This window comes from Nocardia aegles (genome assembly GCF_052545135.1).
Window position 1 is genome coordinate 1 of the sequence record NZ_JBQWRI010000006.1, and the last position, 57,179, is coordinate 57,179.

52 protein-coding genes, 2 tRNA genes and 1 pseudogene are annotated in these 57,179 nt (G+C 68.7%); 25 read left to right on the top strand and 30 right to left on the bottom strand.

Annotation, left to right across the window (positions count from 1 at the left end):
- The first annotated feature begins 331 nt into the window (after window positions 1-331).
- Window positions 332-1,210, top strand: a complete 879-nt coding sequence (locus tag ACT89H_RS17985; protein ID WP_445109784.1) for a hypothetical protein — start codon at window positions 332-334, stop codon at window positions 1,208-1,210.
- A 305-nt stretch (window positions 1,211-1,515) separates the two neighbouring features.
- Here the strand turns inward: ACT89H_RS17985 and ACT89H_RS17990 are convergent, their stop codons facing one another.
- Window positions 1,516-2,199, bottom strand: a complete 684-nt coding sequence (locus ACT89H_RS17990; protein WP_445109785.1) for a hypothetical protein — start codon at window positions 2,197-2,199, stop codon at window positions 1,516-1,518.
- A gap of 150 nt (window positions 2,200-2,349) precedes the next feature.
- Window positions 2,350-2,772: a hypothetical protein gene (locus ACT89H_RS17995; protein WP_445109786.1), complete on the bottom strand. Its 423-nt coding sequence runs from the start codon at window positions 2,770-2,772 to the stop codon at window positions 2,350-2,352.
- Between the two features lie 150 nt (window positions 2,773-2,922).
- On the opposite strand from ACT89H_RS17995, the gene ACT89H_RS18000 reads away from it, so the two are divergent.
- The 5 genes from ACT89H_RS18000 to ACT89H_RS18020 all read left to right on the top strand — a co-directional run bounded on the left by ACT89H_RS18000 (window position 2,923) and on the right by ACT89H_RS18020 (window position 8,730).
- On the top strand, window positions 2,923-3,567 hold the full coding sequence (locus tag ACT89H_RS18000; protein ID WP_445109787.1) for an Rv0361 family membrane protein: 645 nt from the start codon (window positions 2,923-2,925) through the stop codon (window positions 3,565-3,567).
- A gap of 145 nt (window positions 3,568-3,712) precedes the next feature.
- The gene (locus ACT89H_RS18005) at window positions 3,713-4,993 is read left to right on the top strand and encodes a metallophosphoesterase family protein (RefSeq protein WP_445109788.1); all 1,281 of its coding nucleotides are present in this window, start codon (window positions 3,713-3,715) and stop codon (window positions 4,991-4,993) included.
- A 109-nt stretch (window positions 4,994-5,102) separates the two neighbouring features.
- The gene (locus tag ACT89H_RS18010) at window positions 5,103-6,125 is read left to right on the top strand and encodes an iron ABC transporter substrate-binding protein (protein WP_445109789.1); all 1,023 of its coding nucleotides are present in this window, start codon (window positions 5,103-5,105) and stop codon (window positions 6,123-6,125) included.
- Between the two features lie 2 nt (window positions 6,126-6,127).
- Window positions 6,128-7,681: an ABC transporter permease gene (locus ACT89H_RS18015; RefSeq protein ID WP_445109790.1), complete on the top strand. Its 1,554-nt coding sequence runs from the start codon at window positions 6,128-6,130 to the stop codon at window positions 7,679-7,681.
- A complete protein-coding gene (locus ACT89H_RS18020) occupies window positions 7,678-8,730 on the top strand; it encodes an ABC transporter ATP-binding protein (RefSeq protein ID WP_445109791.1) in 1,053 nt (350 codons plus the stop codon). Before ACT89H_RS18015 ends, ACT89H_RS18020 begins: the two co-directional genes overlap by 4 nt.
- An 84-nt stretch (window positions 8,731-8,814) precedes the next feature.
- Here ACT89H_RS18020 and ACT89H_RS18025 read toward each other — a convergent pair.
- Window positions 8,815-8,886, bottom strand: a tRNA-Cys gene (locus tag ACT89H_RS18025).
- Window positions 8,887-9,000: 114 nt separating this feature from the next.
- Here ACT89H_RS18025 and ACT89H_RS18030 point away from each other — a divergent pair.
- The gene (locus ACT89H_RS18030; protein ID WP_445109792.1) at window positions 9,001-9,552 is read left to right on the top strand and encodes a MarR family winged helix-turn-helix transcriptional regulator; all 552 of its coding nucleotides are present in this window, start codon (window positions 9,001-9,003) and stop codon (window positions 9,550-9,552) included.
- Window positions 9,553-9,677: 125 nt separating this feature from the next.
- A complete protein-coding gene (locus tag ACT89H_RS18035) occupies window positions 9,678-10,715 on the top strand; it encodes an Hsp70 family protein (RefSeq protein WP_445109793.1) in 1,038 nt (345 codons plus the stop codon).
- Between the two features lie 6 nt (window positions 10,716-10,721).
- Here the strand turns inward: ACT89H_RS18035 and ACT89H_RS18040 are convergent, their stop codons facing one another.
- The 6 genes from ACT89H_RS18040 to ACT89H_RS18065 form a co-directional block, all read right to left on the bottom strand.
- Window positions 10,722-11,549 (bottom strand): enoyl-CoA hydratase, encoded by an 828-nt coding sequence (locus tag ACT89H_RS18040; RefSeq protein WP_445109794.1) that lies wholly within the window; start codon window positions 11,547-11,549, stop codon window positions 10,722-10,724.
- Window positions 11,550-11,551: 2 nt separating this feature from the next.
- Complete coding sequence (gene mmsB / locus ACT89H_RS18045) at window positions 11,552-12,445, bottom strand: 3-hydroxyisobutyrate dehydrogenase (RefSeq protein ID WP_445109795.1); 894 nt, start codon at window positions 12,443-12,445, stop codon at window positions 11,552-11,554.
- Entirely contained in the window at window positions 12,445-13,509 is a 1,065-nt protein-coding gene (locus tag ACT89H_RS18050; RefSeq protein ID WP_445109796.1) for an enoyl-CoA hydratase/isomerase family protein, read from the bottom strand. Before ACT89H_RS18050 ends, mmsB begins: the two co-directional genes overlap by 1 nt.
- A 124-nt stretch (window positions 13,510-13,633) precedes the next feature.
- A complete protein-coding gene (locus tag ACT89H_RS18055) occupies window positions 13,634-14,773 on the bottom strand; it encodes an acyl-CoA dehydrogenase family protein (RefSeq protein ID WP_445109797.1) in 1,140 nt (379 codons plus the stop codon).
- A 5-nt stretch (window positions 14,774-14,778) separates the two neighbouring features.
- The gene (locus ACT89H_RS18060; RefSeq protein ID WP_445109798.1) at window positions 14,779-16,278 is read right to left on the bottom strand and encodes a CoA-acylating methylmalonate-semialdehyde dehydrogenase; all 1,500 of its coding nucleotides are present in this window, start codon (window positions 16,276-16,278) and stop codon (window positions 14,779-14,781) included.
- A 184-nt stretch (window positions 16,279-16,462) separates the two neighbouring features.
- On the bottom strand, window positions 16,463-17,440 hold the full coding sequence (locus tag ACT89H_RS18065) for a hypothetical protein (RefSeq protein WP_445109799.1): 978 nt from the start codon (window positions 17,438-17,440) through the stop codon (window positions 16,463-16,465).
- A 218-nt stretch (window positions 17,441-17,658) separates the two neighbouring features.
- Here ACT89H_RS18065 and icmF point away from each other — a divergent pair, with 218 nt between their 5' ends.
- Together icmF and ACT89H_RS18075 are read left to right on the top strand one after the other, a co-directional pair.
- The gene (icmF, locus tag ACT89H_RS18070; protein ID WP_445109800.1) at window positions 17,659-20,877 is read left to right on the top strand and encodes a fused isobutyryl-CoA mutase/GTPase IcmF; all 3,219 of its coding nucleotides are present in this window, start codon (window positions 17,659-17,661) and stop codon (window positions 20,875-20,877) included.
- 42 nt (window positions 20,878-20,919) lie between these two features.
- Entirely contained in the window at window positions 20,920-22,035 is a 1,116-nt protein-coding gene (locus tag ACT89H_RS18075) for an amidohydrolase family protein (RefSeq protein WP_445109801.1), read from the top strand.
- Between the two features lie 117 nt (window positions 22,036-22,152).
- Here ACT89H_RS18075 and ACT89H_RS18080 read toward each other — a convergent pair whose 3' ends face one another.
- The 3 genes from ACT89H_RS18080 to ACT89H_RS18090 all read right to left on the bottom strand — a co-directional run bounded on the left by ACT89H_RS18080 (window position 22,153) and on the right by ACT89H_RS18090 (window position 26,818).
- Window positions 22,153-22,950: a helical backbone metal receptor gene (locus ACT89H_RS18080; protein ID WP_445109802.1), complete on the bottom strand. Its 798-nt coding sequence runs from the start codon at window positions 22,948-22,950 to the stop codon at window positions 22,153-22,155.
- 284 nt (window positions 22,951-23,234) lie between these two features.
- A complete protein-coding gene (locus tag ACT89H_RS18085; RefSeq protein WP_445109803.1) occupies window positions 23,235-24,002 on the bottom strand; it encodes an SWIM zinc finger family protein in 768 nt (255 codons plus the stop codon).
- On the bottom strand, window positions 23,999-26,818 hold the full coding sequence (locus ACT89H_RS18090; RefSeq protein WP_445109804.1) for a DEAD/DEAH box helicase: 2,820 nt from the start codon (window positions 26,816-26,818) through the stop codon (window positions 23,999-24,001). The genes ACT89H_RS18085 and ACT89H_RS18090 overlap by 4 nt, the downstream gene beginning before the upstream one ends.
- Before the next feature lie 149 nt (window positions 26,819-26,967).
- On the opposite strand from ACT89H_RS18090, the gene ACT89H_RS18095 reads away from it, so the two are divergent.
- Complete coding sequence (locus ACT89H_RS18095) at window positions 26,968-27,330, top strand: hypothetical protein (RefSeq protein WP_445109805.1); 363 nt, start codon at window positions 26,968-26,970, stop codon at window positions 27,328-27,330.
- A 4-nt stretch (window positions 27,331-27,334) separates the two neighbouring features.
- Here the strand turns inward: ACT89H_RS18095 and ACT89H_RS18100 are convergent, their stop codons facing one another.
- Window positions 27,335-28,153, bottom strand: a complete 819-nt coding sequence (locus tag ACT89H_RS18100) for a sulfurtransferase (protein ID WP_445109806.1) — start codon at window positions 28,151-28,153, stop codon at window positions 27,335-27,337.
- A gap of 173 nt (window positions 28,154-28,326) precedes the next feature.
- Between ACT89H_RS18100 and ACT89H_RS18105 the strand changes: the two genes are divergently transcribed.
- On the top strand, window positions 28,327-29,541 hold the full coding sequence (locus ACT89H_RS18105; protein ID WP_445109807.1) for a benzoate/H(+) symporter BenE family transporter: 1,215 nt from the start codon (window positions 28,327-28,329) through the stop codon (window positions 29,539-29,541).
- A 158-nt stretch (window positions 29,542-29,699) separates the two neighbouring features.
- Here the strand turns inward: ACT89H_RS18105 and ACT89H_RS18110 are convergent, their stop codons facing one another.
- Window positions 29,700-30,191, bottom strand: a complete 492-nt coding sequence (locus ACT89H_RS18110) for an Lrp/AsnC family transcriptional regulator (RefSeq protein WP_445109808.1) — start codon at window positions 30,189-30,191, stop codon at window positions 29,700-29,702.
- 148 nt (window positions 30,192-30,339) lie between these two features.
- Here ACT89H_RS18110 and pdhA point away from each other — a divergent pair, with 148 nt between their 5' ends.
- Genes pdhA through ACT89H_RS18125 form a run of 3 tightly spaced genes read left to right on the top strand, consistent with a single transcriptional unit; the run spans window position 30,340 to window position 33,935 of the window.
- Complete coding sequence (gene pdhA, locus ACT89H_RS18115) at window positions 30,340-31,431, top strand: pyruvate dehydrogenase (acetyl-transferring) E1 component subunit alpha (RefSeq protein WP_445109809.1); 1,092 nt, start codon at window positions 30,340-30,342, stop codon at window positions 31,429-31,431.
- Between the two features lie 16 nt (window positions 31,432-31,447).
- Window positions 31,448-32,431, top strand: coding sequence for an alpha-ketoacid dehydrogenase subunit beta (locus ACT89H_RS18120; RefSeq protein ID WP_445109810.1), 984 nt, complete (start codon window positions 31,448-31,450; stop codon window positions 32,429-32,431).
- A gap of 28 nt (window positions 32,432-32,459) precedes the next feature.
- A complete protein-coding gene (locus ACT89H_RS18125; protein ID WP_445109811.1) occupies window positions 32,460-33,935 on the top strand; it encodes a dihydrolipoamide acetyltransferase family protein in 1,476 nt (491 codons plus the stop codon).
- Between the two features lie 12 nt (window positions 33,936-33,947).
- Here the strand turns inward: ACT89H_RS18125 and ACT89H_RS18130 are convergent, their stop codons facing one another.
- On the bottom strand, window positions 33,948-34,340 hold the full coding sequence (locus tag ACT89H_RS18130; protein WP_445110052.1) for an acyl-CoA thioesterase: 393 nt from the start codon (window positions 34,338-34,340) through the stop codon (window positions 33,948-33,950).
- Window positions 34,341-34,604: 264 nt separating this feature from the next.
- Here ACT89H_RS18130 and ACT89H_RS18135 point away from each other — a divergent pair, with 264 nt between their 5' ends.
- Window positions 34,605-35,963, top strand: a complete 1,359-nt coding sequence (locus tag ACT89H_RS18135; protein WP_445109812.1) for an MFS transporter — start codon at window positions 34,605-34,607, stop codon at window positions 35,961-35,963.
- Between the two features lie 80 nt (window positions 35,964-36,043).
- Here the strand turns inward: ACT89H_RS18135 and ACT89H_RS18140 are convergent, their stop codons facing one another.
- The 4 genes from ACT89H_RS18140 to ACT89H_RS18155 form a co-directional block, all read right to left on the bottom strand.
- A complete protein-coding gene (locus ACT89H_RS18140) occupies window positions 36,044-36,469 on the bottom strand; it encodes an LppU/SCO3897 family protein (RefSeq protein WP_445109813.1) in 426 nt (141 codons plus the stop codon).
- A gap of 65 nt (window positions 36,470-36,534) precedes the next feature.
- The gene (locus tag ACT89H_RS18145; protein ID WP_498049537.1) at window positions 36,535-37,965 is read right to left on the bottom strand and encodes an NAD(P)(+) transhydrogenase (Re/Si-specific) subunit beta; all 1,431 of its coding nucleotides are present in this window, start codon (window positions 37,963-37,965) and stop codon (window positions 36,535-36,537) included.
- Window positions 37,965-38,294, bottom strand: a complete 330-nt coding sequence (locus ACT89H_RS18150; protein WP_445109814.1) for an NAD(P) transhydrogenase subunit alpha part 2 — start codon at window positions 38,292-38,294, stop codon at window positions 37,965-37,967. Before ACT89H_RS18150 ends, ACT89H_RS18145 begins: the two co-directional genes overlap by 1 nt.
- A complete protein-coding gene (locus ACT89H_RS18155) occupies window positions 38,294-39,556 on the bottom strand; it encodes a Re/Si-specific NAD(P)(+) transhydrogenase subunit alpha (RefSeq protein ID WP_445109815.1) in 1,263 nt (420 codons plus the stop codon). Before ACT89H_RS18155 ends, ACT89H_RS18150 begins: the two co-directional genes overlap by 1 nt.
- Window positions 39,557-39,956: 400 nt before the next feature.
- On the opposite strand from ACT89H_RS18155, the gene ACT89H_RS18160 reads away from it, so the two are divergent.
- From ACT89H_RS18160 to ACT89H_RS18170, 3 genes are read left to right on the top strand one after another with little or no spacing between them, the layout of a single operon-like run.
- Window positions 39,957-40,418, top strand: coding sequence for an HIT family protein (locus ACT89H_RS18160; RefSeq protein ID WP_445109816.1), 462 nt, complete (start codon window positions 39,957-39,959; stop codon window positions 40,416-40,418).
- The gene (locus tag ACT89H_RS18165; protein WP_445109817.1) at window positions 40,415-41,251 is read left to right on the top strand and encodes a maleylpyruvate isomerase family mycothiol-dependent enzyme; all 837 of its coding nucleotides are present in this window, start codon (window positions 40,415-40,417) and stop codon (window positions 41,249-41,251) included. Before ACT89H_RS18160 ends, ACT89H_RS18165 begins: the two co-directional genes overlap by 4 nt.
- Before the next feature lies 1 nt (window position 41,252).
- On the top strand, window positions 41,253-41,906 hold the full coding sequence (locus tag ACT89H_RS18170; RefSeq protein ID WP_445109818.1) for a Type 1 glutamine amidotransferase-like domain-containing protein: 654 nt from the start codon (window positions 41,253-41,255) through the stop codon (window positions 41,904-41,906).
- A gap of 33 nt (window positions 41,907-41,939) precedes the next feature.
- Here ACT89H_RS18170 and ACT89H_RS18175 read toward each other — a convergent pair whose 3' ends face one another.
- A complete protein-coding gene (locus ACT89H_RS18175) occupies window positions 41,940-42,449 on the bottom strand; it encodes a GtrA family protein (protein ID WP_445109819.1) in 510 nt (169 codons plus the stop codon).
- Window positions 42,450-42,571: 122 nt separating this feature from the next.
- On the opposite strand from ACT89H_RS18175, the gene ACT89H_RS18180 reads away from it, so the two are divergent.
- Window positions 42,572-43,933, top strand: coding sequence for an FAD-binding oxidoreductase (locus ACT89H_RS18180; protein WP_445109820.1), 1,362 nt, complete (start codon window positions 42,572-42,574; stop codon window positions 43,931-43,933).
- A 34-nt stretch (window positions 43,934-43,967) separates the two neighbouring features.
- A pseudogene (locus ACT89H_RS18185) lies at window positions 43,968-44,264 on the top strand (GNAT family N-acetyltransferase); the annotation flags it as partial.
- A gap of 132 nt (window positions 44,265-44,396) precedes the next feature.
- Here the strand turns inward: ACT89H_RS18185 and ACT89H_RS18190 are convergent.
- Window positions 44,397-45,590 (bottom strand): helix-turn-helix domain-containing protein, encoded by a 1,194-nt coding sequence (locus ACT89H_RS18190; RefSeq protein ID WP_445109821.1) that lies wholly within the window; start codon window positions 45,588-45,590, stop codon window positions 44,397-44,399.
- 238 nt (window positions 45,591-45,828) lie between these two features.
- Here ACT89H_RS18190 and ACT89H_RS18195 point away from each other — a divergent pair, with 238 nt between their 5' ends.
- On the top strand, window positions 45,829-46,953 hold the full coding sequence (locus tag ACT89H_RS18195; protein ID WP_445109822.1) for a hypothetical protein: 1,125 nt from the start codon (window positions 45,829-45,831) through the stop codon (window positions 46,951-46,953).
- A gap of 294 nt (window positions 46,954-47,247) precedes the next feature.
- Here the strand turns inward: ACT89H_RS18195 and ACT89H_RS18200 are convergent.
- From ACT89H_RS18200 to ACT89H_RS18210, 3 genes are all read right to left on the bottom strand, one after another.
- Window positions 47,248-47,319, bottom strand: a tRNA-Asp gene (locus ACT89H_RS18200).
- A gap of 250 nt (window positions 47,320-47,569) precedes the next feature.
- A complete protein-coding gene (locus ACT89H_RS18205) occupies window positions 47,570-48,727 on the bottom strand; it encodes an acyl-CoA dehydrogenase (protein WP_445109823.1) in 1,158 nt (385 codons plus the stop codon).
- Window positions 48,728-48,891: 164 nt separating this feature from the next.
- Complete coding sequence (locus ACT89H_RS18210) at window positions 48,892-49,578, bottom strand: TetR family transcriptional regulator (protein WP_445109824.1); 687 nt, start codon at window positions 49,576-49,578, stop codon at window positions 48,892-48,894.
- A 310-nt stretch (window positions 49,579-49,888) separates the two neighbouring features.
- Between ACT89H_RS18210 and ACT89H_RS18215 the strand changes: the two genes are divergently transcribed.
- Window positions 49,889-50,122 carry a helix-turn-helix domain-containing protein gene (locus tag ACT89H_RS18215; RefSeq protein ID WP_445109825.1) on the top strand — a complete coding sequence of 78 codons (234 nt, stop codon included), beginning with the start codon at window positions 49,889-49,891 and terminating at the stop codon, window positions 50,120-50,122.
- Between the two features lie 54 nt (window positions 50,123-50,176).
- Here ACT89H_RS18215 and purE read toward each other — a convergent pair whose 3' ends face one another.
- Together purE and ACT89H_RS18225 are read right to left on the bottom strand one after the other, a co-directional pair.
- Complete coding sequence (gene purE, locus ACT89H_RS18220) at window positions 50,177-50,692, bottom strand: 5-(carboxyamino)imidazole ribonucleotide mutase (protein ID WP_445109826.1); 516 nt, start codon at window positions 50,690-50,692, stop codon at window positions 50,177-50,179.
- A complete protein-coding gene (locus tag ACT89H_RS18225) occupies window positions 50,685-51,905 on the bottom strand; it encodes a 5-(carboxyamino)imidazole ribonucleotide synthase (RefSeq protein WP_445109827.1) in 1,221 nt (406 codons plus the stop codon). Before ACT89H_RS18225 ends, purE begins: the two co-directional genes overlap by 8 nt.
- Window positions 51,906-51,944: 39 nt before the next feature.
- On the opposite strand from ACT89H_RS18225, the gene ACT89H_RS18230 reads away from it, so the two are divergent.
- Window positions 51,945-52,484 carry a GtrA family protein gene (locus ACT89H_RS18230; RefSeq protein ID WP_445109828.1) on the top strand — a complete coding sequence of 180 codons (540 nt, stop codon included), beginning with the start codon at window positions 51,945-51,947 and terminating at the stop codon, window positions 52,482-52,484.
- Between the two features lies 1 nt (window position 52,485).
- On the opposite strand, the gene ACT89H_RS18235 is transcribed toward ACT89H_RS18230, so the two are convergent.
- Genes ACT89H_RS18235 through ACT89H_RS18245 form a run of 3 tightly spaced genes read right to left on the bottom strand, consistent with a single transcriptional unit; the run spans window position 52,486 to window position 55,029 of the window.
- A complete protein-coding gene (locus tag ACT89H_RS18235; protein WP_445109829.1) occupies window positions 52,486-53,787 on the bottom strand; it encodes a sensor histidine kinase in 1,302 nt (433 codons plus the stop codon).
- A gap of 1 nt (window position 53,788) precedes the next feature.
- Window positions 53,789-54,466 (bottom strand): response regulator transcription factor, encoded by a 678-nt coding sequence (locus tag ACT89H_RS18240; protein WP_040865082.1) that lies wholly within the window; start codon window positions 54,464-54,466, stop codon window positions 53,789-53,791.
- Between the two features lie 17 nt (window positions 54,467-54,483).
- On the bottom strand, window positions 54,484-55,029 hold the full coding sequence (locus ACT89H_RS18245) for a PH domain-containing protein (RefSeq protein ID WP_445109830.1): 546 nt from the start codon (window positions 55,027-55,029) through the stop codon (window positions 54,484-54,486).
- A 159-nt stretch (window positions 55,030-55,188) separates the two neighbouring features.
- On the opposite strand from ACT89H_RS18245, the gene ACT89H_RS18250 reads away from it, so the two are divergent.
- A complete protein-coding gene (locus ACT89H_RS18250) occupies window positions 55,189-56,142 on the top strand; it encodes an acyl-ACP desaturase (protein ID WP_445109831.1) in 954 nt (317 codons plus the stop codon).
- Window positions 56,143-56,369: 227 nt separating this feature from the next.
- Here ACT89H_RS18250 and ACT89H_RS18255 read toward each other — a convergent pair whose 3' ends face one another.
- Window positions 56,370-57,173, bottom strand: a complete 804-nt coding sequence (locus tag ACT89H_RS18255; RefSeq protein ID WP_445109832.1) for a biotin--[acetyl-CoA-carboxylase] ligase — start codon at window positions 57,171-57,173, stop codon at window positions 56,370-56,372.
- Window positions 57,174-57,179: the final 6 nt, after the last annotated feature.

Here is a 57,179-nt window from a genome sequence, read left to right on the forward strand (position 1 = left end):
CCACCGGCCAAGTGGGCAACCGCCATGCAGTCGGCTCCCCCCCCCCCCCCCCCGCTGTAGCGCGACTTGAACCACCGAGCGCCGGTTAGATCAACGGTCACGGTCGAACTCCCTTGCTATCTCTCGCAATAGGTCTCTGCTCAGGCGGCCATCCGGGCTCGACTGCTGGAGAACGGTATCGGCAAGCCGTAACCCCGAGATGATGATGACGAGTGGCACACCATCGAAACGGTCTACTCGACATTTGCCGCGGAGGAAGATGTCGTCGACGAATTCGAAGTGGGAACAGACCCTTTGCGCGGCAAGTGCGCGGTGCGGCACGGTGACAGTTATGGCCGGTGGACTGGACGCAGCGTGGCGATCGGTGCGCGACATGCTCGGCGCGGCGGCCAAGGACTACAGCGCCGCCGTCGCCGCGATGCCCGAGCACGCTGCCCGCGGCGTCACCGAGACCGTTGCCAGGGCGGTGGATGCGGATGCGGCGAACGCACCGGCTCTGCGGGCCGCATTCTCCGACCGGTCCGGCGATATCGCCGGTACCGCGACATCTTCCACCTACGTACGCGGCCGCGATCTGATCGACGAAGTGGACTACAGCGCACTGCGGCAGGCAAGGGGAACCCGATCTTTGGGGACCTACCCGATGTTCGAGGAGATCCAACGGTTGCAAGGATTCGACGGCCCTCTCACCATCGCCACACCGCATGAGGTCGACGCGGCGGTCGCGGCGGGCGGGCAAGAGCTGTTCCGAGGGTTCGAGGAGGATCGCTACCTCGACGCCTTCGTCGCAGGCCCGGTGCGACCTGGTGGCGGCCCCACCGGGTCCGGGACGTATGCCTCGCCGCTGAAGGACGTCGCGCTCCACTACGCCGATCCCACCCGCACCCACGACCTCGCCGCCCGGCAGGCCCGGGTGGTGCGGATGGCGCTACGCCCCGACGCCAAGAAAATCACTCTCCGCGCACTCGAGTCCGAACGTACCCGCACCCGGGCGGAAGTCGCCCGTGCACTACGGCCTCTGCGCGAAATCGCGAACCCGACGCCCGAGGACACGGCTCGCTACACTGCACTGCTGGACAAGCAGTTGGCGTTGGCCGACATCGGCCAATACGGCGCCCTGCGCGGCTGGGACGCCATCGACGGATCCGACACCTTCTCGAATAGGGAGTGGGTCATACTCAATCCGACCGCCCTGTTGATCCAACGCTGAGCACCCACCGCCGGGCAGACTCCGTGGTATGTATCGAAGTGCTGTTTCGCTACGGCGCTGCGTGACTCGCACTCCATGATGGCGACTCTGGTGTCCGCGTCCAGCCGCGACGTCCCGGTAGTCGGCCGAACGGAACGATCAGCGTGCGTTCCGGGTTACCCGATCAGCCGGGTGGCAACGGTCCGCACTGTGCCCGCCGACCGCCGTGGCATGACATGGGGACGAGGACTGCCGCCGTCATAAGAGAAAAGGCCCCCCAGCGGGAGCCCTTCTCGAATGGTCAGGTGCCGTCTGCGGCGCGGCGATTACGGCAGGGGTTCGGTGGGTTTGCCGGTGGGGCTGAAGACGCCCGCGGCGGTGAGGTAGGTGAAGGCGGGAGCCGTGCAGCCGGGCTGGAGAAAGTAGAAGTGGGCTTTGGTGACGGTGCCGTTCTCGGTGGCGTCGCAGAGGGCGTGCAGGGCGGTGGGGTCGACGGTGAGGGCGGTGAGTTTGCCCGCCTCGTAGTCCATCTCCACCCACTTCGCGTGGATGGCGGCGCTCATGACGCTGCCGGTGAAGTCCTCCCGATCGGAGGCGGCGCTGAGGCCGAGTTCGAGGCCGTCGTCGAGGTCGGTCGGCGTGTGCTGCCAGCGGCCGAACTCCCACCAGCGCACGAAACTGACCGGGCCGTGCAGGCCGCCGGGCAGCTTCGTCGTCGGTTCCGCGGAGCGCACCCAGGCGGGGGCGGCGGCCAGCGGATCGTAGGAGGTCCCGGCGACCTCGTTGTCCTCGTCCCGCCCGAATAGCAGCGCGCGATCATCCGGATATCTGACCAGCGAGTACCAATTGCCCTCACCGTCGTCGTTGATCAGCCGGCCGCCTTCCACTCTGGCCGTCTGCCCGATCTCCTGTCCGCTCGCGGCCCGATCGGTGTGGGTAGCGGCGGTGATCACGTCCAAGACGGTCACGCGTGCCCACAGCACCTCGGGATGCGGCAACTGAAATCCCATGCCGGGCAAGGTATCACCGGCCCACTACGGCGACAACCGGGCCAGGCGATCGACCGGACAGCCCGTTCGGGCCGCCGCGCGCCGGGTAGCAAATCGGGCAGCACAGAGCGCTTGCAGCGATCACGCGGATACCGGGGAGATAGGGCGAATTCATGGCAATGAATCCGGCTCGGCTCGTGCGCCCTTCCCGCGTGCCGATCGAGCCGATTCCGGTCCGGATTGTCCGGTATCGCGTGGTCGCAGCGCATACGCGGGGACCAACTGGTCGCGCACCAGCAAGTCGGGGCGGCCGTCGGCGAACTGGATGCTGTAGTTCACCCGACCCATCCAGTCGCCGTCGACGGTGGGCAACCAGTGCGTCAAGGTTCCGGGGCGCTCGCCGCGCATGATGACTCCGGCGCCGTTCACGTGTCGCGGCGTCCCGGGATCACGGACCAGGACCGCGTCCAGCCGCACCCACACCGGTCGCGGCGGGTAGGTCAGCGTCCGGTAGTAATGGCCGGTCCGGTTCGGGTAGACCAGCTCGGGTTCCGTTCCTTCGGTTCGCGGCGTTTCATCGCTTATCGAACCCATGTTCGAATGGTAGCCGGACATATGCGGCAAGCACCAGGCAACCCCGCCGCGAATCGGGTGGCACGACGACGGCCGCCGGTTTGATTCCCGATCGCCCGGGCACGCTCTTGCCGTAGCGATGTAGGCACCGGGGGCAGACCGGAGGACGACATGGCTTATCCACCGGGCGGGCAGCCGCCGGATGACCGACCGCCGCAGCAGCAGCCGCCCTCTGGCTACCCGCCGCCCGGACCCTGGCAACCCATTCCGCCGCCGGGTCCGGGGCAGCAACCCCCGCCACCGCCCGGACCGGGTTATCCGCCACCCGGCTACTCACCCTGGGGATCCCCACCACAACCCAGGAAGAGCCACACCGGCCTGATCGCCAGTGCGGTGGTGCTGATCGTGCTGGTGATCGCAGGCGCGCTGATCGCCGGGGTGTTCTTGACCACGCAGGGCAAAGGTCCGCTCGCCTCGGACGAGAAGAAGATCGAGATCGCGATCCGCGACTTCTACGAGACCCTCGACCGCAGCGGCTTCCGCGCTGCGAGCGAACTGGCCTGCGCCCGCGAACGCGCCGCGTTCGAGGGGATGACCGAAAGCGAGAAGAAGGAATTCGACAGCACCTCGGTTTCGGTCACCATCGATAGGATCGAGGACATCGTCGTCACCGGGGACACCGCGACCGCGAAGGTCACCGGCACACTCACCGTCGCGGTGCCGGGCGAGCAGCCGGATACCGAAACCAGCACGACCGAGCACCTGAAGAAAGAAGACGGCACGTGGAAGGTCTGCTCCCCGGAGAACCCGCGCTGATCGCATGCACCCACGCATGACATGCTGCGGCCCCAGCCGCAGGACCGTCCTCGGGGCACTCGGCCTCGCCGCTCTGCTCCCACTCGCCGGTCACCCGAAAAGCGCACGGGCCCAATCGAATACGACCATCGCAACCGATCTCGAAGTGGTGACGGTCACCGACACTTCGGTGATCGTCACCTGGACCACGCTCGCGCCCGACCCGGCCGGTCGCCTGCTGCCCGTCGCCACCGACACCCAGGTGCGGATCGGTCCCGCCGACTCGCCACGCGCACCGGTACCGGTCGTCACCGACGACCACCCGACACCCTTCCACTACGCCGAGGTCGACGGGCTGGAGCCGGGCCGCGCCTACCGCTTCGAAGCCTGGTCGGCGGGCCTGCGCGCCGCACCCGCGCTGTCGCTCACCACGGCCGACCCCGCCGCACCGGAAGCGCGCGGCGAGTTCACCACCCTGGTGCCGCCGCCCGGCCGCCGGCTGCGCACGCTGGCACTGGCCAACGACGTGCACTACGGCGAGCAGGTCAGCGGACTGGTCGCAGGCGACCTGCCGCCGGGCTTCCGGCAGGACCCCGGTCTGCCGCCCTATCCCGAGGCGATGCTGGCCGCGATGCTCGACGACCTGCGCCGACCCGATCGTGGAGCCGGACTCCTGATACTGGCGGGTGACCTGACCGCCGAGGCCACCGAACACGACACCCGCACGGTGCGGGCCCGCCTCGACGCCTGGGGCGAACTCGGCCACGATTACCTGGCCGTGCGCGGCAACCACGACCGGCCGCACGTGGGCGACGAATACGCCGGTTGCGCTCCCGCGCCCGCCGACCACCGCGACTGCTGGGCCGATGTCTTCTCGCCCCGGCAGGAACTGGTCGAACACGAGGTCGGCGGCCTGCGGGTGCTGGGATTGGACACCAGCAGGCTCGACGGCGCGGGCGGGTCCATCGAGCGCCCCCAGTTCGATGACCTCGCCGAGCGCCTGCGCGCCGACCCGGACCGGCCGACGCTGGTGTTCGGTCATCACCCGGTCACGACGGAGTCCGGACTGACCAATCTCGCCGGGCCGGGATTCGTGCTCGACGGACGCGACAGCGCCGAGTTACAGGCGCTCTACACCCGCAGCCCCGGGGTCTTTCTCCAGCACAGCGGCCACACCCACCGCAATCGCCGCACCAGGCCGGACGCGCCGTGCGCGGTGGAGTTCCTGGAGGTCGCCGCGGTCAAGGAGTATCCGGGCGGCTACAGCCTGCTGCGCCTCTACGAGGGCGGCTACATGGTCAATTTCTACAAGACCCGCACCGAAGACGCGCGGCGCTGGAGCGCGCTCACCCGCGGCGAGTACTTCGGACTGCAACCGGATTACACGCTCGGCACCTGCGCCGACCGCAATCACGTTGGGACGCGCGACTTTTCGGGGCTGACGTAACGGGAGCGACAAAATTCCAGCGGCTGCGAACCTTCCCGCATACCGGACGCGGTATCTTTCTTAGGTAAGGCTCAACATATGCGCTGGTAACGCAGTCGGAAGGACGAGGATGAAGCCGGTCAGATGGAAGACGATTGCCGCCGGATTGGTCCTCACCATGACGGCGCTCGGCGGTACGGCTTGCTCGAATTCCTCCGACGACGCGAATACGATCACCGTCTACAACGCGCAGCACGAGTCGCTCACCAAAGAATGGGCCGACAAGTTCACCAAGGAAACCGGCATCAAAGTGACGTTGCGTCAGGGCGGCGACACGGCACTGGGCAACCAGCTGGTCGCCGAGGGCGCTGCCTCGCCCGCCGACGTCTTCCTCACCGAGAACTCCCCCGCCATGGCGCTGGTGGAGAACGCGGGGCTGTTCACCGACGTGGACGCCAAGACCCTCGAGCAGGTGCCCGCGCAGTTCCGTCCGTCCACCGGCAAGTGGACCGGCGTCGCCGCGCGGTCGACGGTCTTCGTCTACAACAAGAACAAGCTCCAGCCCGGTCAGCTGCCCGCCTCCCTGCTGGATCTCGCGCAGCCGCAGTGGAAGGGCCGTTGGGGCGCGGGCGTCTCCGGCGCGGACTTCCAGGCCATCGTCGCGGGCCTGCTGGCGCTGAAGGGTGAGGACGTCACCCGCGCCTGGCTGAAGGGCATGAAGGAGAACGCGACGTCGTTCCCGAACAATGTCGCCACCATGAAGGCGGTCAATTCCGGCAGCCCGGACGGCGGCGTCATCTACCACTACTACTGGTACCGCGACCAGGCGAACACGAAGGAGAGCAGCGCCGCCACCGCCCTGCACTACTTCAAGAACCAGGACCCGGGAGCATTCGTCAGCGTCTCCGGCGGCGGCGTGCTGAAGGCGAGCAAGAAGCAGGAGGCGGCGCAGAAGTTCTTGGCGTTCATCGTCGGCAAGACCGGACAAGAGGTGCTGCGCGACGGCACGTCGCTGGAATACCCGGTCGCCGCGGGCGTGGCCGCGAACCCGGCGCTGCCGCCGCTGGCCGACCTGCAAGCTCCGGCGGTGGACCCGTCCACGCTGGACTCGAAGAAGGTCACACAGCTGATGACCGAAGCGGGTCTGCTGTAGCCGTGGCACTGCGGACTACTCTCGCCGCGCCCCGGGTCGGCAGGCCGGGGCCGGTCGTCACGGGCGTCGCGCTGCTGCTGGTGGCGGCGACGTTCGTGCCGCTCGGTTACATCGTTTCGACGCTGCTGTCCACCGGCCTCGAACAGGCGGCGGAGCTGGTGTTCCGGCCGAGAGTCGGCGAGCTGCTGAGCAACACGGCCGCGCTGGTGGTATGCACCGTGCCGATCTGCGTGGCGCTCGGCGTCGCGCTGGCCTGGGTGGTCGAACGCACCGACGTGCCGGGGAAGTCGTGGTGGGGGCCGGTTTTCGCGGCGCCGCTCGCGGTTCCGGCGTTCGTCAACAGCTATGCCTGGGTCAGCGCCTTTCCGGCCATGCACGGCCTGTGGGCGGGTGTGGTGATCTCCACGATGTCCTACTTCCCGCTGGTCTATCTGCCCGCGGCGGCCACGCTGCGCCGCCTGGATCCCGCGGTGGAGGAGTCGGCGCGGGCGCTCGGTTCGGGCCCGGTCGCGGTGTTCGCGCGGATCGTGCTGCCGCAGCTGCGCCTGGCGATCCTCGGTGGCGCACTGCTCATCGGGTTGCATCTGCTCGCCGAGTACGGCGCCTTCGTGATGGTCCGGTTCGACACGTTCACCACGGCCATCTTCGAGCAGTACCAGTCCAGCTTCGCCGGTCCGGCGGGCAGCATGCTGGCCGGCGTGCTCGTGCTGTGCTGCCTGGCGCTGCTCGGCGCCGAGGCCGGGCTGCGCGGCCGCGCCCGCTACGCGCGGATCGGCGGCGGGGCGCCGCGCGCCGCGACCCGGATCCGGCTGGGCGTCACCACCCTGCCGGTGCTGGCCGTGTTCGTCGCCGTGACGGCGGGCGCGCTGGGCGTGCCGCTGTGGACCATCGCGCGCTGGTTACGCATCGGCGGCGCGGCCGTGTGGGATCTCACCGACATCGGCAACGCGCTCGGACAGACCATCGGCCTCGCGGCCGTCGCCGCACTGCTCACCACCCTGTGCGCGTTCCCGGTCGCGTGGATCGCGGTGCGTTCCACCTCGGTGTTCGCCCGACTGGTCGAGGGCGCGAACTACATCACCAGCTCGCTGCCCGGCATCGTGATCGCGCTGGCCATGGTGACCGTGACCATCCGGTGGGCGCCCGCGCTCTACCAGACGGCGGGCATGGTGATCGCCGCCTACCTGCTGCTGTTCCTGCCCCGTGCCCTGGTTAGCGTGCGGGCCGGGCTCGCCCAGGTGCCGGTCGGCCTGCAGGAGGCGTCCCGGTCGCTGGGCAGGTCGGGGCCCGCGACGTTCTTCCTGGTCACGCTGCGTCTCACGGCGCCCGCCGCGGCGGCAGCCGCCGCGCTGGTGTTCGTCGCCGTCGCCACCGAGCTGACCGCGACCCTGCTGCTGGCGCCGAACAGAACCCGCACGCTGGCGATGCGGTTCTGGAGCCTGTCCGGCGAATTGGACTACGCGGGCGCCGCGCCGTACGCCCTGATCATGATCGTCGCCGCGGTGCCGGTGACGTATCTGCTGTTCACCAACTCGCGGAAGGCGGCCGGGATATGAGTCGCGTTGTCGTCGCCGATGTCTCGAAGACCTTCGGCCACACCCGGGTGCTCGGCGGGATCACTCTCGACGTGCCGGATCACACCGCGACCGCGGTGGTCGGCTCGTCCGGGTGCGGCAAGACCACCCTGCTGCGCGTGATCGCCGGATTCGAGTCGCCGGATACGGGTTCGGTGTCGATCGGAACGGAAACCGTTGCCGGTGAGCGGGTCTCGATCCCGCCGCAGCGCCGCAACATCGGCTACGTCGCCCAGGACGGAGCGCTGTTCCCGCATCTGACCGTCGGCCAGAACATCGCCTACGGACTGCCCCGCCCGCACCGCCACAGCCGCGGGCGGGTGCACGAACTGCTGGAGATGGTGTCGCTGGACGCGTCCTATGCCGACCGGCGGCCGCATCAGCTCTCCGGCGGCCAGCAGCAGCGCGTGGCGCTGGCCCGCGCGCTGGCGCGCAAACCGTCGGTGATGCTGTTGGACGAGCCGTTCAGCGCGCTGGACGCGGGCCTGCGCGCGACGACCAGGCAGGCGGTGGCCGACACGCTGCGCGAGGCGGGCATGACCAGCATTCTGGTGACGCACGACCAGGAGGAGGCGCTGAGTTTCGCCGAACAGGTGGCGGTGATGCGAGCGGGGCGCTTCACCCAGGTCGGAACGCCGGAGGAGGTCTATGCCACGCCGAAGGACCTGTTCACCGCCCGATTCCTCGGCGATTGCGTGCTGCTGGAGGCGGTGGTCGAGGCGGACGTGGCCAAGTGCGTGCTGGGCCGGATCCCCGTCCAGCGCCATGCCGCGAGCGGACCGGCGACGATCATGCTGCGACCGGAACAGCTTGTCGCCCATGTCGCCTCGGAGAACGAGGCGGAGACCGGCCGGGTCCGCGCCGTCGACTTCCGTGGCGCCGACGTCATCCTGACCATCGACCTGGACGGCACCGCCACTCCCATCCTGGTACGCCGAGCCAGCGTCGCCGCCCCCGTCGCCGGGCAGCGGGTTCGTCTGGAAGTAATCGGCTCGGCGGTGGCGTATTCCGAACCGAATGAAGACGCCTGAACCGGGCGCTCGGATTCGTCACGACCACGCGCCGCTCTGGTGCGCCTCGGTGCTCGGTAGTGGACCGAGCACCGAGGCCTTCGGAGCGAGCGGCGGGAATTGAACCCGCGTAAACGGCTTTGCAGACCGTTGCCTAAACCACTCAGCCACGCCCGCCTCGCCCTAGATAGTGCCTGTGGGCGACGCCTCGGCCCACCATTGCGCTCACCGTGATCCGAAGCCCGACCCGGATGCCATCGCCCTGCCACGGCGGCATGGAATGATCGGAACATGTCTCGGCCACGCCCGCTTCCGAACGACCCGATCGAGGAAGCCCACCGCCAGTGGGTCGGCCACGGCTGGGGGGATGTCGCCGACGGCATGGCCGCGGTGACGTCGCTGGTTCGGGCTCAGCAAATCGTGATGGCACGCGTGGACGAGGCGCTGAAACCCACGGGCTTGACCTTCTCCCGCTACGAGTTGCTCATGCTGCTCAGTTTCAGCAAAACCGGCGCGCTGCCGATGGCGAAGGCCAGCGCGCGCTTGCAGGTGCACCCCACCAGCGTCACCAACACCGTGGACCGGCTGGAGGCGGCGAAACTCGTCGAGCGGGTGCCGCATCCCAGCGACCGGCGCGCTACCTTGATCGAAATCACCGACGCCGGGCGGGAATTGGTGGCGCGGGCGACCGAGGAACTCAACGCGAAGGTCTTCGCGCTCCCTGGACTCCCACCGGAGCGACTGCACACTCTCCTGCAACTGCTCGCCGAATTCCGGCACGCCGCGGGCGACTTCGACACCGCGGAGGGAACGGCGCGCTGGTCGGCCACCGCCACCGACTGATTCGACGTACCGGTCGGTCGGATACCCCGGCCGACCGACCGGGGGATGACATTCCGGCATCCAACCGGCGAATTGCCGGGCATGCCGTCTTGGCAGCGGCACGGAAAAGGTCCACCATGGAGATCATGGTGCTGGTCTTGGGTGTATCGGCGGGCGCTGGTGGCGCCCACGCGATGCTGACACACTCCGATCAGCCGCACCTACCCCCGATCGACAGCTGCGAAGTGCCGCGGCGGGCGGGCGGTGGCGTCGAGGAATCGGTCTTCGAGGCGATTCGCCGGATGAACGGCGCCGCCGACCGGCGCGACGAGCTGATCTCCGGCACCGCGGTGACGTGCCGCTGTCCGCTGCACGCCGACGCGATCCGTGCCGTCGTCGGTGGCCGGGACGTGACCATCGTCGACGAGCCGCTCGCTCAGCTGCGCTACCTGCGCTTCACCGGACAACTGCCGGACAGCGGCTCGGTGATCCTCTACGACCTGGGCAGTTCTGGACTGACCATCACCCACGCCGATTGCCGCACCGACACGATCCTGTCCAGCAAACGCAGCACGGTGCTCGGCGGCGACGGCTACGACGCGTTGTTGCGCTGGCGGCTGGCCCGCGACGGCGTGCTGACCGACACGCCGACCATCCGGCGCCATCGCGAGGAACTGAGCGCGGCCAGGGTGGTCACCGCGATCGACGACGGCACCGGCGACCGGGCCGTTCTCACCCGCAGCGACCTGGCCGAACTGTGCGCGGCGGGTATCCATCACTCGGTCTCGTTCGTGCGGCAGGTCATCGAGGAGACCGGCGTGCGGCCGGAGGCCATGGTGCTGCTCGGCGGCTGCACCCGCAGTCCCAGCATTCGCGCCGAGCTGGCCGAACACATCGACCTGCCGATCGTCTACGACCCCGAACCCGAGTTCGTCTCCGCGCGTGGGGCCGTGCTGCTGGCCGCCGAACGGAGAGGCGGCGACGTCCGGATGGCGCGGCTGCGCTCCGGGGCCACCCTGGTCCCGGCCACCGTCGACCGGCGCAAACTCATCGCGGCGGCGGCGGTCACCCTAGCGCTGGGCGCCACCATCGCCGGACTGCTCGCGACGGACGACGCGCCCGCGCCGGACGGGAACCGGGTGCCCGCGGAAATCGTCGCGCCCACGCTGGGGCATACCGGATAATCCGCGTCAGCGGTTGGTGAACTTCGCCGGACGCTTCTCGACGAAGGCGCTCATGCCTTCCTTCTGGTCCTCGATCGCGAAGAGCGAGTGGAAGACCCGCCGTTCGAAGCGCAACCCCTCGGCGAGCGTGGTCTCGAACGAGCGGTTCACCGCTTCCTTGGCGATCATGGTCACCGGCAACGACATCCCCGCGATGGTCTCGGCGACCTCGAGTGCGGTGTCGAGCAGTTCCGCGGCGGGCACGATACGCGAGACCAGCCCCGCCCGCTCGGCTTCCTCGGCGTCCATGGTGCGACCGGTGAGCACCAGATCCATGGCCTTGGCCTTGCCGATCGCGCGGGTCAGGCGCTGCGAGCCGCCGATGCCGGGGATGACACCCAGCTTGATCTCCGGCTGCCCGAACGTGGCGGTGTCGGCCGCGAGCAGGATGTCGCAGATCATCGCCAGCTCACAACCGCCGCCCAGCGCGTAGCCCGCCACCGCGGCGATGGTGGGCTTGCGGAACTGCGCCAGCCGGTCCCAGCGGGCGAAGTAGTCGTCCAGGAACATGTCCATGTACGACTTGGGCTGCATCTCCTTGATGTCGGCGCCCGCGGCGAAGGCCCGCTCCGAGCCGGTGATCACGATGGCCCCGATCTCGTCGTCGTGCTCGAGTTCGTCGAGCGCGGCGATGACGTCGTCGAGGACCTGCGCGTTCAGCGCGTTCAACGCCTTCGGGCGGTTCAGCGTGATCCAGCCGACCCGGCCTTTGCGTTCCAGCAGAATCGTCTCGAAGTCGGGCCCGCCCGTCTCCCGGCCGCCATCCCCCACGGAATCGCTTCGCGATGCATCCATTTTCAGGCACCCTCTTTATCGGAACGGTCACGGATATCGGTGACGATAGCGGAGAAGTCCCGGCCGGCGTCCGTCCGGTTGAAGCGTTCGTAGATCGCGGCGGCGAGTAATCCGAGCTGTCCGTCGACGTTGTTCTCGCGCAGCGCGTTCGCCGCCAGGCCGAGGTCCTTCGACATGAGCGCCGTCGCGAAACCGGGCTGGTAGTCGTTGTTGGCCGGACTGTTCGGCACCGGGCCCGGGACCGGGCAGTAGCTGGTCAGCGCCCAGCTCTGGCCGGAAGCCGTGGAAACCACATCGAAGAAGGACTGATGGCTCAGGCCCAGCTTCTCACCCAGGACCAGCGACTCCGACAGCGCGATCATCGACACGCCGAGCAGCATGTTGTTGCAGATCTTCGCCGCCTGGCCGACGCCGGAACCGCCGCAGTGCACGACCTTGCCGCCCATCACCTCGAGCACCGGCAGCGCGTCTGCGAAGTCCTCGGCGCCGCCGCCGACCATGAAGGTCAGGGTGCCCGCCGCCGCGCCCGCCACGCCACCGGAAACCGGAGCGTCCAGCGCGCGGTGCCCGGCGGCGGTGGCGCGTTCGGCCGCCACTTTGGCATCGGCGACGTCGATGGTGGAGCAGTCGATGAACAGCGTGCCGGGCGCGGCTACCGGGAGCAGCTCGGCGTACACGTCGAGGACGAGTTTGCCGTTGGGCAGCATGGTGATCACCGCCTCGGCCGCGGCGGCCTCGGCGGCCGAACCCACCACGATCGCACCGTCACGCTCGGCCTGCTCCCGAGCCGCGGGCACCGGGTCGAAGGCGAGCACCTCGTAGCCCGCCCGCACCAGGTTGGCCGCCATCGGGCCGCCCATGTGGCCCAGGCCGAGGAAACCGATTCGCTTACTCATCACTCCACCTCCGGGGTCCGCAGACCCAGCTCTCGATCGCCCAACTCGGCGAAGTACGCGTCCACCTGTGCGTCCGTAACCGCATCGAGGGTCGCGGGCGACCATCGCGGATTACGATCCTTGTCGATCACCTGGGCGCGAATGCCCTCCACCAGATCGTGCGACGACAGCGACGCGATGGACACCCGGTACTCCTCGTTCAGCACCGCCTCCAGACTCGGGGCGGTGCGCGCGGCCCGCAGCGAGCGCAGCGTGACCGTCAGCGCCACCGGCGATTTGGCCAGGATCTCGGTGGCCGCCGCCCGCGCGTCCGGCGACTCGTGAGCGTGCAGCCGCGCGACGATCTCCGCCACGGAATCGGCTCCGTAGCAGGCGTCGATCCAGTCCCGTCCGGCGGCGAGCGCGGATTCCGGTGCGTCCGTGGCGAATTTGGCGATCGCGATGTCGGCGCTCTCCGTGCGCAGCGTCTCCAGCAGGGCGGGCAGCTGCTCGGAAGCGACGAAATAGTCCGCGAAGCCCGCGGCGATGGCGTCACCCGCGCTCATGCGAGCGGTGGTCAGCGCGACGTGCGTGCCGATCTCGCCCGGCGTGCGCGCGAGCAGGTAGGTGCCGCCGACGTCCGGGACGAAGCCGATGCCCACCTCCGGCATGCCGATCTTGGACCGCTCGGTGACGATACGGTGGCTGCCGTGCCCGGAGAGCCCGACACCGCCGCCCATCACGATGCCGTCCATGATCACCACGTACGGCTTGGGGTAACGGCCGATCAAGGCGTTGAGGACGTACTCGTCGCGCCAGAACCGCCCGGTGGCCGAATCAGCCGTGGCGGCACCGCTTTTCGCGTCGGCGTGGATGGCGACGATGTCGCCGCCCGCGCACAGGCCCCGCTCCCCCGCACCGGTGACCACCACGGTGCGCACCGCGTCGTCCTCGGCCCACTCGCGCAGCGCGTCGGTGATGGCGAGAGCCATCGAGTGATTCAGCGCGTTGATGGCTTTGGGCCGGTTCAGTGTGATCAGGCCGAGCCCGTCGCGCCGTTCGAGCAGAATTTCCGGCTCGCTCATGCTCTGTCCTCTCCGGCACCGCTCATGCTCTGTCCCTTTCCGGTACCGCTCATGCTCTGTCCCTTTCCGGCACGAGCGGGGCCCTGCGTGGTCACGCTCCGCTGCCGCCTCCGGGCCTGACCGCTCATGCCGCTCCTACCAGTGCGCGGGCGACGACCACCCGCATGATTTCGTTGGTGCCCTCGAGGATCTGGTGCACTCGCAGATCCCGGACGATCTTCTCCACGCCGTATTCGGTCAGGTAGCCGTAGCCGCCGTGCAGTTGCAGTGCCTTGTTGGCCACCTCGAAGCCCGCGTCGGTGGCGAAGCGCTTGGCCATGGCGCACAGCTCCACCTTGTCCGGCGCGTCGGCGTCCAGCGCCGCGGCGGCCCGCCACAGCAGCGTGCGGGCGGCCTCCAATTCGATGCGCATATCGGCGAGCTCGAATTGCAGCGCCGGATTCCGCAGCAGCGGCGTGCCGAACGCGTGCCGCTCGGCGAGATACGGCACCGTCTTGTCCAGCGCCGCCTGCGCGCCACCGACCGAGCACGCGGCGATGTTGAGCCTGCCGCCGTTGAGCCCGTTCATCGCGATGCGGAAGCCGTCGCCCTCCGCGCCGAGGCGGTTGGCCGCCGGGACCCTGGCATCGGAGAAGATCACCTGCCGGGTCGGCTGCGCGTTCCAGCCCATCTTCTTCTCGTTGGCGCCGACGGAGATACCGGGAGTGTCCGCGGGCACGAGGAATGCCGAGATCCCCCGCGCTCCAGTGGCACTGGTTCGCGCCATGACGACGTAGACGTCGGTGGCGCCCGCGCCGGAGATGAACTGCTTGGCTCCGTTGAAGACGTAGTCGTCACCGTCGCGCACGGCCTTGGTGCTCAACGCCGCCGCGTCGGAGCCGACGCCCGGCTCGGTGAGCGCGTAGCTGGCCAGCAGTTCCATCGCGGTCAGCCGGGGCAGCCAGCGGCCGCGCTGCTCGTCGTCACCGTAGCGGTCGACCATCCACGTGGCCATGTTGTGGATGGAGATGTAGGCGGCGATGGCCGGGCAACCGGTGGCCAGCTGCTCGAAGATGCGCACGGCGTCGAGCCTGCGCAGACCCGAACCGCCCACGTCCTCGCGCACGTAGATGCCGCCGAGGCCGAGCGGGCCCGCCTTGCGCAGCACATCCACCGGGAAGTGCTTCTGCTCGTCCCATTCCAGCGCGTTCGGGGCGAGGAATTCGTCGGCGAAGCCGCGCGCGGTGTCGCGGATCGCCTTCTCGTCGTCGTCGAGTGCGAACATCCGCGTCAATCCATCGTCGGGATGACGAACGCGTTGCTCTCCTTCAGACCGGAGGGCCAGCGCTGCGTCACCGTCTTGGTCTTGGTGTAGAAGCGGATCGAATCCGGACCGTGCTGGTTGAGGTCGCCGAAGCCGGAGCGCTTCCACCCACCGAAGGTGTGGTAGGCGATCGGCACCGGGATCGGCACGTTGACGCCGACCATGCCGACCTGCACGCGTGCGGCGAAATCGCGCGCGGTGTCGCCGTCCCTGGTGAAGATCGCGACGCCGTTGCCGTACTCGTGTTCGTCGGCCAGCCGCAGCCCCTCCTCGTAGTCCTTGGCGCGGACCACGCTGAGCACCGGACCGAAGATCTCCTCGCGGTAGATCCGCATCTCCGGCGTCACCTTGTCGAACAGCGTCGCGCCGACGAAGTAGCCGTTCTCCGCACCCGCAACGACCAGGCCGCGGCCGTCGACCACCAGCTCGGCCCCCTCGTCGATGCCGATCTGGACGTAGTCGTTCACCCGGTTCACGCCGTCCTGGCCGACCAGCGGCCCGAAGTCGGCGCCCGGGTCGTCGGAACGGCCGACGTTGAGCTTGTGCACCCGCTCGGTGAGCTTGGCCACCAGGCGGTCGGCGGTCTCCTCGCCGACCGGGACGGCCACCGAGATCGCCATGCAGCGCTCGCCCGCGGACCCGTAGCCCGCGCCGATCAACTGATCGGCCACATCGTCGAGGTCGGCGTCCGGCATGACGATCGCGTGGTTCTTGGCGCCGCCGAAGCACTGGGCGCGCTTGCCGTTCGCGGTCGCGGTCTCGTAGATGTACTGCGCGATGGGGGTGGAGCCGACGAAGCCGACCGCCTTGATGCGCGGATCGCGCAGCAGCGTGTCGACGGCTTCCTTGTCGCCGTTGACCACGTTGAACACACCAGCGGGCAGACCGGCCTCGAGGAACAGCTCGGCCAGCCGCAGCGGCACCGAGGGGGCGCGCTCGGAGGGCTTGAGCACGAACGCGTTGCCGGTGGCCAGCGCCGGACCGGCTTTCCACAACGGGATCATGGCCGGGAAGTTGAACGGGGTGATACCCGCGACGACGCCCAGCGGCTGGCGCATCGAGTAGACGTCGATGCCGGTGCCCGCGCCCTCGGTGTACTCGCCCTTGAGCAGGTGCGGAATGCCGGTGGCGAACTCGACGACCTCCAAACCGCGCTGGATGTCGCCCTTCGCGTCGGCGATGGTCTTGCCGTGTTCGGAGGACAGCAGGGCGGCCAGCGAATCCATCTCGTCCTGCACCAGGGTCAGGAACTTCATCAGCACGCGCGCCCGCTTCTGCGGGTTGAACGCGGCCCACACCGGCTGCGCCGCTTCGGCGTCGGCGATGGCCGCCTCGACCTCGGGCTTGCTCGCCAACGGCACCCGTGCCTGCACCTGGCCGAGGTTGGGATCGAAGACGTCGCCGAAGTTGCCGGACGTACCCGGCACCTGCTGTCCGCCGATGAAATGGGTGAGTTCGCGAGCCATGCCAGTCCTGTTCTCGAATCGATCGGGACACCGCGGTACGGTATGCGGTCATCCTATAGTTGGACGTCCAAGTATTGCAGTACCCAGCGCTCGATGTGATCCATCCCACCGGACCGGCGCACGGGGGTGCGGAAACCGCCCACAGCACGCGAAGCCGCATCGGCTCCACACCGCATGGGACGACCTACGCCCGCGATACCGGAACCGCCGGATCGGCTTGTTTCTCCCGCCGTGGCCGCGCCAACCGGAACGCGCCCACCGCGAGCGTGATCGCACCGATGGCCACGACCGTCGCCGCGGCGCCGAGCGAGTCTCCGGTCCATTCCGAGACCGCCTCCCCCGCCGCCATCGCGATGGCCACACCACCCCCGATGACGAGCACCGCCGAGCGCCGGGTCGCGTACAACGCGAAGCAGACCACGGCAATCACCGCCGTGATCCCGTAGGCCCAGGCGCGGCCGCCGATATCGAGACTCTGCGCTGCCGCGACGGAGGTGACGATCGCGATCAGGTATCCGACCCGGGTGTCGATCAGGGCGCCGATTCCGGTCAGCGCGAACCACCCGGCGCCGAGCAGCAACACCGCCACGCAGGCCCACGCGTCGTCGCGGCCGAACACGTCGGTCAGCACCCCCGCGACGGCCGCGGGCACGAAGCACGCGCAGACGAGCATGCCGAGAACGGAAGGCAGCGCGAGGTAACCGAGTACCGCGATCACCGCTCCCGCCGCACACGCGAAAACCCAAGCCGCGTCGGCCCCGTCGAGTGCGGTCCCGACGGAACCGGCGAACGCGACGGAACCCAGGGCGAACAGCGCGGCCGCCAGCCTCGCGCGGGCGCTCTGCTCGCCGCTGCGGGCGGTCGGTACTCCCGCGAGCAGCACTCCCCCGAGCAGCAGACCGGCCGCCACGACGGCGAGCACGCCGACCTGGACCGGCCGATCGAGCGCGTCCCAGGACGAGGACGCCAGCAGGGCGATCCCGCCGAACAGCAGACCGGCGCCGACGTACGCGGCGATCTCGGCGAGCACCTTCCCGCGCGCGGACGCCACGGCCCGTTCGACGGCCAGTGCCGCGAGCACCGCATCGGCCTGGTCGCGGGTCAGCACGCCGTCGGCGACCAGCCGTCCGATCGCGGCTTCCGCCCTGCCGTCGCTCACCATGCGCCCAGTATGTCCGAATCCGGCGTCATGACACCATGATCGGCCGCGCGACCAGGTCGGCCACCGATCCGAGTCATAGCTCCGCCCGCTCGCGGAAACGCAGGGATAGCCATGCGCGCACGACCCGCCGCCACCGGCTGGCTATGTGACGACAGTCACCGTAAGATTAGTTTGACGTCCTAGTATCGGGCGCCAATGGAATCCCCGGAGGAATCCCAGTGGCCGACAGCAGCGCGCTCTACTCGCCCGCCCATCCCGTTCGCTTCGTCACCTCGGCGGCCCTGTTCGACGGGCACGACGCGGCGATCAACATCATGCGCCGCATCCTGCAGAGCCAGGGCGCGGAGGTGATCCACCTCGGCCACAATCGCTCGGTCAGCGAGGTGGTCGACGCCGTGCTCACCGAGGACGCCCAGGGCGTCGCGGTCAGTTCCTATCAGGGCGGCCACGTCGAGTACTTCGAATATCTCGCGGACGCGTTGCGGAAAGCCGGAGCCGAGCACGTGCGGATCTTCGGCGGCGGCGGTGGCGTGATCGTGGCGGAGGAGATCGCGCGGCTGGCCGCATCGGGCGTGACCATCTTCTCCCCCGAGGACGGGCAGCGACTCGGCCTGCCCGGCATGATCAATCAGCTGATCCGCGCCTGCGACGTCGACCTCGCGGCCGAGCCGCCCGCGTCGGACGCGGTGCTCGCGGGCGAGCGCGCCGCCCTGGCGCGCGCGATCACCTGTCTGCAAGCGGACGCGCTGCCGGAGGCGGATCGGCGCACGCTGGCCGAGGCCGCGGCGGCGCGCACCGTGCCGGTGCTCGGCATCACCGGAACGGGCGGCTCCGGAAAGTCCTCGCTCACCGACGAATTGGTGCGCAGGCTGCGTTCCGACCAGCAGGACAAGGTGCGGGTCGCGATCCTCGCGGTCGACCCGACCAGGCGGCGCGGCGGCGGCGCACTGCTCGGCGACCGCATCCGGATGAACGCCCTCGACGGCGAACACGTCTTCTTCCGCTCGCTGGCCACCCGCGGCGGACACGAACTGCCGGACAACATCGATCTCATCGTGGCCGCGTGCAAGGCAGCGGGATACGACCTGGTCATCCTGGAAACGCCCGGAATCGGCCAGGGCGACGCCGCGGTGATCGACCACGTCGACGTGTCGATGTACGTGATGACGCCCGAATTCGGCGCTGCCTCCCAGCTGGAGAAGATCGACATGCTGGACTACGCGGACGTGGTGGCGATCAACAAATTCGAGCGCCGCGGCGCCGCTGACGCACTGCGTGACGTGGCCAGACAGCTGATCCGCAACCGGGAGGAGTTCCACGCCGCGCCAGAGGACATGCCGGTCTTCGGCACCAGCGCGGCGACGTTCAACGACGACGGGGTGACCGCGCTCTACCAACACCTGACCGGGCTGCTCGCCAACCACGGCCTGCGGCTGGAGCCCGGCGCGCTGCCCCGGGTGGACACCCGCGCGTCCACCCGGTTCGCCCAGCTCATCCCGCCGGCGCGGGTGCGTTACCTGGCCGAGATCGCCGAAACCGTACGCGAGTACCACGCCGAGACGGCCGCCCAGGTCGCCGCCGCGCGACGGCTGCAACGCCTCGAACAGGTCGCGGCCGAACTGCCCGACGACATCGCCCTCGCCGAACTGGCCGGACGCGCTCGCGCCGACCTCACACCCGCGAACGCCGCACTGCTGGCGGAATGGCCCGCCCTCGCCGAGTCCTACCGCGGGGAAGAACAGGTGGTCCGGGTGCGGGATCGGGAGATCCGCACCCCGTTACGCCGGGAGACGCTGTCGGGCAACTCGATTCCGCGCGTCGCCCTGCCCCGCTACACCGATCACGGTGAGCTGCTGCGTTTCCTGCGCGCCGAGCATCTGCCGGGACACTTCCCCTTCACCGCCGGAGTGTTCCCGTTCAAACGCGACAACGAGGACCCGGCGCGGATGTTCGCGGGTGAGGGCGACCCGTTCCGCACCAATCGCCGGTTCAAGGTGCTCAGCGCACACTCCGACGCGAAAAGACTGTCCACGGCGTTCGATTCGGTGACGCTCTACGGACACGATCCCGCCGAGCGACCCGACATCTACGGCAAGGTCGGCACGTCCGGTGTGTCGATCGCCTCGCTCGACGACATGAAGGTGCTCTACGACGGTTTCGAACTGACCGCGCCGACCACCTCGGTGTCGATGACGATCAACGGCCCCGCGCCGACCATCCTGGCCTACTTCCTGAACACCGCGATCGATCAGGGGCTGGATCGCTTCACGGCGGAGCAGGGACGACCGCCCACCGCCGCCGAAGCGGCCGACCTGCGCGCCCGCACGCTGGCGACGGTGCGCGGCACGGTCCAGGCCGACATCCTCAAGGAGGACCAAGGCCAGAACACCTGCATCTTCTCCACCGAGTTCAGCTTGCGCATGATGGCCGACATCCAGGAATGGTTCGTGCGCAACGGCGTGCGCAATTTCTATTCGGTGTCGATCTCCGGCTACCACATCGCCGAGGCGGGCGCGAACCCGATCAGCCAGCTGGCGTTCACCCTGGCGAACGGATTCACCTATGTGGAGGCCTATCTCGCGCGCGGCATGCGCATCGATGACTTCGCTCCGAACCTGTCGTTCTTCTTCTCCAACGGGATGGACCCGGAGTATTCGGTGATCGGCCGGGTGGCCCGCCGCATCTGGGCGGTCGCCATGCGCGACCGCTACGGCGCCGACGAGCGGTCGCAGAAGCTGAAGTATCACATCCAGACCTCCGGCCGGTCGCTGCACGCGCAGGAGATGAACTTCAACGACATCCGCACCACGTTGCAGGCGCTGATCGCGATTTACGACAACTGCAACAGCCTGCACACCAACGCCTACGACGAGGCGGTCACCACCCCCACCGAGGAATCGGTGCGGCGCGCGCTGGCCATCCAGCTCATCATCAACCGGGAGTGGGGCGTCGCGCTGAACGAGAACCCGTTGCAGGGCAGTTTCCTGATCGATGAGCTCACCGATCTGGTCGAGGAGGCGGTGCTGGCCGAGTTCGAGCGGATCAGCGAACGCGGCGGCGTGCTCGGCGCGATGGAGACCGGCTACCAGCGCGGCAAGATCCAGGACGAGTCGATGCGCTACGAACAGCGCAAGCACGATGGTTCGCTGCCCATCATCGGCGTGAACACCTTCCGCAACTCCCACGACGAGCCGCACCGAGAGCTGGAGCTCGCGCGCGGCACCGAAGCGGAGAAGCAGTCCCAGCTGCGGCGGGTGCGCGAGTTCCAGCAGCGCAATCAGGATGCCGCCCATGCCGCGCTCGCCCGGCTCGAAGCGGCCGCCCGCACCGACGACAACATCTTCGAGGTCCTGATGGACGCTGCCCGCGTGTGCACGTTGCAGCAGATCACCGACACGTTCTTCGCCGTCGGGGGTCAGTACCGCCGCAATGTGTGAGCCGGTCGCTCACGCGGCCGATGCTCTCTGCGCGCGAGTCATGTGACAATCGCCGAGCACACCTTCGGCGCGGTTGGGACGGCAGGCATGCAGCTCTCGGGAATCCGGATCATCGACGCCCACATCCACCAGTGGGATCCGTTCACCACGCCGCGGGATTTCAGTGCGCCGGCGAAGCTTCTCCGGTTCTTGCCGGTGCCGGTGGACGCGGCGAAGCGCCTGGCACCGCGGCGGGACCGGGAGTTCGCCGGCGATCCGGTCGCTTACCTGCGGCCGTACCTGCCGTTCGACTACCGCGCCGACGCCGGAAACGCGCCGGTCGACGTGGTCGCCCACATCGAGGTCGAATGGTCGCAACCGGGACCGCTCGGGAAGGCCGGGGAGACCGCCTGGGTGGCGGGGCTGCCGCTGGAATCGGCGCCGCGGCTGGGCGCGATCCTGGCGGGCGGCGACCCCGCCGACCCGGCATTCGCGGAGTTGCTCGACGCGCACGCGGCGGCGTCACCGCTGCTGCGCGGCATCCGCACCATGGTCGCCCACCATCCCGATCCCGGGGTGCGGTCGTTCACCGACGCGCCCGGCAAGCTCGCCACCAAGGAATTCCTGAACGGGTTCGCACGGCTGGCCGAGCGTGACCTGTCGTTCGAGGCGTGGGTGTACTCGCACGCCATCCCGGACGTCACCGCGCTGGCCGAACGCTATCCCGAGGTGCCGATCGTGCTGAACCACCTCGGCACGCCCGCGGGGATCTTCGGCGCGGTGGGCAAGCACACCGGCACCCATCCCGGGCTGCGCGGGCAGTTGCTGGTGCGGTGGCGCGACGATCTCGCCGCACTGGCCGCGCGCCCGAACGTGGTCGCGAAGGTGAGCGGGCTGATGATGCCGATCCTGGGCCATCCGATCCCCCCGCGGGGCACGCCGACGCCAGTGCCGCAGCTGCTCGACCGGATCGGCCCACTGGTCGAACACGCCTTGGACGTCTTCGGCGCGGACCGTCTCATCTGGGGATCGAACTTCCCCGTGGACAAGCCCGTCACCAGCATCGCGAACAGCATCAACGCGATCGCTACCGCCGTCACGGGCCACGGCGGCGGACCGGCCGAACTCGAGCAGGTCTTCCGCACCACCGCACAGCGCGTGTACCGGATCGCCGACTGAGTGCCCGCGACTACCCTCTGCCGAGGGCAAGCCACCGGCACCTTCTCCATCCACCGTCACTACCACGCCGCCGGTCGGCTGCGGCATCATCACCGAACAATTCGGCGGCTGGTCGGACTACGAACCGGCGTGAGCCGCCCGGGCCAGTTGCGCGGTGAGGGTCTCGCGGGCGGTCGCCAATGACGGCCCGTACCAGGTGAGGGCGCGCCCCTCCACCAGGGCGACCGGTATGTCCGGAAAGGCTTCGGGCCCATCGGTTTCGGTGAAGACATAGGGCTCGTCGGGAAGCACCGCGAGGTCGACGCCTTCGATCAATTCGGCCTCCGTGACGCGCGGATAGCGGTCCGGGCGATCGGCGTGCACCAGCCGCAGGCCCAAACGACGGGCGATGTCACCGGTGAACGTGTTCCGTCCCACCACCATCCACGGATCGCGCCAGACCGGGATGACGGCGGCGCGCGCCGGTTCGGGCGCAGGTGCCGCCCAGGCGGATCGAGCCTCGATGAGCCAGGCCGGGATGTCGATGCCGAGCGCCTCGACGCAGAGCCGGGCGAGGCAGACCATGGCCTCGTCGACGGTCTCTATCTTCGTCACCCAGACCGGAATCCCCGCCGCGCGCAGGCGTTCGACATCGAGGCGGCGGTTCTCCTCTTTGTTGCACAGCACCAGGTCGGGGGCCAGCGCGACGATGCGACGCACATCCGGGTTCTTCGTCCCGCGGACCCGCTCGACCGCCAAATCCGCTGGGTGCGTGCACCATTGCGTGGCGGCGACCAACACCTCCGGACGACTGCGCGCCACCGCCTCGGTCAGTGCCGGAACGAGCGACACCACCCGCCGCGGCGGTGTTCGGAGATCCACCGGAGTGCCGAGGTCGTCGCGGAGCGACCCGGCCGCTGGGCTCTTTCCTGCCACACTGTCAGCCTATAACAGCGGGTTCGCGCAGGTCGGTGGCCTTTTCCGGCCGAAGTGACGACAAGGTGCGACCAACCGCCCACCCAGGTGGACGTTTCGACAAGTTCGGTGCAAGGGCAGCGTCCGGGCGTAGCTGGGGCAGTTCCGCGCCGGGTTGCGCGGCGCGACACTGGATAGTGGCACCCGGCGTCGGGAAGTCTCCGGTCCCTTCGCTCCGCCGGTATCGTTCCCGCCCCGACCGGCCGGCGGTAACCGACAGCCCCGATGCTGGGTGCCAACCAACGTCAGTGGTCGAACCGCCGATAGAGCGCGGTGAGATCGCGCAGGCCCGTCGCGGCGACCGTCTCCTCCGCCGAGGTCATCCGAAGCGCCTTGCGAAGAAGCAGCGGGTCCAAGTCCTCCAACGCCGATCGGAATTCGACCGCGGGCAAGTCCGGCAGCGAGACGCGCTCACCGTACGGATCGTCGGAAACAGTGGGTCGCGGCTCGCGTTCGATGCCGCCGATCAGGGTGTCCAGGTCCAGTCCGCGCAGCGTGAGGATCTCGCGCGGGTGTTCGTCGAGCCGCTCGGCCAGCAGGTAGCAGACCGCCGCCACGTGTTTGCACGGCCAGCCCGGGTCCGGGCAGGTACAGGTGAAATCCAGATCCGCCGCGGTGCTGGGCAGCAGCAGCGGCCCCAGACCGGTGGGCAACGCGCCCGAGGCGATCTCGGCGAGCATGCCCGGAGCCGAGCGGATGGTCTCGATGAGCAAGTCGAGTTCGTCCGCACGCAGCGGGCGCACCGTGAACACCGCCGTGAACGGGCGCGGCTGGCTGCCCTGCACTTCCGCTGTCACCGCGCCCGGCTCGATCCGGTAGTTCACCACCTGGCCGGACCTGGCGTAATTGCGGCCACGCGCCAACCGGCCCGGCTCCGCCATCCGCTCGACCGATTCCACCAGCGCCTTGCCCCACCAGGTACGGCCGAAAGCGCCGCGCTTGCTGCGCGGTTGCACTCCGCCACGCACCGGCAGCTTCTTCCCGTACTCGGAGTAGTCGACGTACGGACTCATTCGCCCACCGCCGCCGCACCGAGGGCGAACAGGTCGCGCAGTTCGTCGGTGCTCAGTTCGGTGATCCAGTTCTCCCCCGCGCCGACGGCCAGATCGGCGAGCTGCCGCTTGCCGTTGATCATCTCGTCGATCCGCTCCTCGATCGTGTCCACGCACACCAGCTTGCGCACCTGCACGTTGCGCTGCTGGCCGATCCGGAAGGCGCGGTCGGTGGCCTGGTTCTCCACCGCGGGATTCCACCAGCGATCCAAGTGGACCACGTGATTGGCGGCGGTGAGATTGAGCCCGGTGCCACCCGCCTTGAGCGACAGCAACATCAGCGGCGGACCGTCGGGCGCCTGGAAGCCGGTGACCATCGCGTCGCGCTTCTTCTTCGGCACGCCGCCGTGCAGGAACGGGATCACGGCGCCGAACCGCTCCGCCAGGTAGGGGGCGACCAGCTCGCCGAATTCCCGGAACTGCGTGAACAGCAGGGCCTTTTCGCCGTCGGCCAGCACCGCGTCCACCACGTCTTCGACGAGGGCGAGCTTCCCGGAGCGGTGCGCCCCTCGGTGCAGCACACTCGACCCGTCGCCCAGGAAATGCGCGGGATGGTTGCACACCTGCTTGAGCCGGGTGAGCGCACCGAGCACGGCGCCCTTGCGCGCCATCCCTTTCGCGTCCTTGATCTTGGCCAGCATGTCGTCCACGACCGCCTGGTAGAGAGCGGCCTGCTCGACGGTGAGGTTGGCCCGCACGGTCATCTCCAGCTTCTCCGGCAGGTCGCTGATCACCGTGGGGTCGGTCTTCACCCGGCGCAGCAGGAACGGCTGGGTGAGCCAGCGCAGCCGGCTGATCGCGTTCTGGTCGCGTTCCCGTTCGATGGGCACCGCGAAGCGGGCGCGGAACGACTGCGGGCTGCCGAGCACCTTCGGCATCGCGAAATCCATGATGGAGCGCAGCTCTTCCAACCGGTTCTCCACCGGAGTGCCGGTGAGCGCCAGTCGATGTCGCGCGCGCAGCGACCGCGCCGCGCGCGCCTGCCGCGTTCCCGCGTTCTTGATGTGCTGCGCTTCGTCCAGTACCACCCGGTCCCAGGGCTGCCTGCCGAGTTCCTCGGCGTCGCGCGCCAGCAGCGCGTAAGTGGTGATCACCAGATCCGCGGCGGCGACCGTCTCGTCGAGTTCGGCGCCGGCCCGCCGGCCCGCGCCGTGGTGCACCCACACGCGCAGGTCGGGCGCGAACCGCTCCGCCTCGCGCTGCCAGTTGCCGACCACCGACATCGGGCACACCAGCACGGTGGGGCCCGGCGGCCGCGGCTCGGACACCGCGTTCTCGCGCTCGTGCACCAGCAGGGCGAGCACCTGGACGGTCTTGCCGAGTCCCATGTCGTCGGCCAAGATCGCCCCGCAACCCATCCGGCTCATGGTCGCCAGCCAGGCCAAGCCGCGTTCCTGATACGGGCGCAGCTCGGCCTTCAACCCGACGGGCGCGGCGACCGCTTCCGGCTGCCGAGCGCGGTCGAGCAGGTCTCCCGCCCATCCCGATGCGGTGACCTCGGTGATCGGCACCTGCGGCACCCGGGATACCGCGATCTCACCGAGCAGGTCGGCGACGGTGATCGGCGAGTCGTCGGCATGCGCGGCGACGTACTTCACCGCGGCGGCCAGCGCCTTGTGATCGGCCTGCACCCATTGCCCGCGCAACTGGACGAGATCGGATTTGGCGCGCACCAGGCGTTCCATCTCGGCCGTCGTCAGCACCATGCCGCCGAGCGCGAGTTCCCAGCGGTAGGAGACCAGGCCGCGCAGTCCGACCGTGCTGTCCGCGGCGGGCACCGCACTCGCCACACGCAACCGCATACTCGGCTCGGCGACACTCCAGGCGCGCGGGAGCAGCAGCTGGACCCCCGCGGCATGCAGGGCGTGCACGCCGTGCGCGACCAGGTCGAGCACCACTTCGGTGGGCAGCAGCAGATCCATGCTGCGCGGATCGCTCGGCAGATCGCGCAACCTGGGATACGCCCGCTGCGCCGCGCCGAGTTTGTCCACCGCGATCCGGACCAGATTCGGATCGTCGTGCAGCGGAACGGTTCTGGGGGCCTCGCCGGTGAGCCGCAGGCACACCTCCAGCCGCCACAGCGCCACCGACTCGTCGGCGACGCCGAGGTCGCCATCCGGTTCCAGCAGGCGCAGTACCAGTTCCGGCTCGTCACCGGTCAGACCGGCCCGCCAGCGCTCCAGCACTTCGGCGACCTGATAGCTGCCGTTGTCCAGCGGCGTGTCGCCGACCAGAGCGGCCACCAGGGGATGCGGCGAGTCCGGCAGTTCGGCCAGTGACCGCGTTATCGGATCGGTGAGTTCGGTGACCAGATCCTCCAGCAGCGCTGCCGGGCGCCCGGCCACGCGCAGCGCCTCCGGCATGGCGACCGTGAGTTCGGCCAGCCAGGCTCGTTGCCGCGCTCCGCCGACCAGTCGCCAGCGCACCCACCACTGGCCGTCCTCACTGCGCAGCTCCGGCACGACACGCCCGGCGCGCACCCAGCGTTCGATGCCGCGGGCGACGTGCGCCAGGTACCGCAGATCCCCCGACACCAGGTCGGCGGGCAACCGCTGCCGAAGGACCTCCGCCGCCGCGACCGGGGCCAGCGCGTGCGCGCGGACCTGCGCGGTGCCCGTGATCCCGTCCTCGACCACCAGGACCTCGGCCCGGTGCCGGAATTTCGACGCCCGCAGCACGCTGCCCAGCGGATCCGCAAGCGCGGCCGACGGCGCGGCGACCGGCGAGTCGTGCCAGAGCAGCAACCCGGCACCCGGCGACCACAGTCCGTGCAGCATCACCCCATCCAAGCAGGCGGGTACGACACGGCCGCGCACACCGTGCCCGGACCGTTGTGGATTTCTGCGCCCAACCGGCACATACTGGAATATCCGCAGGTCATCGCAGAACAACCGCAGCTTGGTGTCAAGGAAGCGGAGGAAGCAGCATGACGATTCTGCTCCAGGTTCTCGAGCAGAGCTTCACCCCGACGACCACGTGGGAACGGCGCAAATTCACCTTCGTGCACGCCGACAAGATCGTCGGCATGCGCCTGGACGGGCAATGCGGCGTGTGGCTGGACCTGTCGCGCCCCGGTGAATCCCAGCGGCTGGCCCGCACCACCGATCCACGCGAGGCGATCACGTTCCTGCTCACCACCTTCGCGAAGATCGCCGAATGCGAGGAGCAGGGCGGTTCATGGGTGATCGGGCACGACGGGACGCATATCGAGTCGATCGCGGCCACCCGGTTCCCACCGCGAGTGAGTGAGGTCGTCGACGACGACCTCCTGGCCCGGGCCTGGCTGTAAGGCGTCAGCTACCGGTCGCGACCGGCCGTTTCGGATCGTTCGACCACTGCGACCACGACCCTGGATACAAGGCCGCCTCCACGCCCGCGACAGCGAGTGCCGCGACCTGGTGCGCCGCCGTGACGCCGGAACCGCAGTACACCGCCACCGGCCCGGATCCGAACCCGGCGAAGCGGTCGCGCAGTTCCGCCACGGCGCGAAAGCGCCCGCCCGCGTCGAGATTGTCGGCGGTCGGAGCGCTCAGCGCGCCGGGGATGTGCCCGGCGCGGGGGTCGATCGGCTCGACGTCGCCGCGATAACGCTCGCTCGCCCGGGCATCCAGCAGCACGCCCTTCCAGCGAGCCGTCGCGTCCGCGTCGATCACGGGCAGGTGGCCGGGATCCAGTTCGACATCGCCCGGCTCCGGGTCGGGCTCGGCGCCGGTCGCGACGGGCCCGCCCGTATCGATCCAGGCGGGCAGCCCACCGTCGAGGATGCGCACGTCCGCGACACCTGCCCAGCGCAGCAGCCACCAGGCGCGGGCAGCGGCCATGCCGCCGGTGGCGTCATAGACGACCACCGGGTCGCCCTCGCACAGGCCCCAGCTGCGCGCGCATTTCTCCAGCTGCGCCGGCTCCGGGAGCGGATGCCTGCCGCGCGCGGGTGAGGGCGGCGCGGCCAGTTCGGTTTCCAGATCGACGAACACCGCGCCGGGGATGTGGCCCGCGAGGTAGTGCTGCGGGCCGTCCGGATCGCCCAGCGCCCAGCGCACATCCAGCAGGCGAAGCCGCTTGTCCGGCAACGCTTCCCGAAGCTCCTCCGGTGAGATCAGTACCGCGCTCAACTCAGCTCCTCGTCCCGAATCGCGTCCTCGCGCACCGACTCCCCACCCTACGCATCCGAATGTGCTGATGCCGCCGAACACTCCCGCGGCGCGGCGCCCGCGGGCTCGAGTCAGGCCAGTTTCGGGGCACTGGCAGGCGACACGCCCTCGTGACCAGCGGCAATATCCGATCGGTGTCGAACTCATCCACCACCACCGAGACCACCGCGACGCAAGAGCCCCAACGATCGCGGACCGGGCCGGCCACCCCGCTCGGCGCGGGCGCGGTGACGGCGCTGGTCGGATTCACCAGCTCGTTCGCTGTGGTGCTGAGTGGATTGACCGCGGTGGGAGCATCCTCCGCGCAAGCGGCCTCTGGTCTGCTCGCGCTGTGCCTCATACAGGCGATCGGCATGATGGCGCTGAGCTACCGCTACCGGATCCCGATCACACTGGCCTGGTCCACGCCGGGCGCGGCGTTGCTGGCCGGGACGGGCGCGGTGGCGGGCGGCTGGCCCGCGGCGATCGGGGCGTTCGTGGTGACCGGGGTACTGATCGTCGTCACCGGACTATGGCAGCGGCTGGGCGCGCTGGTCGCGGCGATTCCGGTGGATATAGCGCAGGCCATGCTGGCGGGGGTCTTGCTGCCGCTGTGCCTGGCGCCGGTGCGGGCGGTGCAGACCAGTCCGGCGGTGGTGGCGCCGGTGATCCTGGTCTGGCTCGTGCTGCAACGATATGCCCAGCGCTGGGCGGTGATCGCGGCCTTCGCCGCCGCGGCGGTCGCCGCCGCGGTCGGCATCGCGGTCACGCATCGGCACCTGGAGCTCGGCGCGATGATTCCGCGGCTGGAACTCACGCTGCCGCAGTGGAGCTGGCAGGCCGTGATCGGGGTCGCGATCCCGCTCTACATCGTGACCATGGCCTCGCAGAACATCCCGGGCACCACGGTGCTGGCCTCGTTCGGCTACCGGGTGCCCTGGCGCGCGGCGATGACCGTCACCGGTCTGGGCACCGTGATCGGCGCGGCCGCGGGCGGGCACGCGATCAATCTCGCCGCCATCAGCGCCGCGCTCGCGGCGGCTCCCACGGCGCATCCGGACCCGAAGCGGCGGTGGATCGCCGCGTTCACCGTGGGCGTGACGTACCTGCTGCTCGCACTCGGCTCGGCCGCCCTGGTCACGCTGATCGCGGCCGCTCCGGCCGGAACGCTGGAAAGCGTGGCCGGTCTGGCGCTGCTGGCGACCCTGGCCGCGGCTCTCGGGGCGGCGCTGCGCTCCGAACACCGCGAGGCCGCCGTCGTGACCTTTCTGATCGCCGCCTCCGGGGTCGGCTTCGCCGGTATCGGCGCCGCCTTCTGGGCGCTGCTCGCCGGGCTCATGGTGCGCAAAGTCTTGCGTCGGCCGGAATGAACGCAACCGGACGACGTCCGAGCTCAGCCCGCGCCGCACCGAGTGAGGGCAAGCGGCCGCTCGACAGCGCACGCGGACCAAGCCGCGGGTGCGCGTCGGCGAAGGGCGGGACATGCCGAAGACATCGACCGGAGGCGAGGCCGGGGACCCGCGAGTGTTCAGCCCGAATTCGCCAGGCGGTCCAGCAGCGGGGCGGTGCGCGGACCGACCAGCTCGCGCATCACCAGCGCCATGTTCGTCCGCTCGACGCCGGGGATCTTGAGGATCTGGCCGGCGATGCGATACAGGTCGTCGGCGTCCCGCGCGACCACCCGTACGGTGAGATCGGTGAGTCCGGTCATGCCGCACACCTCGGTGACCTCGGGTACCTCGGCGAGTTCGTCCACGACCGAATCCAATTGGTGCTGGTCGACGACGACCGCGACGAACGCGGCGAGCGGATAGCCGAGCGCGCGCGGCTCTACGCGCCGCTCGAAACTGCCCAGCACGCCACCGGCCTCCCAGCGGGACAACCGAGCCTGCACGGTGTTGCGGGACAGGCCGAGCCGCGTGGCCAGCTCGACACCCGTCGCCCGGGGATTGGCGACCAGTTCCAGTAATAGCCTGGCATCGGTGGCGTCCAGGCTCACGCCAGCGGTTTCTCTGGTCATACCACGCAGTATGACACCATCGCGCCGGTCGCAATTGAGCATTCTGCCCATCCGCCGGACAACCACTTGCGCAGTTCGCATTCTGGTGGATCCTGTGAAGTAGGACACAATCCGACCTGCCGAACACCTGGCGAGGAGGCGATCACTCATGCCGGGCACATCCGACTATCCGGTGCAGCTGGTGCAGCCGGACGGCCGCCGCGTCCTCGATCGCGAGCACGCCGCGCTGGTCTGCGACATCGGGCCGGAGCAGCTGCGGGCGCTCTACGAGGACATGGTGGTCGCCCGCCGGATCGATCTCGAAGCCACCGCCCTGCAACGGCAAGGCCAGCTCGGCCTCTGGGCGCCCATGCTCGGGCAGGAGGCCGCCCAGGTGGGCTCCGCGCACGCGCTGCATCCCGACGACTACGTGTTCTGCAGCTATCGCGAGACGGCGGTCGCCTATTGCCGCGGCGTGCCGCCCACCGATCTCACCCGGCTGTGGCGCGGCGCCGCCCACCATTGCTGGGATCCCCACGCGGTGAACATGACCAACCCGAACATCGTCGTCGGCTCCCAGGGCCTGCACGCCACCGGCTACGCGTTCGCGGCGCACCTGGACGGCGCGGAGATAGCCACTATCGCGTACTTCGGCGACGGCGCCAGCAGCCAGGGTGATCTGGCCGAAGCGCTCGGGTTCGCCGCGACCTGGAGCGCGCCCGTGGTGTTCTTCTGCCAGAACAACCAGTGGGCGATCAGCGCACCGGTGCGGGTGCAGAGTGCGACGCCGATCGCCCGCCGCGCGCACGGCTACGGCATGCCGGGCAGGCAGGTCGACGGCAACGACGTGCTCGCCGTCCTCGCCGTGACCAGGCAGGCGATCGCCAGGGCACGCACCGGCGGCGGCCCGTCGTTCATCGAGGCGCTCACCTACCGGATGGGTCCGCACACCACGGCGGACGATCCCACCCGCTACCGTTCGGCCGCCGAGACCGAGCAGTGGGCGCGGCGCGATCCGATCGACCGGATCCGCAGGCTGCTCGAGCGCGAGGGCCACTGGGACGACGCCTTCGATCGGCAGGTGGCCGAGCGGTCGGACGCGGTGGCCGCGGCAGTGCGCCGGGCGACCATCGACATGCCCGATCCCGCGCCGAGCGAGCTGTTCGACCACGTCTACACCACCCCCCACCCGCTGATCACCGAACAGCGGAGGGCGTACGCGGAGTACCTGGCCGGTGATCCCGGCGGGTCCTCCGCATGAGGAGAAGGAGTCCGCGATGATCACCACCTTCGCCGCCGCGCTCAACACCGGACTGCGCCGTGCGCTGGAGGACGATCCGAAGGTCCTGCTGATGGGCGAGGACATCGGCCGCCTCGGCGGCGTGTTCCGGGTGACCGACACGTTGCAGAAGGACTTCGGCGACAACCGCGTCATCGATACGCCGCTGGCCGAATCCGGCATCATCGGAACGGCTTTCGGCATGGCGCTGCGCGGTTACCGGCCGGTGTGCGAAATCCAGTTCGACGGATTCGTCTATCCCGCGTTCGATCAGATCGTCTCGCATGTGGCCAAGATCAACTATCGCACTCAGGGAAAGGTGAATGCGCCGCTGACGATTCGTATCCCGTTCGGCGGTGGCATCGGTTCGGTCGAGCATCACTCCGAATCACCCGAGGCCTATTTCGCGCACACCGCCGGGCTGCGCGTCGTGACACCGAGCAACCCGGCGGACGCGTACTCGATGATCCGCGCGGCGATCGCGCTGAACGACCCGGTGATCTTCTTCGAACCCAAACGCCGGTACTGGGACAAGGCCGACGTCGACTTCGCCGTGCTCGACCGCGACGGCGGCCTGCCGCTGGATCGCGCGCGGGTGTGCACGACAGGTGCGGACGCGACCGTCGTCGCCTACGGCGGGACCGTGGCGACCGCGCTGACCGCCGCGAAGATCGCCGCGGGGGAAGGGCACACGCTCGAGGTGATCGACCTGCGCAGCCTCTCGCCCATCGACTTCGACACTGTCGAGGAGTCGGTCGCGAAGACCGGACGGCTGATCGTCACGCACGAGGCACCGGTGTTCGCCGGGCTCGGCGCGGAGATCGCCGCCCGGATCACCGAGCGCTGCTTCTATCACTTGGAGGCGCCCGTGCTGCGCGTCGGCGGATTCGACATCCCCTACCCCCCGGCTAAGCTCGAGAAGCACCACCTGCCCGACCCCGACCGTATTCTCGACGCGGTCGACCGTTGCCTCGCCGCATGAGGCGGGCTGCCGTAGTGAGAGGTGCCGCGTGGAAAACTCTGTGGGCCAGGATCTTCCGGCGTCCGTGCTGGAATTCCGGCTGCCGGACCTCGGCGAAGGGCTGACCGACGCCGAACTGGTGTCGTGGGCGGTGGCCGTGGGCGACACGGTCGAGCTGAACCAGGCCATCGCCGATGTGGAGACGGCCAAGGCGGTCGTCTCGTTGCCGTCGCCGTTCGCGGGCCGGGTGGTCGAATTGCTGGCGCAGCCGGGCGATACCGTCGCGGTCGGGTCCCCGCTCATTCGCATCCGAGCGGGCGGCGCGGAAGAGACGGCGAACGAAACGGGCCGCACTTCGGTCCTGGTCGGCTACGGCCCCGACGCGGAGGCGACCTCCCGGCGGCGTCCTCCCACAGAGTCCGGCGTCTCGCGGCCTCTCGACGCGGGCAGCCGAGCGGCGGGGCCCGGCGTTCCCCGGCCTCCCCAAGCGGACGATCGAGCAGCGGAGTCCGGCGTTTCGCGGACCCACGACGCGAACAGCGCAGCGGCGGAGCCCGGCGCTGTCCGATCCGACGGCGTGGACAGCGTGACAGAGGAGCCGCACGAGCCGCGACCGGAGCCAGCGCTCGGTGCGACACGCGCCGCGGCGACACCGGCCGCGCGGAAACTGGCCCGCGAACTCGGCCTCGACCTGTGGTTCATCGCGGGTTCCGGGCCCGGCGGCGCGGTCACCGTCGACGATGTGCGCGGCGCGGTGCCCGTCTCGCGGCCACGTCCGGCCACCACGCCCGCCGCCGCGGACGCCGGACCGGGCCGCCCGTCCGCCCGGGAGGAGCGCACCCCGGTCAGCGGCATCCGCAAACGCACCGCGGCGGCGATGCTGACCAGCGCCCGCACCATCCCGCAGGCCAGCACATTCGTCACCGCGGACTGCACCGCCTCGATGGAGCTACTCGATCATCTGCGCAGCACGAAATCCTTCGCCGGCCTGGTCCTCACGCCGCTGGCGCTGGTCGCCGAGGCGGCGCTGGCCGCGCTCGCCGACTTCCCCGGCATGAACGCGTGCTGGGACGAAGCCGCTCAGGAGATCGTCACCAAGCACTACGTCAACCTGGGCATCGCGGTGGCCACCGAACGCGGACTGCTGGTACCGAACATCAAAGAGGCGCAGACTCTGAGCCTGCGCGACCTGACCCGCGAGATCGGCTGGCTGGCCGATACCGCGCGCGCGGGCAGCGCGACGCCCGCCGAGTTGCGTGGCGGCACGTTCACCATCAGCAACGTCGGGGTCTTCGGCGTGGACGCCGGAGTTCCGCTGGTCAATCCGGGCGAGGCCGCGATCCTGTGTCTCGGCTCGATTCGCAAGCGGCCGTGGGTGGTGCGCGACGAGATCGCGGTCCGGTGGGTGACCACCCTGGGCATCAGCTTCGACCACCGCATGGTCGACGGCGAGCTCGCCGCCCGCTTCCTGGCCACCGTCGCGGGATTCCTGGAGGACCCGCTCACCCTGCTCAGCCGCGTGTGACGCGCCCGGCGGTCAGTCCGTGACCAGCGCCGCCGCGGCGGAGCGGATGACCGCCGGGATCTCGACCGGCTTGCGGGTCTCGGCGTCCACGTAGACGTGCACGAACACACCGGTGGCGGCCAGTTCCAGCGCGCCGTCGGCCTCGCGGAAGATGGCCAGATCGTAGGTGATGCTGGAGCGGCCGAGCCGGGAGACGCGCAGACCGACCTGCAACTGGTCCGGGAAGCTGATCGAGCCCAGGTACTGGCAGGAGGTCTGCGCCACCACGCCGAGTGCGGGCAGGTCGCGGATGTCGGTTCCGGTGGCGTGCATCAACCACGCGTTGACCGCGGTGTCGAAATACGCGTAGTAGGTCACGTTGTTCACATGCCCGTAGTGGTCGTTGTCGGCCCACCGGGTCGGCATCGGCCAGAGCACCGGATACTGCTGCCTCACCCGGCCGACGATAGCTCAGTGGGCGCCCGGGCATCGCCGACTGCCCCATGGCGACGGCGATCACGGAATGCCCCAGCCGCGTGATACGTTTCACATTGTGAAAAGGACTCGCTCGCGGACGTGACGCGCAACGTCGCGCGTCCCGCTTGGCCGCACGACCAGGTCAACGACGCCCTGGGCCGTTTCCGCGGGCGAGGCCGACCGGGGTGAGGTTTTCTCGGTACCGTCGACCTCGTGTTGAGCCCCACGGTCGATCGCCAGATCCGGGTCGCGCGAGTCGCGGTGTTCACGGTTTTCGCGTTGAGCGGCTTCCTGCTCGCCATGTGGGTGGTGCACATTCCGGTCGTCACCGACCGCACGGGGGTCTCCACATCGACACTGGGCACGTTCATCCTGCTGATGTCCGGTGCGGGCGTCGTCGGGATGCGGCTGGCGGGTCCGTTCGCCGATCGGTTCGGCAGCAGGACGCTGGTCGCGGCCGCGGCGTGCTTCGGGTCGGTCGCGGTGATCGGCCCCGGCTTCGCCACCGGACCGTTCACCTTGGCGCTCGCGCTGGCCTGCTTCGGTTTCGGCAACGGGGCGCTGGACGTCTCGATGAACACCCAAGCGGTGCATGTCGAACGGGCCTACGGGCGTCCGATCATGGCCGCGTTCCACGCATTGTTCTCCGGCGGCGGCCTGCTCGGTTCCCTGCTCGGGGCCGCCGCGCTGCGGGCGGGCTGGGATGTGCGGGTGACGCTGGTCTTCGCCGCGGTGGCCGGCATCGCCCTGACCCTCGCGCTGGCGCCGCGGTTGCTGCGGGAGACCACATCCGGGGCGGGACCGGCGGAGTCCGATAGCGTCTCGTCCGTCCACCTGAGCGCCCTGGACACCCCGTTGGACCGCGAGGCGACGTGGCCGCGACGGGATGGCGGTTCCTCCCGGCACGACGTCGCGCCGAGCGGCTCCGCGACCGCGCCCGTCGCACAGCCGCTGGACCGACTCGGCCGCGACCGAATGCGGCGCGGTTCCGCCACGACACTCGATGCCCGCGCTCGCCGCCGAAAGCTGCTCGCGCTGGCCGCGATAGCGTTCGCCCTGCTGCTGGCCGAAGGCGTGGCCGCCGACTGGAGCGCATTGCAGCTGCGCGACCATCTCGGCGCCGACGCGGCTACCGCGGCCCTGGCCTTCGGCGCCTTCTCCACCACGATGACGATCGGGCGGTTCGGCACCGACCGGATGAGCCATGTCTTCGGCGGGGTCGCGGTGGTGCGCTACGGCTCGCTGCTGGCGGCCATCGGCTCGGCGGTGATCGTCGTCTCGCCGTGGATTCCGCTGACGCTGCTCGGCTGGGCCATGACCGGGCTCGGACTCGCCGGGGGTGTTCCGCAGATCTTCAGCGCGGCGGGAAATCTGGGCTCCCGCACGGCCGCGACCGACATGTCGCGGGTGTTCAGCGTCGGCTATCTCGGCTTGCTCGCCGGTCCCACGATCATCGGCTGGCTCACCGCCGTGGTGTCGCTGACCACGGCGATGGTCGTGCCGATGATCGCCGTACTGCTGTGCTGCGCATACGCGGGCGTCGTCGCCACGCCCCGCGACCCGGCACGCTGACCGGATCACGAACTGCTGGCCGGCTCGACCATATCGCCATCGCCACCCGGTCGATCGCCGTGCTTCGTGGCTTCCTCGAGCTACTTGGGCGCCACCAGGCACAGCGTGATCGGCTCGGGCTTGGGGTAAACGATCGTGTCGTTCTCGGTCGCCCTCGCTCCGCACGCGGACTTGTCCGCACTGCCGCGCACGATCCGGCCGATCTTGAAGTCCGCCGTCGAGCCGCACGGCACCTTTGTGCTGGCGCCCAGGAAACCGCCGTCGATGCAGTCGCCCTCCTTGACGTTCAGCCGCAGGCACAGCGTGTACTCGTCACCGCCGGTCTGGTAATAGCTGGCGTAATCCTTGGTGGGGCAGTCCGCGTTCGCACCGTCGAGCCGTTGCGCCACCACGTAATTGACTTCCGGATCGGAGCATTCCTTGGTCGCGAACTCGGCCTTGATCGTGGTGCCCGACAACTTCGCGCACTGACCGATGTCGATCTTCTCGCCGTCCGAGCGGAACACGATGCGGGCACGACAGTGCCCCCTCCACAGCTCGGCGGAGGGGGCGACTCGCGGGAACGCTCGGCCTACAGCGCCTTGAGTTCTTCGGTGACTGCTCCGACGGATTTCTTGGCGTCGCCGAAGAGCATGGAGGTGTGGTCGGCGTAGAACAGGGGGTTGTCGATGCCGGCGAAGCCGGAGTTCATGGAGCGTTTGAGTACGATGACCGATTTGGCGTGGTCGACGTTGAGCACGGGCATGCCGTAGATCGGGCTGGTGGTGTCTTCGCGGGCGGCGGGGTTGGTGACGTCGTTGGCGCCGATGACGAGGGCGACGTCGGTGCGGCCGAATTCGCCGTTGATGTCGTCCATTTCCTTGAGCGCGTCGTAGGAGACCTCGGCCTCGGCCAGGAGCACGTTCATGTGGCCGGGCATGCGGCCGGCGACCGGGTGGATGGCGTATTTGACCTCCACACCCTTGGCCTCGAGCAGTGCGGCCATCTCCTTGACCGCGTGCTGCGCCTGGGCGACCGCCATGCCGTAGCCGGGCACGACGATCACCTGGTTGGCGTAGGCCATCTGGATCGCGGCGTCCGCGGCCGAGGTCGCCTTGGCCTGTTTCTGCTCACCATCCCCGGCGCCCGGCGCGGTCCCGCCGCCGCCGAAGCCGCCGGCGACGATCGCCGGGATGGACCGGTTCATCGCCTTGGCCATCAGGTTGGTCAGGATGGTGCCGGACGCGCCGACGATCATGCCTGCCACGATCATCGCGGTGTTGTTCAACGCCAGACCCGCGGCCGCGGCCGACAACCCGGTGAGCGCGTTGAGCAGCGAGATCACCACGGGCATGTCCGCACCGCCGATCGGCAGTACCACCATCAACCCGAGCGCACCCGCGAGTACCAGCACCGCGATCATCCACAGTTGTGACACCCCGGTGCCCGTGGCGCCGACGCCGATCACCACGGCCGCGGCGATGGCGCCGAGCAGCAGCAGCAGGTTCACCGGTTGTTGCAGTGCGCCGATCCCGATTGGGCGGCCGGGCAGGATCTCCTGCAACTTGCCGAACGCGATCAACGATCCCCAGAACGACACCGAACCGATGATCGCCGCGAACAGCGACCCGATCACGATGTGCACCGTCGGCTCCTCGTCGAAATGCGAGAACCCCTGGGAATTGAGGAATTCCGACCACGCGATCAGCGCGACCGTGCCACCGCCGACGCCGTTGAACGCGGCCACCAGCTGCGGCATCGCGGTCATCTTGGTGTACTTCGCCGGCGGCACGCCCAGCACGACGCCGACCACCAGACCGGCGACGATGAGTATCCAGTTGCCGGTGTGGCGGATCGAGATCAGCGTCGCGATCACCGCGATCACCATGCCCACCGCCGCGATCATGTTGCCGCGCACCGCGGTCTTCGGGCCGGTCAAGCCCATCAGACCGTAGATGAACAGCGAGAACGCCACGATGTAGAGACCGTTGACCAGATAGGTCACGTTGTCGAAGGTGTGCATCATTCACTCGCCTTCGCCGAGCTCCCGACCGCGGCCGGTGCCTTTTTGCTCTTGAACATGCCCAGCATGCGGTCGGTGACCACGAAACCACCGATCACGTTCAGGGTTCCGAACACCACCGCGACGAACAGGATGATCTGGGTCAGGATCGACGGATCCGACACGTTGCCCAACGTGACCAGCGCGCCCAGCACCACGATGCCGTGAATGGCGTTGGTGCCCGACATCAGCGGCGTATGCAGCGTATTCGGGACCTTGGAGATCACGGCGAAACCGACGAACCCGGACAACACCAGGATCGCGATATTCGCCAACAGTTCGGTATACATCAGTTCTCCACCTTCGCCTCGGTCGTCTCGGCGGACTCCGCTACCTCAGTCGTCTCCGCCACGGCGGCTGCCTCAGTCGTCTCCGCCGCGGCGGTTGCCTCAGTCGTCTCCGCCGCGGTCGCCTCGGCGGGCTCCGCTGCCGCGGGCGCATCGGGCTCACGGGTGACGCAGGAATCCGCGAGCACCTGGTCGCTGAAATCGGGCGCGAGCTTGCCGTCCACCAGCATCAACTCCAGCAACGCCGCGATGTTCTTCGAATACAACTCACTCGCGTGCTCGGGCATGGTCGCGGGCAGATTCAACGGCGAGGCGATGGTCACCTCGTGCGCGACCACCGTCTGTCCCGGCGAGGTCAGCTCGCAGTTACCACCGGTCTCCCCGGCCAGATCCACGATCACGCTGCCGGGCTTCATCCCCTGCACGGCCGCGGCGGTCACCAGTCGCGGCGCCGGGCGACCCGGCACCAACGCGGTCGTGATCACCACGTCGAAACCCTTGATCGCGTCCTCCAACGCCTGCTGCTGGCGGGCCTTCTCCTCTTCGGTCAGCTCGCGCGCGTACCCGCCCGCACCCGCGGCATCGATGCCCAGATCCAGCCACTGCGCACCCACCGACCGCACCTGATCGGCCACCTCCGGGCGCACGTCATAACCGGTGGTCCGCCCACCCAGACGCTTGGCCGTGGCCAACGCCTGCAAACCCGCCACACCCACCCCCAGCACCAGCACCGTCGCCGGCTTCACGGTGCCCGCCGCCGTGGTCAACATCGGGAAGAACCGCGTCGACTCCGACGCCGCCACCAGCACCGCCTTATAGCCGGCCACGTTCGCCTGCGAGGACAATGCGTCCATCACCTGCGCCCGCGAAATCCGCGGAATCGCCTCCATCGCGAAGGCCCGCACCCCCGCCGCCTGCAGCGCACCGATCCGATTATCGGCGTTACGCGGCGCGAGGAAACCGATCAGCGTCTGCCCCGCCGACAACCTGCCCACCTCCGCGTCACTGGGCGGGGCCACCTTCACCACCACATCCGCCGACCACGCATCACCGATCGACGCCCCCACCTCCACATAGGCCTCGTCGGGAATCAACGCACCCTGCCCGGCCCCGGACTCGACGACGACCTCTATACCCTGCTTCAGCAGGCTCGGGATGATCTTCGGTACCAATGCGACACGTCGTTCGCCCGCGTTCGATTCGCGAACGACACCGACACGCGCGCCACGCGGCGATGGATCGCCTACGCTCTGCGTTGTCTCCACTTGTCAGACTTCCTTCTCTTACTGAGCTTCAGGCAACGGGTAGACGACCGGACGATGTTACTGATAAGTAAGTTCGCCCAAATCCTCGCAACTGTACCTGGCCCGCTGTGAGCCTAGCTGAGATGCCCGTCACACACGCCGGACGAATCGCACCGGCGCACCGGATGCTCCCCGATCGCCATCGAGCGAGCCTCCGGCCGCCGAGCGGCGGTCCATCTTTCCTTCTCGTTGTGTGATCGTGGTCTCCCCAGATGAACACGGCAAGACCGTACGAAGAAGTTCGTTACCGACCTCGGGTTGGACACCCGGATCATCCGGTCCGCAGCAGCAGAGTGACGTGCGTCATACCGATCGCGACTCCGGACGGTCCGCTCGGCTCGTACGCCGTAGGGTCCAGCGTGTGAACGACTGCGTCTTCTGCCGCATCGTGGCAGGCGAGGCCCCCGCGGCAAAGGTGTACGAGGATGACGCGCTCTGCGCCTTCCTCGACGTCCGCCCGATCGCCCGCGGGCACACACTGGTCATACCGAAACGGCACGCCGCCGAGTTGGAAGAGCTCGATGCCGAACTCGGCGCGCAGCTCTTCCGGACCGGCCATCGGCTCGCACTGGCCGTCCGGCGCAGCAGTCTCGCCGCCGACGGCGCCAACTTGGTACTCAACGACGGAACCGCCGCGTTCCAGACCGTCCCGCACGTCCACCTGCACGTGATCCCGCGCAGACACGGCGACAAGCTACGGTTCGCCAAGGGATTCCTGCTGCGGCGCCCTCACGACCCGGTGGCGACCGCGGCGGCCATCCGGGCCGGCATCGTGGCATTGGACAACGAGGGCGAAGGCCCGGAAAAGGAAAACGACGGATGACCGAGACGTTCGATCGCACCGCGCTGATCGATCTGCTGTCGCGCCAATGGGAAGCGATCGACGCGCTGGTCGCTCCGCTGGACGAGAAGCGGTGGCGCACCCCGTCGTCGCTGCCCGGCTGGACGGTGTTCGACATCGTCGCCCACGTCATCGGCACGGAGTCCTGGCTGCTGGGCGACCGGCCGCCCGCGCACGACCCCACCAGGGCCAAGACCGACGTCCGCGCGCTGCCCTACGTGCGCAACGAGACCGCGGTGCTCAACGAGATCTGGGTCGACCGGCTGCGCCCGCTGTCCGGCGCCCGCCTGCTCGAACTCTATCGCGACGTCGTCGATCGCAGGCGCGCGGCGCTCGCGGCGATGGGCGGCGCGGAGTGGGAGAAGGAGACGGTCTCGCCGATCGGGCAGGTGAGCTACGGCCGGTTCATGCGGGTGCGGTTGTTCGACTGCTGGATGCACGAACTCGACATCGCCGACGCGCTGGGGGTCCGGGTCGAGGAAGGCGGACCCCGCGGCGAGCTGGCGTTCGACGAGTTCGCGGGCAGCATCCCGCGCGTGGTGGCGAAGAAGGGCGAGGCGCCGGACGGTGCGCGGATCGCGTTCGCGCTCACCGGGCCGCTGGCCAGGACCCTGCGCATCCAGGTGGCGGGCCGGGCGAACTACGTGGACGCGTTCGACGAACCCGCTACGGTCGAAATCGGCTTGGACTCCGGACTCTTCGTCCGGCTCGGCGGCGGCAGGACGACGGCCGAGGAGCATTCCGCGGAGATCACCGTAGCCGGAGACGCCGAACTCGGTCGGCGCGTCCTCCGGCGCCTGGCCTTCACCATCTGAGATGCGGCTGTTCCTGTCCAGCTACCGCTTCGGGGCACACTACGACCGGCTGGCCGCGCTGGCGGGCCCGCCCGGCCGGGTCGCGCTGATCCCGAATGCCTGCGACGCCTGGCCGCAGGCGTGGGCCGGCGCGGTGACCAGCGACATGGCGCCGCTGCGCACACTCGGCTACCGGCCCGAGGTGCTCGACCTGCGCGAGTACGTCGGCCGGGAAGCCGAGCTGGAACGGAAGCTGGCGGAGTTCCCGCTGCTGTGGGTACGCGGCGGCAACACCTTCGTGTTGCGCGCCCAGTTCGCCCGCAGCGGCGCGGACCGCGTCCTGCCCCGGCTGCTCGCCGTCGACGCCCTCGTCTACGCCGGTTACAGCGCGGGGGCCTGCGTGCTGACCCCGGACCTGCACGGCCTGGAGTCGGTGGACGATCCGGCCGAAGTCGCACCAGCCTGCGGCGTGGAACCCCGATGGGACGGACTGGGTTTGGTGCACCGCCGGATCGTGCCGCACATCGATTCGGCCACCGACCCCGACGGCGACTGCTCTCGCCTCGCGGCTCGTTACCGCGCCGAGGGCGTCGCGCACTGGGCGCTGACCGATGACGACGTGATCGTCGTCGACGGGGAGCACACGGAAGCGCTGATCACTCCGACGGCGTCATGAACGTCCCACAACCGATTCTCGAAACGCCAGGACCTATGTCGCGTCAGGCGTGAGCTCCGGTTCCGGCTCGACCGAGCGGCGGAAGACCACCCAGCGCATCGCGCTGTACATATAGACGGCCTCGCAGGCGCCCGCCAGCAACCGGGCCACATGATACTGCACGCCGAGCGCGGTGAGCCCGCTGCCGATGCCGAGGATGAACGCGAGGTAGTTGACGACGACCACCACGACGTAGACCGCGGCCTGTCTGCCGACCGGGGCATGGGAGTGGAAGTTGAACGTGCGGTTGAGCACGAAGCTGAGCCCGAACGCGCACACGTAGGCCACCGTCACCGACAACCACACCGGCAGACAAAGCCAACCGTGCAAGACGGTGAGCAGAGCCAAGTCGACGGCAAAGGTGCCGCTGTTGATCAGCGCGAAGCCCAGGAAGGTCGGCGGGACAACACGGTTCAGCCCGAACGGCAGCCGGTGCACGACCGCCTCGCACCAGCGGGTGAACCGGTCGGCGATGGTGTCGGCGGTCTCGGACAGCTCGTGCACGCGACCAGCGTGCCAGCGGCAGATGTCCAGGAGATGAGCGGGTGGCGACCGCCGGGTGGCGCAGAAGCCCCGTCATACCGGTCGGACGAGCAGCAAATCTCGGGCACGGGAGCTAGCGTGAGGTGGTGGACTTGCATGATTTGATCGCCGCGCTCCCCGAGGGCACGGTGCTCACCGACGCCGACCTGCTGGCGAGCTACCGACAGGACTGGGCGCGCGACCCGGGCGCGGGCGCCGCCTCGGCCGTGGTGCGTGCCACCAGCACCGACGACGTGGCCGCGACACTGCGGTGGGCCACCGCGCATCGTGTCCCCGTGATTCCGCGCGGAGCCGGATCCGGCCTGTCCGGGGGCGCGACGGCCGTCGACGGAGCGATCGTGTTGACCACGGAGCGGATGCGGGATATCTCCGTCGACCCGGTGACCCGGACCGCGGTGGTGCAGCCCGGTCTGCTCAACGCCGAAGTCAAGCGCGCGGTCGCGGAACACGGGCTGTGGTATCCGCCGGACCCGTCGTCGTTCGAGATCTGCTCGATCGGCGGCAATGCCGCGACCAACGCGGGCGGACTGTGCTGTGTGAAGTACGGCGTCACCGCCGATTACGTGCTCGGGATGCAGGTCGTGCTCGCCGACGGCACTGTCGTGCGGCTCGGCGGTCCGCGTTTGAAGGACTCGGCCGGGCTGTCGCTGACCAAGCTGTTCGTCGGCAGCGAGGGCACCTTGGGGGTGATCACCGAGCTGACCCTGCGGCTACTGCCCGCACAGACGCCGCAGAGCACGGTCGTCGCCAGTTTCCCCACGCTCACCGCCGCCGTCGAGGCCATCCTGACCATCACCGGCGAACTGCGCCCGTCGATGCTCGAGTTCATGGACTCGGTGTCGATCAACGCCGTGGAGGACGAGTTGCGGATGGGATTGGACCGGAACGCGGCCGCGCTACTGGTCGCACGCTCCGACGCGCCCGGCGAATTCGCCCGGCGCGAAGCCGAGATCATGGCGACGGCCTGCGAGAAGGCGGGCGCGACAGAGGTTTTCCACACCGAGGACCCGACCGAGGGTGAGGCGTTCACGGCTGCCCGGCGTTTGGCGATTTTCGCCGTGGAGAAGCTCGGGCCGCTACTGCTCGAGGACGTCGGCGTGCCGCTGCCCCGGCTCGGCGACTTGGTGAACGGCGTCGCCGAGATCGCCGAGCGCAACGCGGTGACGGTAGCGGTGGTCGCGCACGCGGGCGACGGCAACACCCACCCGCTGATCGTGCAGGACCCCACCGACGCCGAGTACACCGTGCGCGCACACCGCGCCTTCGGCGAGATCATGGACCTCGCCATCGCTCTCGGCGGCACCATCACCGGTGAACACGGCGTCGGACGACTCAAGAAGGCGTGGCTGCCCGACCAACTCGGCCCCGACGTAATGGCTCTGACCCGCCGCATCAAGGACGCACTCGACCCCGACGGCATCCTCAACCCCGGCGCGATCTTCTGACCGCCGCGACGGAACATTCCCCACGCACGAGGAGTTCTACCCCGACATGACGACCAGGCTCGAACACAACGTCGCCGACACCCGCTTCGAGATCTACATCGACGACACCCTAGCCGGGTACGCCGACTACGCCGAACGCGAAGACCCGAAGGTCCGCGACTTCCACCACACCCTCACCTTCCCTGAATTCCGAGGCCGAGGAGTCGCCGCCCAAGTCGTCGAATACGCACTCGACGACTCCCGCGCCGCCGGTTTCTCGGTCGTCCCCACCTGCTGGTACGTGGAGCAGTACATCTCCCAGCACCGCGAATACGCCGACTTGGTGAAGTAGACGACCCAAGCGCGGCGAGTGGCACACCGGCGAGAGGCCTACTCGCGTTTTGCCGCAGCCATGCGCCACTCGCGGAGATTATTCGCGACGCTTCCGGTGTGACGGAGATGTGGATGGGTGGGGTGAGGCTGCTCAGTAGGGGACCTGCACGAAGTCTGCCAGCTCACGGACTTCTGCCGTGAGCGTTCGCCGCTTCTCGATCATGCCTGCGAGGATGTCACGCGCGAATCTCTGTTTCACCAGCCATTCGGGCAGCTCGCGGCGGATCTGTTGAAGTACGGCCAGCGCTTCGGTGTACTGCCGCATTGCTGCGTGTGCTGCTGCGACGTCGAGGCGGTGACGCTGCCACGGCCAGGGGAGAGGGTATTTCGTTCCCTCCAGTTGTGCGCCGATCGCTAAAGTGACTTGCGGCTTGTCGATCACCATGGCGTTCTCCGCAGCCAGCATCTGTACCGTGACCGGGCCGAATGCGTGCAGCAGGCCGTCTCTCGAGTCGTGTTCGCCATGGCGGATCGCCATTCCGGCTACGCGGGCGAACGCCAGCGCGTCATCTGCCTCCCCAGGTCGGTTGTCCCGTATCGCCGCTGTGGAGACCCGTTGCAGCATCAGCCCCCAGCTGGCGAGATCTTCTCGCGATGCCTTGGAAATTCGGCGCGGTTCGAGATCGTCCGCCCACTTGGTTGCAACCTCGCGCGCCTTGGCGAGGTCCCCTTTCCGAATCCATCGCCAGCAATCCGCATCCGCCAACGGCGCAGCTGCCCGTAGATCCGGCGCATCATCCAACGCCAACGCGATTGCGTGGTCTGCTGCGTCGAACTGCCAGGTCAGACACATTTGCCAGGCCACCATCTGGCGAATCCGAGACCGGAGCCTGCGTGCATCGACGGTGCCCGAATCCGCCGCAGCGACCAGATAATCCGCATCGCGCAACATCGGCACCAGATGCTGGGCAAGCTCAGCGAAACGGCCACCGCGGAACAACGGCTTCACTTCCGCGAACGTTGCGCTGACACCGGCGACGGTCGGCGGCTCGCTGTACTCGTCGGCCGGATAGATACCGGCCAGCGCCTGACGGACATCGGCCCACAGTTCGACATCGGTCACGTCTGGATCGGCGGCATCCGGCTTCACAATCAGAGCAGAGGTTTCGACCCGCAGCGCGTTCGCCAGCCGACGCGCCGTTTCGGTTCTCGTCGACTCCTGCCCGCCCTGCTCGAGCAGCCTGATCAGCTGAACCGACACACCGGATCGTTCTGCTAGCTCGGTCTGAGTGAGCCCACGCCGTTTGCGAATACTGCGCAGGCGGTCCCCTAGTTGTGCGCCCATATGCCAACGGTACGCGGGCGCAACGCATTCCGAGACCGCTCGGAATTAGTAGTTTCCAACACCGCTGCTCAGTACTGCCATTGTGAGCATTGCCCCACGCGCAGAGCCTGGATTCAGCCCCGACGCCGGGTGTCGCCGGTCCTCATCCCGGCCTTTGCTGGTTGCGCGATGGCGCGTAGCCAGGCGGTTCGGCCTCGGCGTCGGGTGCACACCAGTGCATCGAGGAGGGGAGTTGTTCGTGAATTCATCGAAACAGGCTGGGCAGACGCCGTTGTCGGTGTGTCACTTCTACCGGCAGGTGTGTGATCTGCCCGCCGAAGTCCATCCGCCGCATCTGGGGCGGATCACGCTACGCGCGGGCCGGGTGTGCGGGGTGATGATGCCCGCGTTCATCGGCTCGGAAGTCAAAGCGTGGATGGACCGAACGGGTCAGCAGGCCGGGCCGGTGATGACGCATCCGCGCTCGCAGCGCTGGACGTTCCTCACCAGTCCGGACCTGCCCGAAGACATCCGGTTGTTCGCGGAGATGTCGCGGGTGGGTGTGTCGACCGGCCGCATTACTCATTCGCGATGGGAAACGGTGGCCGGTGAGAAGGTTCCTGACAAAGTCCGCGAAGACCTGCGGGACATGGCACGTGATTTCGGTGACAAATTCCAGCACGTGATCATTTCCCGCGCTGACGCCCTCCGCGCTATACAACTCGGCCGATCGCTGGCATCCATGCAATTGGAATTGATCCGGCCGTACGAGCTGCAACGGGCCGACCGGGCGCGTGAAAGACTGGCGAAGATTCGCCAGATGGTGCGGGCACAAGAGCGAGCCGAAAAATTCCGTACAGTCCAGCAGTTCCGGGAAGCCGCCGCGCGTGGCCGAGTAGACGCCCCGCAACGGGTCGAACGCGACCGGCAGGCCCGAGCAGAAGCCGAGCGAGCGCGGCAAGCACGCCAGGCGCCGGAAAGTGAGCGGGCTCGGATCGAACGAGAAGCCGCCGAACGGGTGGCGCAGGAATTCCCGGTGCCCAGCCAGTATCAAGAACTCGAAACCATCGACACCGGAGAACAAGCGGCCCGAGAAGCCGCCGACGCCGCCAGCGTGCAGCGCGAAGCAGCCGAGGCACGCGCAGCGGCAGCCGAGAAGGAACGCGAAGCGGAGTTCAAGGCGCTGGACGAGGCGAGGAACGCCGCGTTCAAGGAACTGGACGAGAAAGGGCATCTGTCGGAGGTCGAAAGACTTCTGTGGTTGGGGCAAGCGCACCATCCACAAGCTGCGGTGCGGCAGCCACCCGGCCAAGCCCCGAGCATTGTGCGTGGCGGCACCGGACACGGACAAGACCGGGCACGCGGAATAACTCGCGACCGATGAGTAGTCGTCCGTGCGCGACCGGCTCACCGCTCGAACATCCTGCGATCCAGGAAAACTCACTTCAGCAGGGCGCGGCTCATCACCAGACGCTGGGTCTGGTTGGTGCCCTCGTAGATCTGGGTGATTTCTCCGGCATTTCCGACCACGTGGCGAAACACAACCGAATAACACTCTGAACTGGGCAGGAACATCTTTGGAGTTCTGCCCAGTTCTTCGGCGTTCCAAGACCCCCACGGCCTGGAGACGGCTGAAAGCGGCCCAGAAGTGTCACCCGAGTGGCACGTCGAGAAGGGGCCATAGAGGCTGGAATCGAACCAGCGTCCTTCGACTTGACGGGCGATACTCTACCAACTGAGCTACTCCATGGCCGAGAACACAGTACCAAGCGTTACCTCCAGCCGTACAACGGTTTTGCAGGTTGTCACTCTCGACGTTGGTAAGAATTGGAGCTGCGGAAACGCCACTCGCCGAGCCCAAACCGGCCACGTTAGTGCGTGAAACCCGCTCGATCACGACGAGAACCGGCAGGTCACAGCCATGACTGACCATCCACCGACGAAACGTGAGCCAACTCAGGATCGGCTCATCGCTCGAACATCCTGCGATCCAGGAAAACTCACTTCAGCAGGGCGCGACTCATCACCAGACGCTGGATCTGGTTGGTGCCCTCGTAGATCTGGGTGATCTTGGCGTCTCGCATCATGCGCTCCACCGGGAAGTCGGTGGTGTAGCCGGCGCCGCCGAACAGCTGGACGGCGTTAGTGGTGACTTCCATGGCGACGTCGGAGGCGAAGCACTTGGCGGCGGCGGAGATGAAGCCGAGGTTCTGCTCGCCGCGCTCGGCGCGGGCGGCCGAGGTGTACACCATGAGGCGGGCGGCCTCGACCTTCATCGCCATGTCGGCGAGCATGAACTGGGTGTTCTGGAAGTCGGCGATGGACTTGCCGAACTGCTTGCGGTCCTTGGTGTAGGCGATGGCCGCGTCCAGCGCGCCCTGGGCCAGGCCGACGGCCTGCGCGCCGATGGTGGGGCGGGTGTGGTCGAGGGTTTGCAGCGCGGTCTTGAAGCCGGTGCCCGGCTCGCCGATGATGCGGTCACCCGGCACCCGGCAGTTCTCGAAGTACAGCTCCGCGGTGGGCGAGCCCTTGATGCCGAGCTTGTGCTCCAGCGGGCCGACCACGAAGCCTTCGTCGCCGGAGTGCACCATGAACGCCGAGATGCCGTTGGCGCCCTTGTCCGCGTCGGTCACCGCCATCACGGTGTACCAGGAGGACTTGCCGCCATTGGTGATCCAGCACTTGGAGCCGTTGATGATCCAGTCGTCCCCGTCCGGCTTGGCCCGGGTGCGCATGCTCGCCGCGTCGGAGCCCGCCTCGCGCTCGGACAGGGCGTAGGAGGCCATCGCGCCGTTGACGAGGTCCGGCAGCACCTTGTGCTTCAGCTCCTCGGAGCCGTTCAGGATCAAGCCCATGGTGCCGAGTTTGTTGACGGCCGGGATCAGCGAGGACGAACCGCAGACGCGCGCGACCTCTTCGATCACAATGCAAGTGGCCACCGAGTCGGCGCCCTGGCCGCCGTAGGCCTCGGGCACGTGCACGGCGTTGAAGCCGGAGGCGTTGAGCGCGGTCAGCGCCTCCTCCGGGAAGCGGGAGTTGCCGTCGACGTCCTTGGCGTGCGGGGCGATCTCCTTCTCCGCGAGGCCGCGGATCGCTTCGCGCAGCTCGTCGTGGAAGTCCTCGAGCTTGAACAGGTCGAAATCCGGGTTTCCCGCCATCGGGCTTCACTCCTGATCGTCGGTGGTCGGCGCCGCTTTCCCTCGATCAAAAGCAGCAAGTCGGCACTCAGTGCCATATATCAACGATAATACTCGCCAGCAACTCGACCAAGTGCGTCAATGATCTGGCACTCAGTGTCAGATACGTCGCATTTAGCTCCGGATCACAACGAACCGAGCTTGCGGACCAGCAGGTCGGCGATCTGCCGGGGCGGGACATCGCGGGGGAACACCGCGACGACCAACTCGTCGGCGTTCGCGGCGCGCCCAGCCCCTCGCGGGATGGCGGCCAGCTCCATCCGCAGGTCCGCGGCGCCCGCGTCCGACTCGCCGCGCACCATCCGGCGCAGCAGATAGTTGTGCGTCGCCGTCACGGCGGCGGTGAATTGCACCCGGGCCAGATCGGGGACGTCGGGCAGCCGCTCACGCAGGTAGTCGGTGAACAATCGTTCGTAGCGGAACACCGTCACGATCTCGCGCTCCCGCAGCGCGGGCACCCGTCGGACCACCTGGTAGCGCCGTGCCGCGATCTCCCGCCACTGCGTGAACCGCTCGAACACCTGCACCACCGCCGAGCACACCGCCTCCCACGGGTCCTCCCGCGACGCGGCCAGGAACTCCGCCGCCTGCGCCAGCTGCGACTCGTGGTCGGCGAAGATCACGTCTTCTTTCGACCGGAACTGCCGGAAGAACGTTCGCCGGGAGATGCCCGCCGCTTCCGCGATCTCGTCGACCGTTGTCGCCTCGTACCCCTTCTCGGCGAACAATCGCAGCGCCTGATCCACCACCGTGAGCCGGAAATGCGCGGTGTCGTCGTCTCCCCGCGTCCGAGCGATATCCCCTGTAGTCACGAACTCACACGGTAGTCAGCGGCCGATAGCCGCGAGTCCCCCACACCGAAACCTTTCGTGTTCCACCGCCGTATGCCCCGCTCGGCTTCGACGCGGGTCAGCTCCCGAGGGTTGCGACATGATGTCGCCCGGTGCCGTGCGCGTACCCCGAAGTCCGTGGAGCCGGTGGCGGCACGGCGTGCGCGCAGCACGCTGACCGGGCACAGCGTGCTGCCGAGCCGAGCCAGGCCGGTGTCCGCGTGGTCATGTCCACTCCTCGAACAGTGGGGCCGGTGGTTCACCGCAAGGTGAGCGGGGTCCGGGAATCGACGTGGGTCAGTTTCTGCATGCCGAACTCACTACGCAGCAGGCGGCGGACATGCTGAACGTGTCGCGCCCCTACGTCGTGACGCTGCTGGAAACAGGCGAGATTCCCTTTCGCCTGGTCGGGCGGCACCGCCGGATCCGATACGACGACCTGAAGCAGTACCAGTGGCGAGCCGAGGCCAAGAGTCGAGCCGCGATGGACGAATTGGCGGGACTCGGCCGAGATCTCGGCATCTGACCATGGCCTTCGTTGTCGTCTACGACGCAGGCGCGACCGCTGACCGCTGACCGCTCAGCCCAAGAGTTTGGTGCGCAGCGCGTCGTCCTTTTCCAGCACCATCTGCTCGAGTCCGGCTTGGAACTGTTCCATGCGGGTGCGCAGGGCCGGGTCGTGGGCGGCGAGGATGCGGGCGGCGAGCAGGCCCGCGTTGCGGGCGCCGCCGATGGAGACGGTGGCGACCGGCACGCCCGCGGGCATCTGGACGATGGACAGCAGGGAGTCCATACCGTCGAGGTATTTGAGTGGAACCGGCACGCCGATCACGGGCAGCGCAGTAGCGGAGGCGACCATGCCGGGCAGGTGCGCCGCGCCGCCCGCGCCGGCGATGATCACCTTCAACCCGCGGCCCGCCGCCGACCGCGCGTAGTCGAGCATGCGTTGCGGCGTGCGGTGCGCCGAGACGACGCCCACCTCGAAGCGGATCCCGAATTCGGCCAGCGCCTGCGCGGCGGCCTCCATGGTCGGCCAGTCGGAGTCGCTGCCCATGATCAGGCCGACCGCGGGGGCGATGGCCAGTTCCTCACTCATGCGGATCCCATCCGTCGGTCCAAATCGCGTGCGACATCCAGTGCGCCGCGCGCTCGGCTTTCTCCCTGACCTCGGCCACATCGTCGCCGAGGATGTTGACGTGCCCGATCTTGCGGTCGGGGCGCTCACCCTTGCCGTACAGGTGCACCTTCGCCTCCGGGATCCTGGCGAACAGGTGGTGCAGCCGCTCGTCCATCGACATCGCCGGGGCTTGCGGCGCGCCGAGAATGTTCGCCATCACGGTCACCGGCGCCAGCGGCGCGGTGTCGCCGAGCGGGTAGTCGAGCACGGCACGCAAATGCTGCTCGAACTGGCCGGTGCGGGCGCCGTCCATGCCCCAGTGCCCGGAGTTGTGCGGGCGCATGGCCAGCTCGTTCACCAGCAGCTCGCCGTCGATGGTCTCGAACAGCTCCACCGCCATGACGCCGACGACACCCAGGTCCCTGGCGAGATGCAACGCCATGGTCTCCGCCGCGGCGGCCATGTCCTCCGGCAGACCAGGTGCCGGCGCGATGACGACAGCGCACTGCCCTTTGCGCTGCACGGTCTCCACCACCGGCCAGGTCGCCGCCTGTCCGAACGGCGAGCGGGCCACCATCGCCGACAGCTCCCGCTTCAGGTCGATCTTCGCCTCCGCCAGCAGCTGGACACCGCGGGCGAGCTGGTCGCCGACGATCGCCGCGGCCGCGTCGGCGGCCTCGGGCATCCAGACGCCGCGCCCGTCGTAGCCGCCGCGCACCGCCTTCAGCACGATCCGCCAGCCGTGCTCGTCGCCGAAGCGCACCGCGTCCTCGACCGAGGTCACCGGCGTGAACGCGGGCACGGGCAGCCCCAGCCCACTCAGTTTGGTGCGCATGGCCAGCTTGTCCTGCGCGTAGACCAGCGCCTGCGGTGGCGGCTGCACGTTGACGCCCTCCGCGACCAGCGCCTCCAGGTGCTCGGTCGGCACGTGCTCGTGGTCGAAGGTCAGCGCGTGCGAGCCGACCGCCGCCTTGCGCAGCGCGGTCAGATCGGTGTGGCTGCCGAGCACCACCTCCGGGCTCACCTGGGCGGCCGGGTCGTCGGGGTTCTCGGCGAGCACGCGCAGCCGCTGGCCCAGCGCGATCGCCGCCTGGTGGGTCATGCGCGCCAGCTGGCCGCCGCCGATCATGGTGACGGTGGGCAGGGCCGATGGGTCGAAGGAACGTGCGCTCACGTCGGACAATATTGTCATGTCCGGTGCAAATCACAGCGACCGGTACACTCCGGTCTTGTGTCATTCGTCGACGACGTGGTCAGCGTCCTTCCCAAGCCGCTGCAAGGTGTCGCGTACCGGCAGCGGGAATTGATCAAGTTCGCTATCGTCGGCGCGACCACGTTCGTGATCGACAGCGGCATCTTCTACATGCTCAAGTGGACGGTGCTCGCGGAGAAACCGGTGACGGCCAAGATCATTTCGGGTGTCATCGCCGTGATCGCGTCCTACATCCTGAACCGGGAATGGTCGTTCAAGAATCGCGGCGGGCGGGAACGTCATCACGAAGCGCTGCTGTTCTTCGTCGTCAGCGGCGTCGGCGTCGTCCTGGCCTTCACTCCGCTGTGGATTTCCAGCTATATCTTCGACCTGCGCCAACCCAACGTGAGCTTCACGGTCGAGAACATCGCCGACTTCGTCAGCGCCTTCATCATCGGCAATCTGCTGCAGATGGCGTTCCGTTTCTGGGCGATGCGCCGCTGGGTCTTCCCGGACGAAATGAGCGAACTCGAAGCGGAATTCGTGGATCTCGTGGAAGAGGAACTCGGCCGCAGCTGAGTCAGCGCGGTTCGGCCACCACCGCGTTGGCCGGACGGGCCTTCGACCCGAGGAACACCGCGAACAGCGCGGGCCTGCGCCGTTGCAATTCCAGCCGTCCGCCGTCGGCCTCGACCAGCGCCCGCGCCAGCGCCAACCCGACACCGGTGGAACCGCCCGCGGAGAAACCCCGGTCGAAGATGTGCGGCGCCAGCTCGTCGCGCACTCCGTGCCCCTCGTCGGCCACCTCTACGCACACCAGCGGCTCGCGATCGGCCCCCGGCCGTACCGAGCGCACCGACACCGTGCAGGTACCGCCGCCGTGCATGAGAGCGTTGTCCACCAGCACCGCCACCGCCTCGCGCAACCGCGAACCCGTGATCGGGGCGCGCAACGACTCGTCTCCGGTGAGCGTCAGCGTCCGGCCCGCCTCGGTGAACGGGTGTTTCCATTCGGCGACGACGCCGCGCAACTCGTCCATCACGGGCACCGGATCGCGATCGGCCGCGTCCTCGTCGCGGGAGGCGCGAACCAGGTCGTCGATCGCGTCGGTGAGCCGGTCGACCTGGGCCATGGCTTCCTCGGCCTCGTGCACCACCTCCGGATCGGCGTGCGCGGACAGCTCGTCCAGGCGCAGCCGCACGGCGGTCAGCCTGCTGCGCAGCTGATGCGAGACGTCCGCCACCAGGGCGTGCTCGCGCTGGAGTCGGCCGGCGATCTCCACCGTCGCCGAGTCGAGCACGTCGGAGACGCGGTCCAGTTCCGCGATGCCGTGCCTGCGCGGATCGGGCCGGAAATCCCCCATCGCCAGCCGGGCCGCGCGCGCCGCCACGTCGCGCAGCGGATCGGCTACCCGCCGGGCGGTGACCACCGCGACCGAGACCGCCGCGCCGAGCGAGGCGAGCACCGCCAGCGCGACCACCGCGACCGCCTGGCGCTGCATGGCGTGCATCGGCGCGGACGGCACCTCCAGGCGCAGCGACGCGGACTTGCCCATCGACAGCGACTCGACCAGCGGGTCGGGCACCTCGGCCACGCCGACGTCGCGGCGGACGGCGTTGTCCCGCTGCGACGGGTAGACGATGGTGAGCTTGCCGTTCTCGGGCACCAGCGGCGCCACCGACCGGATATCCAGCTCGCCGGCCACCGTGCCGTCGCGTTCCTGCGCGATGATCTCCCCGGCGATCCGATCCAGTCGGTTCTGCAGGTCGTTGCGGGTGATGTCCTCCACCCACAACCACGCCGTGTAGATGAGCGGCACGCCGAGCACCACCGTGGTGAGGGTCAGCACGGTGAGCATGGACCGTAGGATCCGGCGGCGCATGTCAGTCGGTGTTCAACCGGAATCCGACACCGCGGACGGTGACGATGCGCCGTTCGGCCATGGGACCCTCGTCGCCGATCTTGCGGCGCAGCCAGGACATGTGCATGTCCAACGTCTTGGAACCGCGCAACTCCGCGTCACCCCACACCTCGCGCAGGATGGTCTCGCGCGCCACCACCTGACCGGCCCGATCGATCAGCACCTTGAGCAGCTCGTATTCCTTGTTGGCCAAACCGATTTCGACGCCGTTGACCAGTACCCGCCGGGCGGCCGGTTCCAGACGGATGCCGCCCACCTCGACCGTATCGTCACCGATTCCGCTGCGCCGCAACAGTGCTCGCACCCGGGCCAGCAGCTCGGCGAGCCGGAACGGCTTGCCGACGTAATCGTCGGCGCCTGCGTCCAGCCCCACCACGAAATCCACCTCGTCGGTGCGCGCGGTGAGCATCAGCACGGCCAGATCCGCGCCGCGGGCGCGCACCTGACGGCACACTTCCAGCCCGTCCATGCCGGGCAGTCCCAGATCGAGAATGAGCAGGTCGTGCCCGCCTTCGAGAGCCCGCTGCAGCACGGCGGGGCCGAAGCTCTCGACGGTCACCGAGTAGCCCTCGCGGCCGAGCGCGCGCGACAACGGGGCCGCGATGGCATCGTCGTCCTCGGCCAGCAGTACAGCGGTCATACGCCCAGGTTACGGGCTCACCGGTAGCTGCGGCGGTCGTCCCGGCGCTCGTCGCGCCCGTCCCGATGACGTTCCACCTCGAACACTTGGTGGTACAGCAGTGAATGCACCTGCTGGACCGCCGGGATGTCGTCGTACTCCAGCGGCTCCGAGGAGGACGACTCGATGATCAACGTCCCGGTGCCGAGCATCCGATCGAACAGCCCGTGCCGGAATTGCACGCTGGAGATCCGGCTCATCGGAATGTCGATTCCACTGTGGGTGAGCACGCCCTGACGGATCAGCACGCGCCGGTCGGTGACGATGAAATGCGTCGACTTCCAGCTGATAATCGGTACAGCACAACGCCATAGGAGAATCACCACATACACCACGAGCACCGCGATGAGCAGCGCCGAGGCGGTGGTGCCGGTGGCTTTCTGCGAAATGAGTCCCCCTGTGAAACCCGCGAGAGCCGTGGCCACGATGAGCGTCACGATCGGCCAGAAGAGCATCTTCCAATGCGGGTGGCGATGCAGCAGCAACCGTTCGTCCGGCGCCAGCACATCCTCGGGATAACCCATATCAGGAACCCTACCGCGTCCATCTGCCGGAACGGCTGACACCGCAGCGCGTTCTGCCGCACAATCAGCAGGCATGCGTGTGACGATTCCGCGCAGTGCTGTCTGTATCGCGCAACGCCCGGCTCACCATCATCGCCGATTACGACCGTGGAGGAACGCGTGACCAAAGACCTGACCCCGCTGCAGATCCTGGCCGAACTCGAACCCGTCGCCGAACAGAATCTCGATCGGCACCTGTCCATGGCGAAAGACTGGAATCCGCACGATTACGTGCCGTGGAGCCTGGGCCGCAACTTCGCCGCCCTGGGCGGCGTGGACTGGGAACCGGAGCAATCCCGGCTCGGCGAGGTCGCCAGGGTAGCGATGATCACCAACCTGCTCACCGAGGACAACCTGCCCTCCTACCATCGAGAGATCGCGCAGAACTTCTCCGAGGACGGGCCGTGGGGCACGTGGGTGGACCGCTGGACCGCCGAGGAGAACCGCCACGGCATCGCCATGCGCGACTACCTGGTCGTCACCCGCGCCGTCGATCCGGTTGCCCTGGAACAGGCACGGATGATCCACATGAGCAACGGCGTCCGGTCACCGGACGGATGGGGGGGATTCCTGGCGAGCGTCGCCTACGTCACCTTCCAGGAACTGGCCACTCGGGTATCGCACCGCAATACCGGCAAGGCGTGCGACGACCCCGTCGCCGACCGGCTGCTGCAGCGCATCGCCGCCGACGAGAACCTGCACATGATCTTCTATCGCTCGTTGTGCGGCGCGGCGCTGGATCTGGTGCCCGACCAGGCGCTGCCCGCGATCACCAGGATCATCGAGAACTTCCTGATGCCCGGCGCGGGGATGCCCAACTTCCGCCGCTACGGCGTGCTGATGGCCAAGCACGGCATCTACGATCTGCGCCAGCACCTGGAGGAGGTCATCGAGCCGGTGCTCAAGCAGTGGAACGTCTTCGAACGCTCGGATTTCGGGCCGCGCGGCGAGCAGTCGCGCGACGAGCTGGGTGAATTCCTGCAGAAGCTGGGCAAGGACGTGATCAAGTTCGAGGAGCAGCGCGATCGCGCACTCGCCCGGGATGCCGCCCGCGGCATCGCCCAGCCCGTCTGAGCCGCGGTTTCTCGCCCACGATCCGCTCGCACCGCACGGACCGGACAGCAGCACCTGTCCGCCCCTGGCGTGCACGTCGGCAGGGGCGAATCGGACCACCCACGCCGCGAGGTCGGTGGAAATCGAGGCAGACGAGCGCAGCGGTCAGCGCAGTGCGAGGCACCGAGGCGGGGCCACGCACTGCCGGGCCGTGGGCGTAGGAGGACCCGCCGTCGCGCCGGGAGACGTCAGTACTGGGCGCGGAGATGCGTGACGTCACCCGCGGACAGCGCTTCGCCGCCGATGAGCAGGCGGCCGTAGTCGTCGACGCCCTCGGCGATGCCGGTGAGAATCCGGCCGCCGGGCAGCTCGGCGCGGACCTCGTTGCCGATCGTGGCGCACCGCTCGCGGTAGGCGGCGGCCAGCTCGTCGGTCGCCCAGTCCGCGGCGCGCCACGCGGTGAAGCGGCGGGCGAATTCGGTCAGCAGCGAGCGCACGAGCACCGTGCGATCGGTCTGCCGCGCGCCCGCGATGGTCAGTGAGGTGGCATGCGGCACCGGCAGTTCTTCCTCGGTCAGACTCACGTTGAGCCCGAGCCCGATCACGACGGCGGGCGCGCCGCCCCCGCTCGCCGCGACCTCGGCCAGGATGCCCGCGACCTTGCGGCCGTCGATCAGCACGTCGTTGGGCCACTTGAGTTCGGCGGCCACGTCCGCCGTGGTCCGCAGCGCGTCGACCACGGCGACGCCGGTCAGCAGCGCCAGCCAGGCGAGTGAGGCCGGGCCGATCCCCGGCAGACGCACCAGCACCGACATCGCCAACTGCGCCCGGGGCGGACTGACCCAGGTCCGCGCGTGCCTGCCCCGGCCCTGTACCTGGGTTTCCGCGAGCAGAACCACACGGTCGGCGTCCGGATCGGCCGCCCGCGCGATCAGATCCGCGTTCGTGGACCCGGTCGACTCCAGCACGTCGATCCGCGAGAAGAACGACAGCTCGGGCGACTCGGCGGCACTGCGCCGCAACTGCCCTGCATCCAACGGTGGCCTCTGCACACCGGC

Coding starts and splice junctions, on each gene's coding strand:
- ACT89H_RS17985 (WP_445109784.1), top strand. CDS start 332: ATGGCCGGTGGACTGGACGCAGCGTGGCGATCGGTGCGCGACATGCTC.
- ACT89H_RS17990 (WP_445109785.1), bottom strand. CDS start 2,199: ATGGGATTTCAGTTGCCGCATCCCGAGGTGCTGTGGGCACGCGTGACC.
- ACT89H_RS17995 (WP_445109786.1), bottom strand. CDS start 2,772: ATGGGTTCGATAAGCGATGAAACGCCGCGAACCGAAGGAACGGAACCC.
- ACT89H_RS18000 (WP_445109787.1), top strand. CDS start 2,923: ATGGCTTATCCACCGGGCGGGCAGCCGCCGGATGACCGACCGCCGCAG.
- ACT89H_RS18010 (WP_445109789.1), top strand. CDS start 5,103: ATGAAGCCGGTCAGATGGAAGACGATTGCCGCCGGATTGGTCCTCACC.
- ACT89H_RS18020 (WP_445109791.1), top strand. CDS start 7,678: ATGAGTCGCGTTGTCGTCGCCGATGTCTCGAAGACCTTCGGCCACACC.
- ACT89H_RS18030 (WP_445109792.1), top strand. CDS start 9,001: ATGTCTCGGCCACGCCCGCTTCCGAACGACCCGATCGAGGAAGCCCAC.
- ACT89H_RS18035 (WP_445109793.1), top strand. CDS start 9,678: ATGGTGCTGGTCTTGGGTGTATCGGCGGGCGCTGGTGGCGCCCACGCG.
- ACT89H_RS18040 (WP_445109794.1), bottom strand. CDS start 11,549: ATGGATGCATCGCGAAGCGATTCCGTGGGGGATGGCGGCCGGGAGACG.
- mmsB (WP_445109795.1), bottom strand. CDS start 12,445: ATGAGTAAGCGAATCGGTTTCCTCGGCCTGGGCCACATGGGCGGCCCG.
- ACT89H_RS18050 (WP_445109796.1), bottom strand. CDS start 13,509: ATGAGCGAGCCGGAAATTCTGCTCGAACGGCGCGACGGGCTCGGCCTG.
- ACT89H_RS18055 (WP_445109797.1), bottom strand. CDS start 14,773: ATGTTCGCACTCGACGACGACGAGAAGGCGATCCGCGACACCGCGCGC.
- ACT89H_RS18060 (WP_445109798.1), bottom strand. CDS start 16,278: ATGGCTCGCGAACTCACCCATTTCATCGGCGGACAGCAGGTGCCGGGT.
- ACT89H_RS18065 (WP_445109799.1), bottom strand. CDS start 17,440: ATGGTGAGCGACGGCAGGGCGGAAGCCGCGATCGGACGGCTGGTCGCC.
- ACT89H_RS18085 (WP_445109803.1), bottom strand. CDS start 24,002: ATGAGTCCGTACGTCGACTACTCCGAGTACGGGAAGAAGCTGCCGGTG.
- ACT89H_RS18090 (WP_445109804.1), bottom strand. CDS start 26,818: ATGCTGCACGGACTGTGGTCGCCGGGTGCCGGGTTGCTGCTCTGGCAC.
- ACT89H_RS18095 (WP_445109805.1), top strand. CDS start 26,968: ATGACGATTCTGCTCCAGGTTCTCGAGCAGAGCTTCACCCCGACGACC.
- ACT89H_RS18110 (WP_445109808.1), bottom strand. CDS start 30,191: ATGACCAGAGAAACCGCTGGCGTGAGCCTGGACGCCACCGATGCCAGG.
- pdhA (WP_445109809.1), top strand. CDS start 30,340: ATGCCGGGCACATCCGACTATCCGGTGCAGCTGGTGCAGCCGGACGGC.
- ACT89H_RS18120 (WP_445109810.1), top strand. CDS start 31,448: ATGATCACCACCTTCGCCGCCGCGCTCAACACCGGACTGCGCCGTGCG.
- ACT89H_RS18130 (WP_445110052.1), bottom strand. CDS start 34,340: ATGCCGACCCGGTGGGCCGACAACGACCACTACGGGCATGTGAACAAC.
- ACT89H_RS18145 (WP_498049537.1), bottom strand. CDS start 37,965: ATGCACACCTTCGACAACGTGACCTATCTGGTCAACGGTCTCTACATC.
- ACT89H_RS18150 (WP_445109814.1), bottom strand. CDS start 38,294: ATGTATACCGAACTGTTGGCGAATATCGCGATCCTGGTGTTGTCCGGG.
- ACT89H_RS18165 (WP_445109817.1), top strand. CDS start 40,415: ATGACCGAGACGTTCGATCGCACCGCGCTGATCGATCTGCTGTCGCGC.
- ACT89H_RS18170 (WP_445109818.1), top strand. CDS start 41,253: ATGCGGCTGTTCCTGTCCAGCTACCGCTTCGGGGCACACTACGACCGG.
- ACT89H_RS18190 (WP_445109821.1), bottom strand. CDS start 45,590: ATGGGCGCACAACTAGGGGACCGCCTGCGCAGTATTCGCAAACGGCGT.
- ACT89H_RS18205 (WP_445109823.1), bottom strand. CDS start 48,727: ATGGCGGGAAACCCGGATTTCGACCTGTTCAAGCTCGAGGACTTCCAC.
- purE (WP_445109826.1), bottom strand. CDS start 50,692: ATGAGTGAGGAACTGGCCATCGCCCCCGCGGTCGGCCTGATCATGGGC.
- ACT89H_RS18225 (WP_445109827.1), bottom strand. CDS start 51,905: ATGACAATATTGTCCGACGTGAGCGCACGTTCCTTCGACCCATCGGCC.
- ACT89H_RS18235 (WP_445109829.1), bottom strand. CDS start 53,787: ATGCGCCGCCGGATCCTACGGTCCATGCTCACCGTGCTGACCCTCACC.
- ACT89H_RS18240 (WP_040865082.1), bottom strand. CDS start 54,466: ATGACCGCTGTACTGCTGGCCGAGGACGACGATGCCATCGCGGCCCCG.
- ACT89H_RS18245 (WP_445109830.1), bottom strand. CDS start 55,029: ATGGGTTATCCCGAGGATGTGCTGGCGCCGGACGAACGGTTGCTGCTG.